The following is a 57,483-nucleotide window of genomic DNA, read 5'->3' on the forward strand; positions in this document are numbered from 1 at the left end:
AAGGAATATAACTACTTCTACCAGCCGCAATTAGTCTTTGAGGCGCTACATTGTATTTTCCTTGTAATTCACGAACAATAGCAGTTGAACGTAAAACACTCAGTCCCCAGTTATCTTTCAAGGCAGATCCGGCAGCAACAGGAGTGTTATCGGTATGTCCTTCTACCATTACATCCATTTGAGGTTGTCCGTTAACTACAGTTGCAACTTTTTCTAACACTTTAGAAGCGTTTTCGTTAATTGTGTAGCTTCCACTTTTAAATAATAACTTATCAGAAATTGAAATAAATACCACTGTTTTTTCTACATTTACTTCAATGTCTTCGTCGTCAATACCTTCTTGCAATTCTCTTTTTAAATGAAAAGCAACCACTAAATTTAAAGAATCTTTTTTCGAAGCTGCTTCTCTAATTTTGTTAATATACTTATCCTTTTTGCTTAACTGAGCGAGTGTTTCTTTAATATTATCATTGGCACCCTGAGTTAACACAGTTAAGTTCTCAACTTGTTGCAAAGTATTTTCTTTATCTTTCTTTAATTCGGTTACTCTAGACTCTAAAGAAAATGCTTTGTCCTGACAGTTTTCTTTTTCAACCAAACATTTTGTTAAGTTAGCTTTTACAGCCAATAATTCTTCTTTTGTTTGTTCGTGTTTAGCTTTTATGGCTTCTAATTCTTTTGTTGAAGCACAAGATGCTAATAAAACTGAAGCAGTAAGGAATAAAAATAGTTTTCTCATTTTATTCTGATTTTTTTAGATGTATTTATTAATAGTTAAGCAAATTTATAAAAATGAAGACACAAAAAAGAGAATTAACAATCTTTTATGAAGTGTGAAAGCATTATTTTTGTGACTAAATTTTTAATGATGATTAAAAGAATAACGCTTTTAGTAGTTTTATTATTGTTAGCAACAGCTTGTAAAGAAGAAAAAAAACAGAACACAACTAAATTACAAGGAGCTGTTTTTGGTACTACGTATCACATAACTTATGTGAATAAAGTTGACCATCAAAAATCCATTGATAGTTTATTTAATTTGGTAAATAAATCATTGTCAACCTATAAGCCTACTTCAGATATTTCAAAAATTAATCAAGGAGATACTACAGTAGTAGTTGATGCGATGTTTGTAGAGGTTTTTGAAAAGGCTAAAAGAATTTATAAAGAAACGGATGGTTATTTTGATCCGACAATTGGGAGGCTAATAGATGCTTATGGATTTGGTTCAGGAAAAGAAAAGAAAGATTTGACTTCTGAAGAAATTGCAGCTTTGATGGAGAATGTAGGGTTTGATAAAGTGGTGTTAAAAAATAGAAAAGTTTATAGAGATAGTGAAAATATAGAGTTTAATGTAAACGCTTTTGCTAAGGGGTATGGCGTAGATGTTGTTGGAAGGTTTTTAGAGTCGGTAAATATTCATGATTATATAGTAGAAATAGGAGGAGAGATTAGGGCTAGAGGAACAAAAGATGGTAACTTATGGAAAGTAGCTATTGAAAAGCCAAATATTGATGGAACACGCTCTGTTCAAAAAATAATTGAGTTGGATAATGAGTCTATGGCTACTTCTGGGAATTATAGAAAGTACAAAGTAAATGCTGAAGGAAAAAAGATAGTACACACAGTAAATGCGAAAACAGGATTAGCAGAAGAGAGCAATTTGTTAAGTGTGTCGGTTCGGTTAAAAGGAGACTGTGCCGATGTAGATGCTTATGCAACAGCTTTTTTAGCAATGGGTTTAGAAAAAACAAAAGAGTTTCTAAAAAAACATCCAGCGCTTAAAGTGGTGTTGTTATATCATAATGAAGCTGGAGAACTAGCAGAATTTGTAAACTAATTTTTATAACATACAGGCAAAATTTCGCCTTTCATTAAAGCAAATCGTTCTAGTTTTTCTGGGGCGATTTTTTGTGTATAGTCTACTTCATCAACTTTAAATCCTACAGAACGTAGTTTATCAAAATAATCACGACCGTATACGCGTACATGGTCGTACTGACCAAATATTTTTGCGCGTTCTTTAGGGTCGGTAATAGCATCGTCTTCAAAAGTAATTTCTCTTGATAAATCTTGCGGAATTTGAAAAATACCAAATCCACCAACTTTCATTACTCGATACAATTCTTGCATCGCCTTTGTATCGTTAGGAATATGTTCTAATACATGATTACAAAACACTACATCAAAAGCGTTGTCTTCAAAAGGAAGATTGCAAATATCTGCTTTTACATCGGCAATCGGTGATTCTAAATCGGATGTTGTATACTCTAAATTTTGCTGTTTTCTAAAAAGAGCTAAAAAACATTGTTCAGGAGCGATATGTAATACTTTTAACTTTTTATCGGAAGTAAAGAAGTTGCTTTCCTGTTGTAAAAAAAGCCACAGTAAACGATGTCTTTCTAGTGAAAGGGTGGAAGGAGAAAGTGCATTTTTACGTTGAATTCCATATCCGTAAGGTAAAAATTTCTTGAATGATTTTCCGTCAATCGGATCTGTAAAGTTATCCCCTTTTAACCACCAGGTAATAATAGGACGAGCCCAATAACTGGCTTTGATTAATATAGGTCTTGGGATGGTGTTTAGTATCGTTTTGAAAATTCTCATATCCTAAAAACCCTTTTGAATTGATCTTGGTTTATGATGACAACTTTTGAGTAGAAATTAGAGTATTCTTTTTGTAGTTTTCTTTGAATGTTTCCGAAATGATTAACTTGAGAGGCATTTATTTTCTTTCTGTTAAAAACCAAGTAGAATTGAAAAAACTGACTAGGAAAACAAAGAGTTTCAACAACTTGCTCTTCTAATATAAAGTTCAAGAAACTCATTATAGATTCAGAGCATTTAAGCCTGATGTCGATTTCTTTTATTTTGTCCCCATTCTTAAATTCAACTAGAGATATTTTTTTAGTGTTAAATATGATTGTGTCAGAGGTTTTAATCTTGGTGTTTAATTCGTCAAAATCATAAGATTTTTTACTGGAGCTTATTAGTGAGCTTTTTGACTCTTTGTCAATAGATAATTCTGAATAGTTTTTTTGAGGAACATTTTCAGAAAAATATTTTTCAATATCACTATAAATCATTTCTAATATCCTGCAAAGTGTAATATGCTTCAGATATTGAATCTAAAACAATATTTAAATCATTATTGATGTTAATTATTCTTGAGCTTTTTCCTTTTTTGTCTTTTTGAGCAAAATAAAAATCAGTAGAGCCTTGATATTTATGTATTATAGAGTAAGCCTCTATAGCTTCTATAAAATAGGGGCTATGTGATGTTAAAACCATGGGAATAGCAAATTCTTTAGATAAACGAACTAAAATTTCAGCAAATTTAACTTGCCATGTAGGATGTAGGTGTACTTCAGGTTCATCAATGATTAATAGGGTGTCTATGTTTAGGTTGCCATTATCTATCAATAATTGAATTGCCCCAAATGTTTTTAAGCCTGTAGCGACATTGTCTAATGAAAAACTTTGTCCTTTTTTATTAAAAATTATCTCATTTTTATCATTATAACTAAACTTTCCTCCTATTATTTCTTCTATTATATTATTCAGATGTTTGATGTTTTTTGAGTTATCTGAAAAAATATCTTTAGAACCTGCTTTTTGATTAGTTTTTTGGTTTAAGTAATTTCGTTTATCTCTTAATAAATTAAAGCTAAGATTTTGACTTTTGTTTTTTAGAAATAATGGGGATTCAATAAAGATTACGTCTTTGTAAGGAAAGTTTAAGGGGTTTTTTTCCAAGAAAACCTTGTTTTCTTTAATTAAAAATAAACAAGTTTCAATGTTGGTTTTAATTTCAGTAAAAGGTTTTTCTTTAGAAAAAGCATTTGAAATATGATTTCCGAATTCTAAATTAAAGTATTCAGATAGTTCAAAGTTTAAAAACTGAGTTGAATTTAGGCTAATACTTTCACGTTCTTCTACTTCATTCAATATTTTTAATATGTTTTCCCTGAGAGAAATATTGGAATGATTTTTAAGTTTACTATTGATTACTCTTAAAGCTTCAATTATATTATCTTTATCATCTTCAATATAGAGAGAAAATAAATTTGTAAATTGATTTTCATTTATTTTATGGACTATTGAAGCATCACTTTTGTTTAGGTTTTTAGCACGGGATAAAAGGTTGTATACATCTTCAACTTTTTTCTTTATAAAGTTTAACTTAGATTCATTAAAGTTAGATTCATTATTATTGAGTGCTCTAATGATTGAATATAATACCTTACCTATAGTGCTTTTTCCAGAGTCATTTTCCCCAGTTATGAGAGTAATACCATCTATATTGATATCTGCTGAAGAAACTATTCCAATATTTTGAAGTTTTAACCTCATGTTTAATTACTAATTTAGCTTTTTTGTAAATATACTATTTTATTGTCTAAATTCGTCTTCTTCATTACTTTCAATACCCAAAGCATCGTAAATATACTTAAAGGTAGATAGTAATTCTGGTTTGCCATCAACGATAGCTACATCGTGTTCAAAGTGTGCAGAAGGTTTATTGTCTAAAGTAGTGATGGTCCATCCATCACTGTGTTGACGGATTTTATGAGTTCCCATATTGGTCATAGGTTCAATAGCAACTACCATCCCTTCTATAAATTTTTTACCACGACCTCTGCGTCCGTAGTTAGGCATTTCTGGGTCTTCATGCATTTTGCGTCCCAATCCGTGTCCTACCAGTTCACGAACAACACCATAGCCATGATTTTCAGTAAAGTTTTGAATAGCAAAACCTACATCTCCAACACGATTTCCTACTTTGAATTCACGAATACCCACATATAAACTCTCTTTAGTAATGTCAAGTAGTTTTTGAGTTTCAGGAGCAATTTCCCCTACGGCAAAGGTATAGGCGTGATCTCCGTAGAAATCATTTTTTATTGCCCCACAATCAATAGAGATGATATCACCTTCTTGTAAAGGTGTGTTATTTGGAATTCCGTGAACCACTTGTGAGTTTGGACTCATGCAAAGTGTGTTAGGAAAATCGTATAGTCCTAAAAAACCAGGAATAGCTCCTTGCTCACGAATAAAATCTTCAGCAAGTTTATCAAGTTGCAATGTAGTCACACCGGGTTTTACTTCTTTGGCAAGCATCCCTAAGGTCTTAGATACTACTAAAGCACTTTCGCGCATTAATTCAATTTCTTCTCTAGTTTTTGGTTTAATCATGGTAAAAATATTGAGGCGCAAATTTACAGTTATTTTTGATATGGATGTTTGTATTCTTGACCAGATAGTATTTTTAAGAAATCTTCTTCAACCGAGCTGTCTTCAAGAGCGTGTTCTACAAAACGGCCAACTTCTTTTCCGTCTTTATAAAAAATGAAGGTTGGAACTCTAATTACATTGAAGCCTTCTTCTAAACCATTGGCTTTTTTCTGACGGTTCACTGTAACTAATTCCAGGTTTTTATAATCGAATTCGGCTTCGTCTAAGATTTTATAAAAATTAGGAATCTCTCTTTTACTGTCTCCACACCAAGTTCCCATAAAACCTTTTATTTTTATGTCTTTTAAATATGGTTTTAGTTTTTCTACGGTAGCTTTATCTGTTTCGTAATATGAATAAAAATCATTGAACCACTCACTCCCATATGGTTCTTGTTGAAAGTCTTTTTTAGTAGCGATACCCACTAAATTTCCATTTTCGTTTTTTGTCGCCAAGTTCTTAGGTGTAGACGCACAAGAAACTATTAGTAAAGCTGCAAAAAGGGATGCAATTTTTTTCATCTGTTTAATTTTTATTGTTTTTAATACATCAGATGTAATTCGCCAATAATCTTTTCGGTTGGTGTCAACTTCTTGTTATGGCTTATTTCATAAGATTTATTTTTAAATAAGCGAATGTTGTGTCATTTCTTTTGGTTGTTCAATACCCATTAATTTTAAAATGGTTGGGGCAACGTCGCCTAAAATACCACTTTTTATTGATTTTAATTCTTTGTCAATTAAAATCATAGGTACTGGATTTGTAGTGTGAGCTGTGTGCGGTGTTCCATCTGGATTGATCATTGTTTCACAGTTTCCATGATCTGCGATTAAAATAGTGGTGTAACCGTTGTTTAAAGCAGTGGTTACCACATCTTGTACACATTTGTCTACTGTTTCACAAGCGTTAACAGCAGCTTTAAAAACTCCTGTATGTCCTACCATGTCTCCATTGGCAAAGTTTAAACATACGAAATCCACATTTCCATTTTGTAGTTCAGGAATAATAGCATCACGAATTTCATAAGCGCTCATTTCGGGTTTTAAATCATAAGTAGCTACTTTTGGTGACGGACATAACAACCGTTTTTCTCCTGTAAATTCCTCTTCTCTTCCACCAGAAAAAAAGAAAGTAACGTGTGGATATTTTTCTGTTTCAGCAATTCTTATTTGACTTTTTCCTGCTGATTCTAATACTTCACCCAAGGTGTTTTCAATGTTCTTTCCATCGTAAATAACATGAATATTGTTAAACGTGTCATCATAATTTGTCATAGTAACAAAATACAATGGTAATTTCTTTATGTTGAACTCAGGAAAATCTTTTTGACTTAAAGCTTCGGTTAACTGACGCCCTCTATCGGTTCTAAAATTGAAGAAAATAACAACGTCGTCTTCTTTAATTGTAGTTTTTGGTTGGTTGTTTTCATCAACCATAATTATAGGCTTAATGAATTCGTCGGTAACATCAGAATCATAGCTTTGTTGAATACTAGCTAAAGCATCCGAAGAAAAAATTCCTTCTCCATGAACTAAAGCATCGTAAGCAAGCTTTACACGTTCCCAGCGATTATCACGATCCATTGCGTAGTAACGACCAGTAATTGTTGCCAATTCACCCGTAGTTTTTTGCATGTGTTCTTGAATGTCGTTGATGAAATATTTTCCTGATTTTGGATCACAATCACGTCCGTCAGTAAAAGCATGTAGGTATACGTTATCTAAACCAACATTGTTTGCTGCAGATAGCAATCCTTTTAGGTGGTCAATATGAGAGTGAATTCCTCCATTAGAAACCAATCCTAAAAAATGGATATTTTTATTCTTTGCTTTTGCATATTCAAAAGCATTTAGAAGTTCCTTTTCTTGGGCTAAAGTCCCGTCTTTTATTGCGTTGTTAATTTTAGCTAAGTTTTGGTATACAATTCTACCAGCCCCTAAATTCATATGCCCAACTTCAGAATTTCCCATTTGCCCTTCAGGCAAGCCAACATGTTTCCCATCAGTTCTTAGTTGTCCATGTGGAAATTTATCGTATAATGAATTGATGAAAGGAGTTTTGGCATTGTAAATAGCCGATACTTTTGGGTCTTGGGTAATTCCCCACCCATCCAAAATCATTAAAATTACTTTCTTGTTCATGTTACAAATTTACTTCTTTGTATTCATATAGAGGTAGAGATGAATGCTAAAAGTAAAAATCATTTGAGTTAAGATTTGTACGGAAAGAGGTAATCCTCCTTGCTTGGGTAGCGTAATTTTGCCTCGTAACTTAAAAGTAATAGTATGAAAAAAATAATTTTATTAGTGGTTGCAATAGTAAGTTCTACAGTTGTAAGCGCTCAGGTAGGTGAAGGAACAAATTGGTTAAAGATGGGGGTGCATGCAGGATTGCCAGTTGGAGATGCATCAGATGTATCATCTTTTGCATTGGGTGTTGATTTTAAATATCAGTTTTTAGATGCTGATAGTTTTGCTATTGGTGTTTCTACAGGATATACACACTATTTTGGTAAAGAAGAAGGGTTGATAACGTTTTCAGATGCAGGAATTATTCCACTAGCTGGTTTGTTTAGGTTTTATCCAACTGAAAACTTTTTCTTAGGCTCAGACATAGGATATGGTTTTTTTACTGAAGGAAGTGAATCTGGAGGGTTTTACTACAGACCAGAAATAGGATATCATGATGATGAATGGAATATTTATGGATATTATCAAGGAATATCTTCTGATGGAATTGCACCTGCCTCTATAGGAATTGGAATAAATTATAATATAGTTCAAGGGAAATAATCAGCTTGAAAACTCTATATAAAAAGAGCCCCAGCTTTAATTAGCTGAGGTTCTTTTCATTTATAAGAAGTTCATTAGGTACAGTAATATTGAAAAGACACTTATTAAAATAATACTATTTTTTACTCAAGCAACATGGTTTTGTCTTTTCGTTTCTTACGAATTTCTTCAAGCAGCTTTTCAAAAGAGCTTCCTTATTTATAGTTGCCTAGTAGGCGTACAACCATGTCTAATACAGCTCTTTTAAAACTCATAGTAATTTTTAAAAGTATATGAAGTAAATTAAAAACATTAGAAAAAAGGCAAAAAACAATACTTTTTTTAGCACAGCTTTTTGATTTTCTTTCCTTACTTTTTTTCTAATTTATTGAAGCTGTTTTTGAGAGGCTTTTTTATTCGTTATCGCGTAATTATTTGAGGTACTAAGTCGACCTATTTTTTTTAATGTGTTAGGTTTACCTCTTGTAAGACGTTGAACAGTTTTGTTCATTTCAGATGATGGACCAAAACCAAAACTCATAGCAAATGAATATTTAAGATACACTTATTAGATGTGTATGTTGTTAAATGTTACCAAAAACTTATTTTTTGTACTTGCGAATAGCTTTTTTAATTTTTTCAATTCTGTTTTCAGGATCAGGGTGGGTACTTTGGAATTCAGGAACCCTATTTGGGCCAGCAGCAGCCTTTAAAATTTCCATAACGCCAATTAAGTTTTCCGGATTATAACCAGCATCAACCATTAATTTAACTCCCAATTCATCATTTTCTAGTTCATCACCACGACCGTTCTTTAATAAAGTTTGTTGTCCGATATTATTCGCCAGCTCTCCTAAATCAGCACCAACAGAAGCTCCCATAGTTAAAAGCTTCCAAAAATTAGCATCGGTAATTCGTTCGTTAGAATGTTTTCCTAAGACATGCCCTATTTCATGCCCTAATACACCTGCTAGTTGATCTTCATTTTTCAACTGAGAAAACAAAGCGTGAGTTATAAAAACTTGACCTCCGGGTAAGGCAAAAGCATTGATTGTTTTCTCATCTCTCAATAAGTGAAAATCGAATTGATAACCAGATTTTTTAGCTACAGTATTGTTTACAAGTCTAGATCCTACTTTGTCTACAAGAGCTTGAGCATTTTCGCTAGGGTATAACCCTCCATGCTGTTGAGTCATGATAGGAGCCTGTTGTAAGCCGATAGCAATTTCTTGTTCGGGAGATAAACTTACTGCTTGCGTTTTTCCTGTATAAGGATTTACCTCTTGTTGACTGCATTTACGTAAATAGGCAAAAGCAACAATAGCTATTCCTATAAATAAACGAGTTTTAAAACCTCCTTTAATTTTCATTACTGTATTCTTTTAATAGTCCCGAAAGTAAAAATACAAAATATATAATTTAACGGATATCAATTTTTTGTAAACTATAAAAAACTTAAATTTACACAGCAAAACAAACAACATTATGGAGCCTCACTTTGAGTTAAACGAAGTTACTAAGAAGTTACCCAAGCACTTACATAAATTTGTGGTAAAACAACCGTATGATGAATATACAGCGCAGAACCAAGCGGTGTGGCGTTATGTAATGCGTATGAACGTAGATTATTTGGGAAAAGTGGCTCATGCTTCGTATATAGATGGATTGAAAAAAACAGGGATTTCTGTTGAGAAAATTCCTCATATGCAAGGAATGAACCGTATTTTGAAAGAGATAGGTTGGGCGGCAGTATCTGTCGATGGATTTATACCACCGAATGCTTTTATGGAATTTCAAGCGTACAATGTGTTAGTAATAGCCTCCGACATGCGTACGATAGATCATATTGAATACACTCCTGCACCAGATATCATTCATGAAGCAGCAGGGCATGCACCAATTATAGCAAATCCAGAGTATGCTGAATATTTACGTCGTTTTGGTGAAATTGGTGCCAAAGCAATTTCTTCTGCAAAAGATTACGAAATGTATGAGGCAATTCGTTTGTTATCTATTTTAAAAGAAGACCCTAATTCTACTCAAAAAGAGATTGACGAAGCGCAAGAAAAAGTGGAATGGTTACAAGATAATATGGGAGAGCTTTCAGAAATGGCTCAAATTAGAAACTTGCACTGGTGGACAGTAGAGTATGGGTTGATAGGGACTCTTGAAAATCCGAAAATTTATGGCGCAGGATTGTTGTCTTCAATAGGTGAGAGTAAATGGTGTATGAAAGAGGAGGTAAAGAAAGTTCCTTATACTTTAGATGCTGCGAATGTAAGTTTCGATATTACAAAACCTCAACCTCAGTTATTTGTTACACCAGATTTTGCTCATCTAAGTTTAGTGTTGGAGCAATTCGCTAATAAAATGGCTATACGAACTGGAGGATTAAAAGGAATAGAAAAATTAATAGATTCTAAAAGTTTAGGAACTATCGAGTTAAGTACAGGTATTCAAGTGTCTGGAGTTTTCTCTAATGTAATAACTGATGAGAATAACAACGCCATTTATATACAAACAACAGGGCCTACTGCGTTGGCAAATAGAGATAAAGAATTAATAGGTCATGGAATAGCATATCATGCTGAAGGCTTTGGAAGCCCGATAGGAAAGTTGAAAGGGATTAATATTCCAATAGAGAATATGAGTCCGCGTGATTTGAAAGCCTATGGGATTTATGAAGGAGAGCAAGTTACGTTAGAGTTTGAAGGGGGTGTGAAAGTAGTTGGAGAAGTAATAACTGGAACAAGGGATTTACGCGGTAGAATTTTATTAATTTCTTTTAAAAATTGTACAGTAACTTATGGAGATACGTTGTTGTTTCACCCAGATTGGGGAGTATACGATATGGCTGTAGGGGTAGAAGTGGTGTCTGCTTTTGCTGGCCCTGCTGATGTCGCTTCGTTTGGTGATGTAGGAAAAGTATCGGAAACCAAAACACACAAAATTCAGTATTCTGATTCAGATAAAAAGTTATATAGTTTATATGATAAGGTAAGAGAGTTAAGGGAAGGTGGCATGGTTTCTGAGGAAGATATTGAGGGAATTTTTACAGAAGTAAAGTCAAATTATAAAAACGATTGGTTATTGCCTTTGGAATTGTTGGAATTGGCAATGCTAAACAATTTTTCAGTAAAAGAAACGTTACGTGAATACCTTGGACGCATGAAAAGTAACAAGAGTTACACTACATTAGTAGAAAACGGTTTACTTTTGTTGGAAAAGTACCAAGAAGTATAATATGGGATTATTTAATTTATTTAGAAAGAAAAATATGAGTAACGAAATACAGGAATATTTAGCTAAAGGAGCAGTTGTTTTAGATGTAAGAACTTTAGCAGAATGGAATGAAGGGCATAGTGAAGGTGCAAAGCACATTGTTTTAGCAACTATTCCTACAAATGTAGAGGAAATTAAATCGTGGAATAAACCAGTAATAGCAGTATGTAGAAGTGGAGGTAGAAGTGGTCAAGCAGCACAGTTTTTACAAAGCCATGGAGTAGATGTGATTAACGGAGGTCCTTGGCAAAACGTAGACCAGTATTTAGTGAAATAACTATAAAAAGATTAAAAATTTATAAAAGGAAATGCTTGTAAAAGTGTTTCCTTTTTTTGTTGTAGCTTTTTTAAAAATAACTGATGGGCTTCAGAGTTTGGATTAAAGGGTTTGTGGTTTAATCCTCTTTGAACAGTGTCAATTTGCTGCATGGTTTGATATGAATCTTCTGTAATCCAAACCTCTTTAAACTTTTCCCATATGTAATTCACGGCAGTTTTGTTTGGGTGAATCATATCTTCATTGTAAAAACGATAATCACGTAACTCGTCCATCATAATTTCATAAGAAGGAAAATAGTATATAGCACTTCTGGGTTCTACTACTTCATGAATAGCTGAAAGTAGGTGTGCTTTACTACGTTGGTTTTCTGTAAAGCCATCTTTTAAATGTCGTACAGGAGATAAGGTATATATAACAGAAATGTTTTTATTTACTGATTTAACAAGAGAATTAATAGCTTCTAAGCTTTCAGAAATTTTATCAACGCTTAATAATTCTTTTAAAAATTTTTTCTGGGGAACTTTATGGCAATTGGCTACAAGAACATCCGAAGTAATTTCTCTGTATACCCATGCTGTCCCTAAAGTAATAATAAGATGTGTGGTGTTTTGTAGTTGCTCAAAAGTTTGTTGTATGGATAAATTTAAGCTGTTTAATAATTCATTTTTATTCATAGTGCTTAAACTTGAATGTGCTTCAAAAGAGTGCCAGCGTTCATTGTGAAAAAAAACATCTTTGTCGGTATATTCTTCTTTGTTTAATGCTTTTGCAATTAAATTTTCAATGGCCTTAGGGTGGAATAAAATACCCAATGGATTTTGTTTTGATTGAAATTTATAATAACTCAGCTTGTTACCAATATTCTCAGAAAAACAAGAACCAAGTAAAAGTAGTTTTGACTCATAATGAATTTGATTATGCTTTTGCTTCGTAAGTGGTATTGGCGTCTGAAGATTCATAAATTTTAAGAAAAATAACAATCAAAAATAAGTATAAAATCTTCATAAGAAGTGATGTAGGTTTGCAATTCGTTAAAATTTGTATCTTTGTTCAAAAGAATTTAAAATAAATTGAACAATATTAAATCGACATTCACGATTAAAGACCTTGAAAATATTTCAGGAATAAAAGCTCATACGATACGAATTTGGGAAAAGCGCTATAATTTGTTATCGCCAGAGAGAACGGATACCAATATTCGTTATTATTCTTCAGAGAATTTACAAAAATTGCTGAATGTTGTACTGTTGAATAAAAACAATATTAAGATTTCTAAAATAGCAGAAATGTCTGATGATACAATTGTTTTAAAAGCCAGAGAGCTAGCTTTTAAAATGGCTGTAAATGATGAGGCAATCAACTCTTTTAAGTTGGCAATGTTTCAGTTTGATAAAACATTATTCAACAATGCTTATAATAGATTGCTTAAAAGAAAAACGTTTAGAGAGGTCTTTAAGGATGTTTTTGTGCCTTTTTTAAATCATATAGGCTTGTTGTGGCAAACAGATACATTATTGCCTGCCCATGAGCACTTTATTTCTAATTTAATAGTGCAGAAAATTCAAATTAATATCGAGAAATTAGAGTATTCTAATAGTAATTCAGAAGTGAGCTATGTGTTGTTTTTGCCTGAAAATGAAATTCATGAACTAGGGTTGATGTATTTGAATTACGAGCTTATATTAAGAGGGTACCATACAATTTATTTAGGGCAAAGCTTGCCGTTAGATAATTTAGATTGCTTTTTTAAAAGTAAAACAAAAGTTTGTTTTATTACTTCCATGACTGTGCAGCCATATGATGATAAGGTAGAGGAATATTTTTCAGAAATTGAAGAGGTGCTTGAAAATACAAATCACGAATTGATAGCAATAGGAAATAAAGCGATGGCAGTTGATCATGTTGATTTTAAAGCGAAAATAACAGTGTATTCTTCATTAAAAGCATTCCTAAATCAATTCTAATTTTTTTTTGAATGATTTTATTTTGTTTATTTTTTATTTGTTTTTGTTAAACAAAAAATGTAATTTTGACTAATGTTTTGATTTTCAAGACATATTTTTTTAACGAAACTAATTTTGTTTAATGTTTTTCGGTGTAAAATAAACAAAGTCTACTTAAGCTGAAAAGTAGACTATCAATAAAAAGAGTAAGTATTCATTTTAAAATGTAGAATTATGAAAGTAAAGAATTTAACCTCTGTGTTGTTTTTGGGACTGTTTTTAAGTGTTGGTTTGTTAACGTCGTGTAGCGATGATGACGATCCGGTGGTAGAAAAGCCCAAAACTATAGTTGATGTTGCAGTTGCAGATTCCAATTTAAGTATTCTTGTATCTGCTTTACAAAAGGCTGATTTAGTATCCGCTTTACAAGCCGAAGGATCTTTTACGGTTTTTGCGCCTACAAACGCAGCATTTCAGGCGTTGTTAGATAGTAATGACTCATGGAGTTCTTTAGATGATATTCCAGTAGAAACATTAAAGTCTGTCTTGTTATTTCACGTGATAACTGGAGAGGTAAAAGCAGCTGATTTATCCAATACCTATGTAAAAACGTTGTCTACAGGTCCAAACGATGAGATGTTGTCATTGCAAGTGGAAGTTGATGGAGCAGTGGAATTTAATGGAGATTCAAAACCAATAGCAACAGATATTATGGCTTCAAACGGAGTTATACATACTATAGACAAAGTAATGTTACCAGCTAATGTAGTGACCTTAGCGTTAAACAATAGTGGTTTCACTTCTTTAGTTGCAGCGTTGACAGATGATCGTCATACTACAGATTTTGTTTCTTTATTAAAAGAGAACGGACCATATACAATTTTTGCACCTACAAATGATGCATTTCAAGCACTGTTGGATAGCAATGATTCTTGGAATTCATTAGCAGATATTCCTATTGCAACATTAGAAGCAGTATTAAAGTATCATGTGTTAGCGGGAGGAAATGTACAGTCAGATGAATTAAGTGATAATCAAGAAATCACAATGTTTGATGGAAATATAGTTACAGTTGATTTATCAAGTGGAGCAAAAGTAAATACAAGCTCAGGACAGTCTGTTGTGATTTCATTGACTGATGTGCAAGGAACGAATGGAGTAATCCATGTAGTTAATAGTGTTCTTTTACCTTAGTTTTATAGTAATGTGTTGGTTACGAGTGAAAACTTTTTTCACTCGTAGTTAATTTAATTATATTTATAAGAAATAATTTGAAAAAAAAAGTATACATAATAGGTTCAGGATTCTCTTCTTTGTCGGCATCATGTTATTTAGCTAAGGCTGGATATGAAGTGATTGTATTAGAAAAAAATGCTTCAATTGGAGGTAGAGCAAGGCAATTATTAAGAGAAGGATTTACCTTTGATATCGGTCCTACTTGGTATTGGATGCCAGATGTTTTTGAAAAGTTTTTCGGAGATTTTGGTAAAAAGCCATCAGATTACTACGAGTTAGAAAGGTTGAGTCCTGCTTATGAGGTGTACTTTGGAGAAAAAGATTCAATTGTAATTCCAGGAACACTAGAAGAGATTTATGAGGTTTTTGAAAAAGAAGAAAAGGGAAGTTCAAAACACCTGAAGTCTTTTTTAAAGTCGGCAAAATATAATTATGATGTTTCTATAAATGATTTAGTTTATAAACCAGGAGTTTCTCCTTTAGAGTTGGTAACTCCAGTTACTATGGGAAAAATATTTCAGTTTTTTTCTACTATCAGACATGAGGTAAGAAAGAAAATTAAAAGTAAAAAACTAATTCAAATTTTAGAATTCCCAGTGTTGTTTTTAGGAGCAAAACCAAGCAATACTCCAGCGTTTTATAATTTTATGAATTATGCCGATTTTGGCTTAGGTACATGGCATCCAAAAGGAGGAATGTACAAAGTAATTGAGGCCATGACTACCCTAGCTACGAGCTTAGGTGTGAAATTTCAAACCAATGCAAATGTTGAAGAAATTGTAGTAAACGATAGAGGCGAAACAGTTGGAGTCGCGGTTGATGGAAAATTAATGGAATCTGATATAGTGTTAAGTGGAGCAGATTATCATCATACAGAAACTTTACTGCCTAAATATCTAAGACAATATTCTGAAAGTTACTGGGATAAAAAAACATTTGCACCATCGTCATTACTCTTTTATGTAGGCTTTGATAAGAAATTAGAAAATGTATGCCATCATACTCTGTTTTTTGACACAGATTTTGATGTGCATGCAAAAACAATATATGATGTTCCTAGTTGGCCAAAAGAACCATTGTTTTATGCGAGCTTTCCTTCAATCACCGATGGTTCTTTTGCGCCCAAAGGAAAAGAGGCTGCTACTTTTTTAATACCATTAGCGCCAGGTATAGAAGATACTCCAGCGTTAACAGAGCGCTATTTCAACATTATAATAGAGAGGTTAGAAAGATTAACAAATCAATCAGTAAAAGAACATGTATTGTTTAAAGAAAGTTTTTGTGTAAATGACTTTGTTAAGGAGTACAATTCTTACAAAGGCAATGCATACGGATTGGCAAATATTTTAACACAAACAGCATTTTTAAGACCCAAGATAAAAAGTAAAAAGGTAAAGAATTTGTTCTTTACAGGACAATTAACAGTGCCAGGACCTGGAGTCCCCCCGTCTTTAATTTCAGGAAAAATAGCTTCAGATTTAATTTTAAAAACGTACAAAGATGAAACAATTGTTTGATGAGGTTTCTTGCGCATGTAGTAAGTTAGTAACTCAAAAATATAGTACCTCATTTTCGTTAGCTACGAAGATGTTATCACCAAAAATACGTACAGATATTTATAATATTTACGGTTTTGTGCGCTTTGCAGATGAAATAGTAGATTCTTTTCATCAGTACGATAAGGAACAATTATTATTAAAGTTTGAAAGAGATTATTACGAATCTAAGAATAGAGGAATTAGCTTGAACCCTATTTTAAATTCGTTTATACATACCGTAAACAAGTACAAAATTTCTGACGAGTTGGTACAAGCGTTTTTAAAAAGTATGAAAGCCGATTTGTACAAAACAGCTTACACAACTACAGAAGAATACAATGAATATATATATGGGTCAGCAGACGTTGTAGGCTTAATGTGTTTAAAGGTTTTTGTAAATGGAAATCAGCAAAAGTATGAGGAGCTAAAAGAGCCTGCAATGCGTTTAGGATCAGCGTTTCAAAAAGTAAATTTTTTAAGAGACTTAAAAGAAGACTTTAACGAATTGAATAGATCTTATTTTCCAAATATCAATTTTGGAGACCTAAGTACAGAAGGAAAAAATGCAATTATTAAAGAAATAGAAGGCGATTTTGATGTTGCTTACAAAAACGGAATTTTAAAGTTACCTGTTGAAGCAAAGTTTGGAGTGTATATGGCGTATAGATATTATAAAAAGTTGTTAAAGAAGCTTCAGGACACGCCTTCAACAAAAATTATGGATACTAGAATTCGAATTTCAAACCCGATGAAAATTAATCTTCTAGCAAGAAGTTATGTAAGGTATAAATTGAATTTAATATGATTAAAAGTGGTATCTTAGGAGTACTGTTTTTTATGTCGATTATAGGTTTCAATAATGCACCTAATTTTGTTATAGAATACCATGAATTAGCTACTAAAGAAGCAGAGTTATCTTACATAAAAAAATATAAAAACAGTAAAGAAGTAAGTATACAAGCCTATGTAGTTTCTTTACAAATGAAACAGGCAAAATATAAAACAATGCCTTGGAGTAAACTAAAAGTTTTTAACACGAACAAAAGCAAATTAGAAGAATTAATTTTAAAGAATCCTAACAATGTCCATCTAAGGTATGTTAGGTTGGTAATACAAGAAAATACACCAAGTATTTTAGGATATACATCTTCTATTAAAAAAGACAAGCAGTTTTTAAAAAAGGTGCTTCAAAAAAAAGACAGTGTGAGTTATTTACATACATATATAATTAACAATACATCATTATGAATATAGCAATTTACATAACAGTAACCACGCTAACGTTTATTGTTATGGAAGGGGTTACTTGGTGCACACACAAATATGTAATGCACGGTTTTGGTTGGTACTTACATGAAGATCACCACCAGCCAGGATATCCACATGTTTTTGAAAAAAACGATGCTTTTTTCGTGGTCTTTGCAATTCCTAGTATCTTATTATTTTACTTCGGAATTCGACCAGAGTTAAACTTTTTGTTTTTCATAGGATTAGGTATTCTGTTGTATGGTATTGCTTACTTTTTGGTACATGATGTGTTAATTCATAGAAGATTTAAGTGGTTTGATAAAACGAATAACCAATACTTAAAAGGATTGCGAAAAGCACATAAAATTCATCACAAACATTTGGGTAAACACGACGGAGAATGTTTCGGAATGTTGTTTGTACCCTTTAAATATTTTAATAAAAGACAGTGAGTCAGTATGTATATCTAATATTAAATCTAGGCAGTTTAAGTATTCCGCTATTGTATAGTGTTTTTGAAAAAAAACTACACTTTATACAATATTTCAAACAAGCAGCGCTTAGTATTTTGTTAGTTGCCTTGTTTTTTTTAATCTGGGACAGTTGGTTTACGCAAATGGGAGTATGGGGTTTTAACCCTGATTACCATTTATCCTTAAAATTACTGCACATGCCAATAGAAGAATGGATGTTCTTCTTTTGTATACCCTATGCATGTCTATTTACACATGAAGTATTAAAATTTTTATATCCAAAGTTTAAAATGTCAAAGTCAATGACAGTAATCATAAGCTTTTTACTCATAGTTTTAGTGAGTTTATTATTGATTTTTAACTTCGGAAAATGGTATACAACAGTTAACTTCATACTATTCTTATTGCTGTTGGGCTATGCGTTAAAATATCATTTGAATACGTTACAAGAATATTACCCAAGCTTCTTGGTAATATTAGTTCCTTTCTTAATCGTTAATGGAATTTTAACAGGAAGTTTTATAGAAAAACCAGTTGTTTGGTATAACAATTCAGAAAACTTAGGATTTAGAATTTTTACCATACCCTTTGAAGACATTTTTTATGCATTTACAATGTTGTTTTCAGTACAGTTAATCTTCAATTCTTTAAAAAGAAAAAAACTTGAAAGAAAATAAATACATACGATTTTTAATATTCCTAATAGCTAACTTTTCAGCTTTACCTATTGGAGCTTGGTTAATGAACGACGGGCCAAGAACAGATTGGTACTTATCTTTAAACAAAGCTCCATGGACACCGGCAGGATGGGTTTTTGGAGCAGCATGGACAACCATTATGGTATTGTTTTCTGTATATATGACTAGAGTGAGTTTTCAACATGAATTTTTAAACAAAAAAGTACTCATTTTGTATATAGACCAATGGATTTTAAATGTAAGCTGGAATTATATTTTCTTCAATCAACATTTAACAAAACTAGGTTTAGTAGTAATCGCTTTATTGTGGATACTCGTAGGTTATTTCACTTTTGAGTATTTAAAAAAAGTAAAATGGTATACACTATTTATTCTTCCATATCTAATATGGATGACGATTGCAACTAGTCTCAACGCATACATCGTATTAAACAATTAAATCATGGCAAAAAAAAAGAACATAACTCAAGAAAAAATAATAGAATGGTATATGAACGCTGTACTATCAGCAGGTAAACCAAACTCCATATTTTCTTTCGCACAAGAAAACAACTTTGAAGAGGCAGATTTTTACAAACATTTTTCAAGTTTTGAAAGTTTAGAAAAAGCTATTTTCGGAGTTTTTGCAAAAGAAACTATTCACTTATTGCATAAAACAGAGGCATACAAAGACTATCCATCAAAAGATAAACTATTAAGTTTTTACTTTACTTTTTTTGAACTGTTAACAGCTAACAGATCGTACGTGTTGTTACAATTCAAGGAAATGAAAACCGACTTTTCAAGATTATCTGTATTGAAAGAGTTGCGAGTAGAATTTATTGATTTTGTAAACGGATTAGATCTTGAAAAAATTGACTTTAAAAATGAAAAAGTAAATAAAATTCAAGATAAAACTGTTGCAGAAGGATATTGGATGCAGTTATTAATGATCTTAAAATTTTGGATAGATGATGAATCACCTAATTTTGAAAAAACAGATCTTTTTATAGAAAAATCAGTTAAAGCAAGTTTTGATATTCAGCAAATAGCACCTGTAAAAAGTGTGATTGATTTAGCAAAGTTTTTGTGGAAAGAAAAATCACCAATGGTATGAAAACGCTAAATAAAATACCAACCTCAAAAATAGAACGAGCTACAAAACTAGTTACAACAGGAGTAAAAGTTGGTGTAAACTATGCTAAATACTACGGAAATAAAATCACCAAATCAGAAGAGGAAGCAAAAAAACAGCTCAACGAAGACAATGCTACCGATATTTACGACGGATTAAAAGAATTAAAAGGATCGGCATTAAAAGTAGCGCAAATGCTAAGCATGGAAAAAAATATTTTACCCAATGCTTATGTAGAAAAATTCTCATTATCTCAGTTTTCAGTACCGCCATTATCAGGACCTTTAGTAACCAAAACATTTAAAAAATACTTCAGTAAAACACCTAATGAAGTTTTTGATACGTTTACGGCAGAATCAGTAAATGCAGCGAGTATAGGGCAAGTTCACAAAGCCACCAAAGATGGAAAGGAACTAGCTGTAAAAATTCAATATCCAGGAGTAGCGGATAGTATTTCAACCGATTTAGCGATGGTAAAACCCATCGCAATGAAAATGTTTAATATTAAAGGTGAAGGCTCTGACGAATACTTCAAAGAAGTTGAAGACAAACTTTTAGAGGAAACTAATTATGAATTAGAGCTAGCTCAGAGTAATGAAATTGCTAATGCCTGTAAACATATTCCAAATTTAAAATTCCCAAACTACTATCCAGACTTGTCATCAGATAGGATTTTAACGATGGACTGGATGGATGGAGTTCACCTGTCAGAATTTACTAAAGAAGAACAAACTGAAGATGTTTCAAATAAACTAGGACAAGCTTTGTGGGATTTTTACATGTACCAAATGCACAAGCTAAAAAAAGTACATGCAGACCCGCATCCAGGGAATTTTTTAGTGTCCAAATCAAATGAATTGATCGTTATCGATTTTGGATGCATGAAAGAAGTTCCTGAAAGTTTTTATGTGCCTTATTTCGAACTAGCAAAACGAGAGAATATAGATAATCCAGCTTTTTTTGAAAGTAAACTCTATGAATTAGAAATTTTAAGAAAAGACGATACACCTGAAGAAATAACCTTTTTTAAGTCGCTTTTTTATGAGATGTTATCACTCTTTACACAACCTTTTCAGCAAGAAGAATTTGATTTTTCTGATGCCATTTTCTTCGGGAAAATAGCAGATTTGGGTCAGAAATATGCCAAGAGTACCGAGCTTAAAAAGATGAACGGAAATAGAGGGTCAAAACACTTCATTTATATCAACCGAACATTTTTTGGTTTGTATAACTTAATGCACGACTTAAAAGCAAACAAGGTAAAAATCAATAATTTTAATACGATATAATGCACATTACACGTCAACAAATAGACGAGTTTCCTCATCTGTATAAAATAAATTTGATGAATAGCATTTCTGGTTATAAACCAGCAAATCTTATTGCGACAAAATCAACTGATAACATAACCAATGTTGCAGTATTTAGTTCGGTGGTACATTATGGTTCTAGTCCAGCAATTTTAGGATTTGTATTACGCCCCACAACCGTTGTGAGGAATACGTATAACAATATCAAAGAAACAGGATATTATACAATCAATGCTATTAATGAAGCAATAATTGAGGAAGCGCATCATACCTCGGCTAAATATCCTTCGGAAATTTCAGAATTTGATAAAACAACACTTTCGGAAGAATTTAAAAATAACTTCTATGCTCCATTTGTAGCAGAGTCACCCTTACAAATAGGAATGAAGTTTTTAGAAGAGCATCATATAAAAGTCAATGGAACTATTTTAGTGTTAGGTGAAGTAACGGATTTGTATTTTAAGGACGCTATGTTGTCAGAAGATGGTTTTTTAAACTTATCCAAAGAAAAAGTAGCTGCCATTAATGGATTAGATACCTATATGGTCGCAGAAAACTATACAAGATTGTCGTATCAAAGACCCAAGGAATGAAAATCTTAGTTACAGGCACAACAGGTTATATAGGAAAACGATTAATTGTTAGGTTACTAGAAAGTAATCACCAGTTAGTTTGTTGTGTTCGTGATTTAGATAGAATACCAGATGAGTTTGAAAACAATCCGAATGTTACTTTTATAAAAGTTGATTTTTTAAATATAGAAAATACACGCTTTCCAAAAGATATCGATGCAGCGTATTATTTAATACATTCGATGGCGACGACATCAGAAAACTTTGAAAACTTAGAGTTAACCTGTGCACAGAATTTTAAAAAACTAGTAGAGACTACTAACTGTAAGCAAGTGGTGTATTTAAGCGGAATAGTTAATGACAATTCGCTGTCCAAGCACCTAAAATCAAGATACGAAGTAGAAAAAAAGTTACAATCAAACAGTTATGCCTTAACCACCTTTAGAGCAGGAATTATTGTAGGAAGCGGAAGTGCTTCTTTTGAAATTATAAGAGACATTGTAGAGAAGCTTCCAGTAATGGTAACTCCTAAATGGTTGAAAACGAAAACACAGCCTATTGCGGTTAGAGACGTATTAGCTTTTTTAGAGAATAGTTTACAAGTTAAAGAAACCTACAATAGATCTTTTGATATCTGCGGTCCTGAGGTACTAACCTATAAGGAAATGTTGTTACAGTTTGCTGAGGTAAGAGGGTTTAAAAGATACATTTATACACTTCCAGTACTAACACCAAAACTATCTTCCTATTGGCTATATTTTGTAACATCAACCTCTTTTAACCTAGCACAAGCCTTAGTAGATAGTATGAAGGTTGAAGTAATCGCAAAACCAAGTAACATTAATACGTTACTTAATGTAGCGCCAATAACCTATAAAGAAGCTGTAGCATTAGCTTTTCAAAAAATAGAGCAAAACGAAGTAATTTCTAGCTGGAAAGATGCCGTGAGTAGTGGTGTTTTTCATGACCAACTAGCAAAACATATTCAAATACCTCAATACGGCTGTTTTAAAGATGTGAGAGTTAGAGAAGTACAAAATGAAACAAAGACACTACATAAAATTTGGAGTATAGGAGGACAAACAGGATGGTATAAATTCAATTTTCTTTGGAAGATAAGAGGATATATAGATAAACTTTTTGGAGGTGTTGGATTGCGAAGAGGTAGAAGACATCCCACAGAATTAGAACCAGGAGACCCACTCGATTTTTGGAGAGTGTTATTGGCAGATAAAAAGAATAAGCGGTTGATTTTATTTGCTGAAATGAAACTACCCGGAGAAGCGTGGTTAGAGTTTAAAATAGTAAAAGACAAATTATATCAAAGAGCCGTTTTTAGACCTAAAGGAATTTGGGGAAGAATGTACTGGTATGCCGTTTTACCTTTTCACGCATTTGTATTTAAAGGAATGATTCATCATTTAATAAAAGCGTAAGTATGAAAACAATTGTAGTAGTAGGAGGGAGTAGCGGTATTGGTAAAGCAATTATTGATGATTTAAAAGAAACTCATAGAATTATCAATATTAGTAGAACCGAACCAGAAACTCATGAAAATATAAAACATTATACATGTGATGTTACCAAAGATGAACTTCCAGAATTAGAAGAAGTTCACGGATTAGTTTATTGTCCGGGAAGCATCAATCTTAAATCCTTTTCAAGATTAAAAATAGCAGATTTTAAAACTGATTTTGAAATAAACGTAATAGGAGCAATTAAAACACTGAAAGCTTATGAAGGGGCTTTGACAAAAAATAACGGAAGCGTTGTGTTGTTTAGTACGGTAGCTTCGTTTTTAGGAATGCCTTTTCATGCAAGTATTGCAACAAGTAAATCAGCAATTGAGGGACTAACAAAATCGCTAGCGGCAGAATATGCGACTAAAATCCGATTTAATGCCATTGCTCCTACAGTAACCGATACACCATTGGCTGCTCGTTTATTACGAAATGAAAAACAACAAGAAAGTTTACAAAATAGGCATCCGCTAAAAAAATATTTAAAAGCAGAAGAAGTAGCAGGATTGGCAACCTTTTTACTTTCAGAAGCAGCTGCGTCAATGACAGGACAAATAATTCCTATGGATGCTGGAATTGTAAGTGTAAAAATGTAGAAAATGAAATGGTTTTTAATTCTAAGTTTTCTTATGTATTTGAATGATGAGATTATAATTTTTGATAAAGACAACAACACACAAAAGTGGTATATCACTAACGATACTGTTATGGGAGGTATTTCTAGTTCTTCTGTGAAAATTAATGAGAAAGGATACTTAGTTTTTTCAGGAAGAGTTTCTACTGAAAATAATGGTGGATTTGCTATGACCAGAATGTCAACAGCTATAAGTTTAAACAAACATTCAAAGGTAGTGTTAAGGGTAAAAGGAGATGATAAGCAATATCAATTACGATTAAAGTCAGACGAATCTCAACGTTATTCTTATGTGCAAGCATTCAGAACCAACAAGCAAGAACAAGAAATTATATTACCACTAACAGGGTTTTATCCCGCTTTTAGAGGTAGAAAGTTAAGCTTTGGTAATTTTTCTGCTAACCAAATAAAAGAAGTAGCAGTTTTAATAGGGAACAAAAAGGACGAAAACTTTTCGTTAGAAATCATAAAAATAGCAATTCAATAAAATGAACACAGTAAAAATATTCTTAATCATGGCATTATTTAGTTTTTCAGGAAAAGCACAAACAGTTGTTCCTAAAGAATCGTTGTACGATATAAAAATTGAAGGAATCAATGGAGAAAATTTAGATCTTCATCAATTTAAAGGAAAGAAAATACTATTTGTAAATGTAGCATCAAAATGTGGCTTTACAAATCAGTATGAAGGTTTACAAGAGTTATACACAAAACATAAGGATAAATTAGTAATTATAGGATTGCCATGTAATCAATTTGGAGGCCAAGAACCAGGAACAATAAAAGAAATTCAATCGTTTTGTAGTGTAACCTATGGAGTAGATTTTCCTATGACAGAAAAAATTGAGGTTAAAGGAGAAAATCAACACCCGTTATACCAATGGTTAACACAAAAAGAGAAAAACGGAAAAATGAGTTCTTCAGTAAAATGGAATTTTCAAAAATATTTGGTAGATGAAGAAGGAAGGTTAGTTGATGTTTTTTATTCAATCACCAAGCCAATGAGCAAGAAAATTACCAAACTATTGTAATGATTCATTTCAAAAAACATTCAGGTATTTATACTTTATCAACAGAGCAAATATTAAACGTTCCGTTAAGAAAAGCGTGGGATTTTTTTAGTTCTCCAGGAAACTTACAAAAAATAACACCGTCACATATGGGCTTTCAAATTACTTCTGAGGTTGATAAAAAAGCCTATGCGGGGCAAATAATTACCTACAAAGTAGGGATTTTACCAGGCATTAAGTCTAGTTGGGTTACTGAAATAACACAAGTAAAAGAACAACAGTTTTTTATAGATGAACAGCGATTTGGCCCTTATAACATGTGGCATCACGAACATTGGTTTGAAGAGTTGCCAAATGGAAAAACATTGATGAAAGACAAAATATCCTACAAAATACCTTTTGGTTTTTTAGGACATATCGCCCAATCAATCTTTATAAAAAGGCAGTTAAAAGGAATTTTTGAACATCGTTATCGTACGTTAGAAAAACTATTTAATGGAAAATAAAGTATCGATTTTTTGGTTTCGTCGAGATTTACGTTTAGAAGATAACAAAGGATTGCATGAAGCGCTTCAATCAGGAAACAAGGTAATTCCGTTATTTATTTTTGATGAAGATATTTTAGAAAGTCTTCCTAAACATGATGCGCGTGTAACGTTTATTTATCAAATGCTACAACAACTTGATAAAGAGTTAAGAAAACATCAATCATCTCTTATAATAAAAAAAGGAAAACCGTTAGCAATTTGGAAAAAACTAACAGAAGAATATACAATTGAAGCAGTTTACACAAATAAAGATTACGAACCTTATGCAATTAAAAGAGATAAGGAAGTAGCCGACTTTTTAGCATCAAAAGGAATAATATTTAAAGCTTTTAAAGATCAAGTAATTTTTGAAGAAAACGAAGTTTTAAAAAACGACGGAACTCCATATACAGTTTTCACACCCTATAAAAACAAGTGGTTGCAAAACTTCTCTGAAAAGAAAGATACACAAGAGTTTACAATTGACTTTGTTAACTTTTATCAGTTTTTATCTGAATTTCCATCATTAGCTTCCATAGGTTTTGAAGAAAGTACGATTAAAGTAAAACCATACAACCTATCTAATTTAGAGGAATATGATGAGGTAAGAGACTTTCCTTCGCAAGACAAAACTTCGTATTTATCACCTTATTTACGTTTTGGATTGGTAAGTACTCGAAAAATGGTTCGATTTGCGTTAACAACCAACCAAACTTTTTTAAGTGAGTTGATTTGGCGTGAGTTTTTTATGCAGATTTTATATCACTTTCCGAAAGTAGTTACTCAGAACTTTAAACAAAAGTACGATGCTGTTCCTTGGAGGAACAACGAAGAAGAATTTAAAAAATGGTGTGAAGGTAACACAGGGTATCCGATGGTTGATGCAGGCATGCGAGAGCTGAATACAACAGGATATATGCACAACAGAGTACGTATGATAACCGCAGGCTTTTTATGCAAACATTTATTGATTGATTGGCGTTGGGGAGAAGCGTACTTTGCAGAAAAGCTATTGGATTATGACCTGTCAGCAAATAATGGGAATTGGCAATGGGCAGCAGGTACGGGTTGCGATGCAGCCCCATATTTTAGAGTATTCAACCCAGAATCTCAATTAAAAAAGTTTGATAAAGATTTACAATATGTTAGAAAATGGGTAAGAGACTTTGATGAGCTAACCTATCCGCAACCAATGGTAGAACACAAGTTTGCGAGAGAAAGAGCGATCAATACCTATAAAAAAGCACTGCAATAAAAAAAGGTTCAGAATTTTCTGAACCTTTTTAGTATGTATTAAGCGATATAGTCTTTAGCTCTCTCTAATGCTTTTGGAATTCCACCAGGGTTTTTACCACCAGCAGTTGCAAAGAAATTTTGTCCACCACCACCACCGTGGATTAGTTTTCCTAACTCTCTAACAACTTTACCAGCATCATAGCCTTTTTCATTAGCTAACTCTTTAGAAATATAACAAGTTAACATTGCCTTTTCAGCAGAAGGAGCAGTAGCAAATACCACAAATAAATTGTTGATTTCTCCACCCAATTCAAATAATAAGTTTTTAATGCTGTTAGGATCTAAATCTACTTTAGTTGCTAAAAACTGAACTCCATTTACCTCTTGTAATTGGTTTTTAAGTTCGCCTTTCATATTTTTAGCTTTATCCTTTAATAGTTGTTCAACTTGCTTTTTTAAAGCAGCATTTTCATCTTGTAAACTACTTACCGATTTAGCAACATCTTTAGGATTTTTCAATAATTGTTTTACTGCATCGTAGTTGCGCTCAACATCTTCAAAATAATCGCCAACAGCTACATTGGTAATTGCTTCGATTCTTCTGATTCCTGCAGCGACAGCACCTTCCGACTTTATTTTGAAATACCAAATATCGCCAGTTTGTTGTACGTGCGTACCTCCACATAATTCCATTGATTGTCCAAAACGAATGGTACGAACACTATCACCATATTTTTCACCAAATAACGCTACAGCACCTTCATCAATAGCTTGTTGCATTGGTATATTTCTTTGCTCTTGTAATGGAAGATTTTCACGAATACGAGCATTTACGAATTCCTCAACAGCTTCTAATTGATCATTGTCTACTTTAGAGAAGTGAGAAAAATCAAAACGTAAATAATCAGGACTCACCAACGAACCTTTTTGTTCTACATGATCTCCTAAAATAGTACGTAACGCTTGGTGTAATAAGTGAGTAGCCGAGTGGTTACTAGCTGCTAAACTTCTGTGTTCTTTATTTACAACAGCCTTAAAAGTTTCGTGTAAGTTTTTAGGTAAATTCTTTGTGAAATGAATGATAACATTGTTCTCTTTTTTGGTGTCAAGCACATAAATAATATCACCATTAGGAGCTTCAATATATCCTTTGTCACCCACCTGTCCACCACCTTCTGGATAAAAAGGAGTCATGTTAAACACTAGTTGATATTGGTCACCGTCTTTTTTGGTACTAACTTTTCTGTAGCGAGTTAATCTTACATTGGTAGTTAATATATCGTACCCGATAAACTCTTCAACATCATCATCTAATAAAACAACCCAATCACCTGTTTCACTTGCAGAAGCTGCACGAGAACGCTCTTTTTGAGCTTTCATGCCCGCATTAAATTCCTCTTCATTAATTTCATAGCCCTTTTCACGAGCGATTAACTGTGTTAAATCAAGAGGGAATCCGTAAGTGTCGTATAATTCAAAAGCACGTTTACCAGATACAGTTTTACCATTGGTAGTTGCAATAACTTGGTCTAGTAATAATAACCCTTGATCTAATGTACGTAAGAAAGAAGTTTCTTCTTCTTTAATTACATTGTGTACTAAAGTATTTTGTTTTCTAATTTCAGGGAATGCGCCTCCCATTTGGTATGCTAAAGTTTCTACTAACTTATAAATAAAAGGCTCTTTCTGGTTTAAGAAAGTAAAACCATAACGAATAGCACGACGTAAAATTCTACGGATTACATAACCCGCACCGTTATTACTTGGTAACTGACCATCGGCAATCGCAAAAGCAACAGCACGAACGTGATCAGCAACTACACGAATAGCAATATCTATTTTTTCATCTTTACCATAAGTAGTACCAGTAATTGTTTCTATCTCTCTAATTAATGGAGTAAATACATCGGTATCGTAGTTCGATTGAACTCCTTGTAATACCATACATAAACGCTCAAACCCCATACCGGTATCGATGTGTTTCGCTGGAAGCTCTACTAAAGAACCATCTGCTTTACGATTGTATTGCATAAATACCAAGTTCCAGATTTCAACAACCTGAGGATGATCTTCATTTACTAACGATTTTCCATCCACCTTAGCTTTTTCTTCAGCAGAACGAATATCGACATGGATCTCAGAACACGGACCACAAGGACCTTGTTCACCCATTTCCCAGAAGTTATCTTTTTTATTACCCATTAAGATACGATCTTCAGCAATGTATTGCTTCCAAATATCGTATGCCTCTTGATCCATTTTTGTACCATCCTTTTCATCACCTTCAAAAACAGTTACGTACAAAATGTCTTTATCTACTTTGTAAACTTCAGTTAATAACTCCCAAGCCCAAGCAATAGCTTCTTCCTTAAAATAATCACCAAAACTCCAGTTACCTAACATTTCAAACATGGTATGGTGGTAAGTATCGTAACCAACCTCTTCCAAATCGTTGTGTTTACCAGAAACACGTAAACACTTTTGAGTATCAGAAACTCTACTATTTTTAGGAGTTGAGTTTCCTAAGAAAAACTCTTTAAAAGGCACCATACCAGCGTTGGTGAACATTAAAGTAGGATCGTTCTTTAACACCATGGGTGCTGAAGGAACTATTTCGTGCTGTTTTGATTTAAAAAAATCTAAAAATTTAGCTCTAATATCTTGAGATTTCATACAACTCTGGGTATCTGAATTTTGTTAAAATATGTTTAAAAAACTGCTTGTAAAAAGAAGTTTTAAAAGATTTTGTAAATTTGTGAGTTTTCAAATTGTACATCCCCTCAGGATGCTTAATTTAAAAAGCACAAAAATAGTACATTTAGCATTATGGCAAAAGTAAAATATTATTATGACCCAGATACTTTATCCTATAGAAAGATAGAGGTTAGAAGAAGTGAAAAGTATAAGAAAACTTTTTTGGGGCTACTTAGTTTTTTATTAATTGCTTTTTTTGGTTTTATAGGCTTTAGCCAGTTTTTAATGTCTCCAAAAGAGCGAGCTCAAAAAAGAGAATTAGAAAACTTAAAATTACATTACGAGTTACTTTCAAAAAAAATGGAAGAAAGTGCTCAAATCTTAACCGATTTACAAGAAAGAGATAACAATATTTACCGAACATATTTTGAAGCAAGTCCAATTCCTGAAGAGCAACGAAAAGCAGGTTTTGGTGGTGTTAATAGGTACAAACACTTAGATGGTTTTGACAATAGTTCAATGGTAAAAAAAGTAACCAAAGAGTTAGATATTTTATCAAAACAAATGGTAGTGCAATCAAAATCGTTAGATGAGATTGTTGAGCTAGCTAAAGAAAAAGAAAAAATGCTAGCTTCAATACCGGCGATTCAACCTGTAAAAAACCAAGATTTAAAAAGAATGGCCTCTGGTTATGGTATGCGTTTACATCCTATTTTAAAGTCGTGGCGTATGCATAACGGAATGGATTTTACTGCACCTACGGGGACTCCAATTTTTGCCTCTGGAAACGGTGTTGTTAAAAAAGCACATAGAAGTTCTACTTTTGGAAAAGTAGTTTATATTGATCATGGGTATGGTTATGAAACTATTTACGCTCATATGAGTAAGATTGAAGCTAAGAGAGGACAAAAAGTAAAACGTGGCGATTTAATAGGTTATGTTGGAAATACAGGGCGTTCTGCAGCACCACATTTGCATTATGAAGTGCATAAAAATGGTAGGCCTGTAAATCCTATTTATTATTACTACGGAGATTTAACTCCAGAAGAGTTTGTAGCGATGCAGAAAGCTTCACAACAAAAAGGTCAGTCGTATGACTAAACACATAACAAGTTGTGAAAAATGTATGTAGACTTACCCGATAAACGATATTATAAAATAGGAGAAGTGGCTAAAGCTTTTGGGGTGAATAGTTCACTTATACGATTTTGGGATAAAGAGTTTGAAATCATCAATCCTAAAAAAAATGCCAAAGGCGATCGGTTGTTTACACAAGAAGACGTAAAAAACTTTAAAATTATTTACAATCTTGTAAAAGAAAGAGGTTTTACTTTAGACGGAGCCAAACAAAAACTAAAGAAAAACCCAGAGGGAGTCGTAAATAATCAGGAAATTATTAGTAGATTAGAAACTGTAAAAGCAGAGTTAATAAAAATCAAAAATCAATTATAATTACAAAAAATCAAAAATTATGAAAAAATGGTTAGTGCCTTTAATTATTATAGGAGTTTTAGTATTTGGAATTTATTCATGGGCAAAAGGATTTTATAATACAGCAGTAACGTACCAGGAAGATGCTAAAACTACATGGTCTAATGTAGAGAGTTCTTACCAACGAAGAAACGACTTAATTGGTAACTTAGTAAAGACTGTACAAGGAGCAGCCGATTTTGAAAAAAGTACGTTAACAGACGTAATCAATGCAAGAGCAAAAGCAACCTCAGTAAACATTAATGCTGGTGATTTAACGCCAGAAAAAATGGCACAGTTTCAACAAGCACAAACAGGATTAAGCGGAGCTTTATCTAAGTTATTAGTATCTGTAGAACGTTACCCAGATATCAAAGCAAATAAAAATTTCTTAGAATTACAAAGCCAGTTAGAAGGAACAGAAAATAGAATTAATGTAGCACGTGATCGTTACAACGAAGCTGTAAACGTTTACAATAAGCACATTAAAATGTTTCCTGGAAACCTGTTAGCAGGTATGTTCAACTTAACAGAAATGACACGTTATAAATCAGATGCAGGTTCAGAAAATGCTCCTGATGTAGATTTTAAATTCTAAAAATAGATGTCTAACGTAGAAGATTTTCTTACTGCCAAAGAAGAAGAGGAAATCGTTCAGGCTATTAGAGAAGCAGAACGAAATACTTCTGGTGAAATTCGTGTACATATAGAGAAAACTACTAAGGGTTCTCATTATGACCGAGCACTAGAAGTATTTCAAATGCTTACAATGTTTAATACTCAGCAACGAAACGGTGTATTATTATACATTGCTGTTGACGATCATAAATTTGTAATTTATGGTGATGAAGGTATTGACAAGGTAGTTCCAGAAAACTTTTGGGAAACAACCAAAGAAGCCATCCAAAACCAATTTAAACAAGGAAACTTTAAACAAGGAATTATAGATGGTGTGCTAAAAGCAGGAAAAGAATTACAGGCTCACTTCCCTTGGACTACCGATGATGAAGATGAGCTAAGTAATGAAATATCAAAAGGCTAAAACCTTCATAGAAGGAAGAAATATGATAAAAAATATAACGTCATTATATAAAAGAACAAACAAGTTACAGAAAGTAAAGGTTGTTCTTTTTTTTATTGCATTTTTATGCGGACACACTCTTTTTTCACAAGGGTTTCAAATTCCTGAGACACCTAAAGAGCAAACAAGTGTTTACGATTATATCAACCTTTTATCACCCAGTCAAAAGAAAAGCTTAGAAAATAAGCTAATTAGGTATGCTGATACCACTTCAACCCAAGTAGTGGTAGCAATTATAAGCTCTACACAAGGAGAAGAAATAGGGTATTTAGCTACCAACTGGGCACACAAATGGGAAATAGGGCAAAAGAAGGAAGACAATGGAGTGCTCATATTACTGGCAAAAGATGACCGTAAAGTAACGATACGAACAGGTTATGGAACCGAACACCTATTAACCGATTATGTTTCTAGACAAATTATAGAGTACGACATTATTCCTTACTTTAAACAAGGTGACTATTACGCTGGGTTAAACAGTGGAGTAGATGCTGTTTTCAAGGTAATGAGTGGTGAATACAAAGGCTCTAGAAAACAATCTAAAAAAACAGACTTTAGCTTTATTATCTTTATCATCATTCTGGTAGTATTCTTTATCATTATTTCAAGTGGAAGTAGAGGAAACCGTGGAGGAGGAAGAGGCTACAGAAAATCAGATGTAGCAAGAGGTATTTTAGAAACCATTATTTTAAGCAACGCAGGTAGAGGCGGTTTTGGCGGTGGAAGCTTCGGTGGAGGATCGTCAGGAGGTTTTGGTGGCGGAGGCGGCTTCGGCGGAGGTTTCGGAGGCGGAGGCTTTGGTGGTGGTGGAGCCACAGGAGGCTGGTAATAACGTCATTTATTTGGTAAAGGTTAGTTAACGTTAAAGCAATCTTGAAATGGTACTTATGCAAGGAAATTAAATGACCCTTACGTATGAAGACTAACATTAAAAGAAGAAGCTTTTTAAGAAACTCATTATTAGCCACTGGAGGATTACTTTTAGTCCCTAATTTTATCAGTTGTAAAGATGATGATATTGATGAATTACCAATTCCAGATAACTTAGCAGAGAAAAACTTTGAGCAAGGCGTTGCTAGTTTTGACCCCACAAACTCACAAGTTATCATCTGGACTCGTTATAGTACCAAAAATACTTCAGTTACCTTAATTTGGCAACTCGCAAAAGACAAAAATTTCAAAGAAGTTGTTCGTCAAGCAGAAGTAACTACCGATGCTTCAAGAGATTTTACTGTAGCTGTTGAAATTAAAGACTTAGATGCGGGACAAAAACTATACTATCGTTTTGTAAGTGTTGACGAAAAAGCAACATCACCAGTAGGAGAAACCCTAACGTTCAGCGAATCAATAAGCGAAGTAACGTTAGCAGTAGCATCTTGTGCAAACTTTGCCTACGGTTATTTTAACGTATATGAAGAGATAAAAAAATCGGATGCAGATGTTGTCATCCATCTAGGAGATTATATCTATGAATATGGCGAAAAAACTTATGGTTCGTTTAGAACACCTGAGCCTAAAGGAGAAATTATTTCGTTAGAAGATTATCGTACTCGTTACCGTCAATACCGTTCAGACGAGCAATTAAAAGAATTGCACAGAAGAAAACCTTTTATTTGTGTTTGGGACGATCATGAGGTGGCAAACGATACGTATAAAGACGGAGCTGAAAACCATCAAGAAGATGAAGGAAGCTTTGTTTCAAGAAAACAACGTGCATTAAAAGCATACAGTGAATATTTACCTAATATGACAAATCTGGTAGATAACTCAATTATTTACAGAAACTTGAAAATGGGAAATTTGGTAGATTTAATTATGCTAGATACGCGTATTATTGGAAGAGATAAGCAGTTAGAATATTCAGCATTTTATAATGAAAAAGGAGTATTTGATGCAGTAGCTTTTCAGCAAGCATGGTTAGATCCGCAACGCACACTTTTAGGAACTACCCAATTAGGATGGTTAGAAAGTGAACTTGCAGCTAGCAATAGTACATGGCAACTAATAGGGCAGCAAGTTTTAATGGGAAAAATGTTAATTCCTGCTGAACTACTAACACTTTTAGCAAAACTATTGGCAGAAGTATCTGCTACAGGATCAGCAAGTGAAGCAACGTTTAATCTATTTAAAACCTCTATAACAGAGCTGGTAACGATTAAAACAAGAGCTTTACAAAACGACCCTACGTTAACAGCAGAAGAGAAAGCAAGAATAGAAACGGTACTACCATATAACTTAGATGCTTGGGATGGTTATTTTATGGAAAGAGAACGTATTTTAGCAAGCTTTAAAAGTAAAAATGTAGTAGTGCTGGCAGGAGATACTCACAATGCGTGGTATAGCGATTTAAAAGATAATTCAGGAGAAAAAGTAGCAGTAGAGGTAGCTACAAGTTCGGTATCATCACCAGGGTTAGAAACCTATTTAGGAGCATCTGCAACAGAATTGGAAGCAGCATTAGGCTTGTTAATAGACGATTTACAATACAGTAATTTTTCTCAAAGAGGATATATGAAACTTAGAGTAACAGCAGCAGGTATACAAACTGACTGGAACTTTGTAGATACCGTTACCAACAAAACCTACTCAAATAGTATAGGAAAAACTGTAACCTTATAATTGCATAACCTGTTGTGTATTTTGAAGTTTTGCCAAAAGAATGTCTGTTCGAGTTATTTTCGATAGAAAATCGTATCGAGAACAACAATTTAAATTGTAAAATTTTATTCTCGATACTAATTTTATGGGTTTTTACCCGCAAAATTCACTCGAATTGACAAATTTCACACAAAGTTTACACAGAATTACCGATACATTAAAAGGCTTCTGAGTTATTCAGGAGCCTTTTTTATATGCTGTAAAAGAAATACAAAAGGGACTAATGTTGTACCTTTTCAGTCGTAGAAATACTAGATTTAGACCTAGTATTTACGGCTAAATTATATTGTTTTGTCAATAGATTGATTTCATTAATTAAAGCAGGGTATCGTTTGTTACCTGAGAGTGTAGCATGTGCTTCAATGTGTAATACAAGTTTTCTGTAAGCAAGAGTAGTTTCAATACGTAATTCTTCAATATTATTTTCAGGAGTAGTTGCTGGTTCTCCTATATGCTCAATATACTTAGTAGAAAACTCGGTATTGGCATCTTTTAGTTCAGTAAGCCAAGGAGTGATTTTAAGCAAAGAAATGGCTTGAATAAGCTCAGACTCCGTTTCAAAATCTTTACGAATACTGTCTAATATAGCGGTTTGTTCTTGATAGCTTTTACGAGCGATATCAGTGCCATAGGTATTTATAGTAGTAAGTAGTGCGTTGGCGGCATTAACTGTGGCTTCATTAAAGTGGTTAACATAAGCACTTACAAGTGTTTTGATTCCTGTAATAGCTTTATCTCTTCTAGTGTCAAGGGCTATAATTTCTTGTGTTAAGCTGTTACCTTGTACTTGTTGGTACAAAGAATCAATACGATTAACAAGAGTTGTTAATTCGTTAGTGGGGTTTGTTAATGCTAACGCATCAATGTCTTGTAAGTTTACAAGTTGTAAAATATCTTTCATGTATTGTAGATATTCACCGTTACGATACTGATTTAAATACGGATTGTTCATAGGCTAATTTTTTAATTAATACTAAATATTTATAGAAAGTGACTTGGTAACTTTCATAGCATTAGCAATTTAAGAGTATAAAAGTTTTTAAAAAAGTTAACAATTGTTAAAGTTTATTAACTGAGCAGATTTTTAAATTTTCACGAAGTAGTACACTAGGTTTTTAGGTTAAAATGTTAAAGAAAACTCAGGGGTATCCCTGAGAAGAATTCATTACAATTAGGGGAACCCCTTATTGTGGAAAAAACAATAAAGAGGTACCTTTAAATGCAATTGTAACTAGCTTTAAACTTATATATCATGAAAAAAAGAAGTAGTGATATCTCTAAACACTTAAGAATAGGAATCTTTTTAGTAAGCTTTCTTTTAGTGTTATGGAATTGTGAAAAGGAGCCTTTGTTAGAAACACAAAATAACTTTATAAGCAAAGTCAAAAGCAAAGTAAATACAGATTTAATAGACTTACCTTATACGAAAGATAACTTAACAGTAGATTGGAATAACTACAACATTGTTAAAAGTAACGATATAGAGTTTTATGAATTTAAAACAGCACTAATCGCTCCTTTAAATAATACTTCTGAAAATTTTGGTAGTCCAATTTTTTATGTAGTAGCCTACAAAGAAAACAATACAGTTGTAATAAAGTATATAGAAGTTAGGGCATACGATTATAGTTTAACAAAGTTTCCCGAAGACTTTATTAATTTAGGAGCTTTTTCAGGTTCGTTTAGGTATTTTAATGAAAAGGGAAAGTTAGAAAACTCAGAAGCTTTTATAGAAGGATATTTAATCAAAGCAAGCCAAGAGAATTATCTGCCTGTAAAAAGAAACACCTTACAAAAAGCCAAAGAGGAAGGGAGTTTCCAAGCAAGAGTTCAACCCTGTACAGAGGTTCCTTCAATCTTGTATATTCATGAAACGACACACCATTATAAAGACTATTACAAAGCATCTTATAGGGTGGATTCAAGCGGTAACGTTATAGAGGGAAGTGTGATGGTAGCAGATGTACCTTATAAATCAATATATTTAGGCTCAACAACACAAACATATACCTATACAAGTTTTTCTTGTGATACTCCCGATACAGGAGACGCTGTTTACAAATCAGAATACATGAGACAACAAATACTTATGGATTGTGGACCAGGGTATGACGATGTAACCTACGATGGAGAATGTGTTCCTATAGATGACGCTATTATAGACAACACCAACAACCCTTGCGTAAGTGCTATTATAAAAGCCTTACAAGAAAAAGATATGAAAGGTGCTTTGGTGCCTGATTTAGAAGGTATGGGACATTTGTCGCAAATGGTGTTAGATTTGTTTGACCATTCTCAAACTTATAACTTAACTTTTAATATAGGGCAATTAAATAACATAGGTTCTGGTGTAAGTGGCAACACCAATGGTTTTGATATTACCTTAGATACCGACTTAGTAAAAGATGCCACAAAGTTATTTATAGCCAAAACGGTTATACACGAAAGTTTCCACGCATATATTCATTACGTTGTGAGGGAAAACCCAGGGTCTATAATGACAACTGTTTTAAAAAAATATCAAAACTTTTACACTAAATCAAATCCAACAAATGCAGGAAATTTAACAGAGCACAAATTTATAAGTCAATATGTAGAAGCTTTAGCTTATTCTCTTTCGTCGTATGATAACCATCAACAACCTATGGATTATTATAAAGCCTTATCTTGGGCTGGTTTAGAGTCGTCTAGTGCCTACCAAAGTTTAAGTAATTCAGATAAAACAAAAATTCAAAATATAATAAAAAATGAAAGACTTGCAAATAGTAATGCAAAAAGCACTAAGTGTTAGTTTGCTACTTACCTTTTATTGTTGTATAACATCATGTAAAACATCTAAAGAATATAATACAAACAATAAAAACTATAAAATAGAAAGATATAAATCTAAAGGTCTTTTTACTGGAGTAACAGTAAAAACTTATGATAATATTAAAAAAGAACTGTTATTACCATCAACCAAAGTAATTAATAATGTATATCTAGAAGGTACAGTATTTAGTTTGGGGTTAGGAAAACATAACTTGTCAATACTTTATCCAAGTAAGCAAAGCATAGATATAAAACTTCTTATTAAAGAAAAAGATTCTATAGTCGTCAAAGCTCACTTACCAGACGAAAATATTGTAGATTAATTTATGATGTTTATAGAAAATGAAAAACATATTAAAAGCACTAAGTGTTAGCTTATTACTAAGCTTTTATTGTTGTAAGACTTCAAAAAATGTTTTAGTTAATGATGAACTCTTCAGTATAAAAAGATTAAAATCTAATAAGAGTACTACGTTAACCTTAGAAGCTTATGATTATAATTCTAAAGAAAAGATTGGAGGTTTTGCGGAGATAAACAATGTGTATGTTAATTTTAAATATGAGAATAACGACTTTTCTCCAATAGCACTTGATGTAAAGCCAGAGAATGAATTTGACATTTCATTTCATTTTGTTGGTAGTAAAAGCAATAGAATAAAGAAAGTAAAAGTTGTGAAAAAAGATTCAATTATAATTAAGGCGTATTTAAAAAATGATGATATAATAGATTAATAATATAACAAGCCAATAGTAATGCCAAAAGCACAAAATGTCCTTAAAATAATAATTGTTGTAATTTTTATAACTAGTTGTTCTTCAAAAAAGAGTACAATCAATAAAGTAAGTAATGAGCATGAAGTTTTAAGTTATATTTTAAAAAAATCAAGTGGAAATATTTATTATAAGACAATAATTAAAGAAGGAGATATATCTATAGAATCGTACATAGAAAATAAATATTTAGAGTTTTATTTATGTAGCAATGGTGTTGACTCTCCAGTTAAAATACCTAAAGAAGAAGTGGCTTTTTTAAAACAAAAAGTCAAAAGTGTTTCTGTTCAGAGAATAGATAAATTATTTCCTAATCTTAAAGATAAAACGACTGAAAAAAAGATACGCTTTAAAACCTCATTTATTTCCATGCCTATTTTATTTAGAAATAATACTATGGCTATCTATTATTCCACTCAAACATATGGAGGAGAGTTTAAATTACTACAAAAAGTAAATGGAGAATGGGAAACTATTTGTGCTAATTCAGTTTGGATAGAGTAAAAAAATGAAAGATTCAATAAAAGTGGTGTTAAAAGTACTAAGTGTTAGTTTATTATTAGTTAGTAGTGTGATTTCATGTAAATCAGTTCGTAATGATATAGTAGATAAAACATATAAATTAGAAAAATTCAAATCTAAGCAAACTGATTTTTCAAGTATTGTTATCAATGCTTATGATTTTGAGATGAAAAAAGAGTTAGCAGGGATAGTATATGTAAATAATGTGGTTTTTTTTATGGACTTTGATAAAAAAAACAAAGTTAAACCTTTAGTTGTTACACCTAATACAGATAACTATTTTGATGTAGAAATTTCATATATAAGAAGGCATACAGTAAAAGTTGATAAGTTTTTTGTTAAAAGAGGGGATTCAATTGTTATTGATGCCTATTTAAAAGAAGATAAAAGACCAATAGTTGATTAAGCATAAAAAAGGGAGTGACTTTTCACTCCCTTTTTTATGCTATTATATAGCAAGGCAGATCGTTTACTTATTTATTGTATTTAGGGTTATCTTTGTTAACATAAATACTCCAATATGAAAAAGCTAGTTCTCTTATTATTAACCATTTTATTAATTACCAGTTGTACCAATTATGGGCAACTGAAGTTAGTGTCGTACCTGTCAGGAGATTTAAAAGAAGTTTCTGGAGTAGAGAAAAGCAATGACTTAAATATACTATGGATGCATAACGATAGTGGGAATGCTGCTAAATTATTTAAAGTTAGTACCCAAGGTAAGATATTACAAAAAAGAGTGTTACAAGTAAAGAATCACGATTGGGAAGACATAACTTCTGATGACGATGGAAACATATACATCGCCGATTTTGGTAACAATAATAACAAAAGAAAGAACTTAGTAATTCTAAAAATTAAGGAAGAAGATTTAGTAAATGGAGAGAATATAGAGGTGGAAAAAATAAAGTTTTCATATCCCAATCAAACCAACTTTCCGCCTAAAAAGAAAGACCGTTTTTTTGATGCAGAATCTTTAATTTATAAAGATGGATTTCTTTACATTTTTACAAAAAGTAGGGTTAAAAATAAGTACGGAAAAACAATGCTGTACAAAGTTCCAGCTACAAAAGGAGAGTATACAGCTAAGTATATAGCTGAGTATACAAACTGTGATGACATACATTGTGCAATTACAGCAGCAACGATATCGCCAGATAAACAAAAAGTGGTTTTGCTAACACATCAATCGGTATTAGTATTTACCAATTTTAACGGAGACGATTTTTTTAGTGGAGACGTAAAAGAACATACATTTAATCATATATCTCAAAAAGAAGGCGTTACTTTTAAAGATGAAAGAACTCTTTATATAACAGAGGAAGCTGACAAAATAGGAAGCAGTAAACTGTATGAATTTGTATTAAAGGATTAAAAAAATCAGTTACCAATGTATGCACATTGATAACTGAGAGAGTTAGGGGAATCATCAACACCTAGTTTGGGTGCCTATACGTAATCAATCTGTCTAGAATAGCCCGCATTTATAGCTAATAAAATAGAATCTTCTCGGCTAAAACTAAACGGAATAATAGAACTTAAAGGTTCTTCAAATTTTTCTTCTATTTTTTGTTTAGATAATATCAAAGCTTGCTCTACCAATTGATGGTATTCGGTTATAAAGTATTTTTTAGGTAAGTTTTCAAACTTAGCAATATCAAAATCATAAAACTTTGTTCTTGTAATAGCTTTGTATTCTTGATCGTTATGTATAAATAAATAGGTAAGACCAACGTGGATAGTAGTGTTCGCTCCACTAGGGTCGTCGGGCCAATTATAAATTAAAAGGTAGGCTCCATCAATACTAACTTTAGGTTTAGAAATTTCCTCAATCTTTTCAAAACTTGTTAAATCACAAGATCCTGTTTTAATAACTTCTTCTATAGTTTCAACTGTACTCATTATTAATTAGTTAATTTTTTAGCCAAATATCATAGAAATTGCGATTTCATTTTTGGGTGTTTTATAAACGCAGGCTATTATTTTATAAACGTTTTGTTAAAGTGATGGATAAGGAGGTGGAATGAAAATATATAATTATTTTAGTTGGCTAATTACTTACAAAAAATGCTATTGTTTAAAAGAAACTACTTTTTATATATCGCCTGCGCCTTTTTAATTTTTTCAGCCTGTAAAAGAAATGATGTAGATAAAGATTTACAAGCGTATTTACACGCTATCGATAGTATTTCTCAGCAAAAACCAAAAGAAGGGCTAAGAAAAATAGATAGTTTACTAGAAAAGAAACAAAATTCTAAAAACAGGGCTTTACTATTGTTTAGCAAAGGAGAACTATGTTACCTAAACGATAAGTTAATAGAGGCAAAAAACATACACTTAGAAACGCATAGGTTATTTACAAAACTAAAAGACGATTATAATAAAGGAAGAAGCTTAATAACATTAAGCGCCACCTGTATGAAGCTAAATGAGTTAGAAGATGCTCAAAAGTATGCGTTGGAAGCTTTAGAAATAGGTAAGAAAATAAAAAATACCAGATTGCAGGCTAAGGCAAATAATCAACTATTCAACCTTCACTTTATTTTAAAAGACTATGAAAAAGCATTGTTGTATATAAAAAGATGTGAAGAATTGTTTACTGACCCAAACGATCCTAATTCAATCATAGCAATAAAAAGTAACATTGCAGGAGTGTATTTGAAGTTAAAACAATATAACAAAGCATTAAAACAGTTTTCGGACGCTTTGGCTTTGGGTGAGTCAGCGAAAGACCCTAAAACGATAGTCAGCGTTCTTAATAATATTGGATACACGTATTTGGAAGCAAAACGTTTTGACGAAGCAGAAAAGTTTTTACGAGGAGCAGTAAAGCTTAACCAAAAAATTAAAACAATTAATGGAGCTCCATACAAAGGTTTAGGAGCCCTTTTTTTGATAACCAATAAGCTAGATTCGGCAGCGGTAAATTACAACAAAGCAATGTCAATTTATAAGAGTAAAAATAACCTTTCAGAAGAAGTAGAAATACGAGATAAGCTAATATCAATAGCGATTCTTAAAAAACAGTATCAAAAAGCATTGAACCATCAAATAATACGAGATAGTATAGAGGTGGTGAAGAGTAAAAAGCAAAACCAAAAACTTCTTTATTTTGCCAATGTAAACTATAAAGTTAAAGAGAAAGAAATAGCATTAACCCATCAGAAAGAAATAAACAAACAAAATTGGTGGTTAGGAATTAGTGTAATTGTATCGTTAGTACTCATCCTAATTACAGCCCTGTTTATAGGATATAATAACAAGTTAAGAGCAGCTAACAAAGCTTCTAAACTAGAACAACGTTTGCTGAGAGCTCAAATGAATCCGCATTTTATATTCAATACCTTAGCGGCGATTCAAAACATTACGTTAGAAGGAAATCCTGTAAGGTCTTCAAACTATATAGCTAAGTTCTCAAAACTCATTCGACAAAATTTTGAGTATGTTCGAAAAGAAGAAATTAGTTTAGAAGAAGAACTAGCTATGATTTCTAACTACATGGATACCCAGCAATTGCGTTTTAATAATAGTTTTAATTATCAGATCAATATTTCTGAAAACTGTGATACAAAACAAGAAAAAGTACCTCCAATGCTATTGCAACCTTTTGTTGAAAATGCTATTGAATATGGCTTAAAAGAAAAGAAATCAGGAGGAATGTTGAACCTAAACATTCGAAAAAAAGGAGAAGAACTGCTTTTTGAAATTGAAGATAATGGAGTAGGAAGAAAGCAAAAAAAGAGTCAAGAAAAAATAGCAAAAGATTTACACGCTACCGATATTTTTATTGAAAGACTACAGATAAGAAATAAAGGAGAAGAAAAATCTTTTACCATAGAAGATTTGCATGACAAAGAAGGAAATCCTTCAGGAACAAAAGTTGTATTTAAATTAAAGGTATAAAATGATAAAAGCTGCTATAATAGAAGATGAGTTTAATGCACTAAATACATTAACAAAACTGTTGCAATACACGCAAAAAGATATAGAAATTGTAGCTAAAATTGATAATGTAGATGAAGCTATAGCTTTTTTGAGCAACAATAATTTAGACTTGGTATTTATAGATATTGAGTTGATTGGAGGAAATGCTTTTCAAATATTAGAAGCCTTAGAAAGCATAAATTTTAAAATGATATTTACCACGGCATACGATGAGTTTGCTATAAAAGCAATTAAGTTTGATACAGTAGATTACTTATTAAAACCTATAGATTCTGACGAATTGAATGCTTGCATAGAACGTTTTAGAGCGGACTTTGAAAAAGAGAAAAAGTACACACAAGCACTAAGTAAAATAAACGAGTTTGATAAAAAAGAGGCTCAAAAAACATTGCTTATTAAAACGACCGAAGAGCAACATTTTTTACATGTAGATGATATTGTACGTTGCCAATCAGACGGAAGTTATACGCTTTTTTATACTACAGATAAAAAAATAATGAGTGCTCGGAACTTAAAGTATTACGAAAATATTTTAAGTACCCATGCCTTTGCAAGAGTACACCAATCTCACTTAATTAATATAAAATATTTAGCTTCCGTAAGTGCCAATACAGTTAAGTTATCAAGTGGTGAAAACGTTCCTTTATCATCAAGAAAAAAAACGTATTTAAAACAGTTTTTAGAAAATTTTAATACGAATACAAAATAGAAAGTAACACATATAAAACTCATTAAAAGAGTACTAAAGTTCCCTATAATTTTGAGGTAAATAATAGAAAGTAACCTTAAAAAACAATCATATGGGACTTAAAGAAAAAAGATTTACAAAAGCTTTTCAAGAAGAAAAATTTCCTGCATTAAAAGAGCAAATAAACCATGCAGCAGGTTTTGATGTAACAATTGATGTAGCGTGGGATACCATGTTTGAGGATAAGTTTTTACACTTGTATGATGACAGTTATCCTAAAATTTATTTCCAACCACTTATCGATGCCTTTTCTGCCATAACAACTGATGATATGGGGAAAGAAGCCTTGTCAGAATCGTTAAAGAAAGTGGTTATTACCAACAAAGATAACCACCATAATCCAATGCATGCTTATACTTTTGAAGAAGGAGTTTTGCAAGTAAACCATAGCCCAATTTTAAATGCAGATAAAGTTCAAGACAGAACAGATGTGCTTATTAATTTATTAGAGAACAATTTATAGTCTAGTAATCTATAACAAAAAGTAAATATTGCTATGGAAACAGATTATATCAATCAATTTAAAGCACAATCGCCAGCAGCTATAATTCATAGCATGTTTAGTGATAAGAAGCAATTAAAAGTTGCCTTATCACTAAAAAACGGACTTTATATAGAAGGTTTTGTGGTAGATATCACTAAAGAAGAATACCAAACATTTGTATGTATGAGAACCGAAGAACAAGAAGTGTTGTTTTTCGATCTTCAAGAAGTATCTGTTTTACGAATTAGGCATCCTAAAAAAATAGCAGTTTCATTATCCAAAGGAAACATTAGTCGTCCGTTAGGAGAGGAGCCTATTAGTACTTTACAATTAAAAAGATGGACTCTTGAGCAAGAATCGTTGTTAGAGGCAACGATTAACTTATCATTTGAAAAGTTAGTATTACAAGAAGCAAATGCTCGATTAAACTGTAAAGATGTTATTACAAGCTTATTAAAAGCAAAACAACGAATAGTAGAAGATGAAATGGGGTTAGTAGCATGGAAAGAAATAAAAACTATTGCTATTACTAACACAGAAACATTACAAGTAAGTAAAGAAGGAAGTGTGTTGAAAATTGGTGTTGTAATTACTAAAGTATTGCCAAAAGAATTAGAGCATCTTTTTATTGAAAAGATAGAAAAAGTATTGTAGAATAATAAAATTATTAAAAAATGGGTCTTAAAGAAAAAAGAGCAGTTCAAACATTTAAAAACGAATCGTTTCCAGCATTAGAAGCGGAAATAAACAATAAAGCAGGGTTTAACGTATCACTAAACATAGCATGGGATACACTGGTAGAAGATAAGTTTTCGCATCTTTACAATGATACGTTTCCAAAAATATATTTTCAACCGTTAATTGAAGCAATCAAAGCTGTAAACATTGATGAAATTGGGGGAGAGTTGCTAAAGAATGGATTAAAAGAAGTAAGGATAGTTAATGAAAATAACGAACATAACTTAGAAAGAGCAATCACTTTTGTAGATGGGGTGTTAACCATTAATCACAGCCCAATTATGAATGCTGATAAGGTGGAAGAGAAAACAGAAAGAATTGTACACCTTTTAGAAACTCATTTAGAAGAATTTGCAGGAAGTGAAGCCAGTGTTGAGAGTACAGAAAATCCGAATAATATTGTAGGAGGAAAGGTAGATAACACAATAAAGTTGAGCTTACCTCAGTTGCACAATCAATACGTAGCTTTAGCTTTTGAAAAGCAAGATAACTTAGCAGATATTGTTGAGGATTTACCTTGGAATTGTGATATGCTTCAGGGAACGGTAACCTATGGTGATCTTAGCTTTAAAATGCAGGTATTAGGAACATATTCTCACAATGAAAAATCATGGTTATGGGCTTGGGCAAATAAACAAAGTGGTATTCCAGAACAATTTTTAGAAGCTTCATTACAAATGAAAGCTCTAGGAGAACGCCATGGAATAGAAGACTTACTTTCCTCAAAAATAGAAACAGAACACGATCCAGGACATTATTTCTCATTCGTAGCAACAGGAGTTAATCAGGCAAGTTGTTATGCACCATTACCTTTTAAAGGACTTACTGTGTATGTATTATTATATACGGATATGGTTGATGAAAAAGAGATAAACATTCCTGCTTTAATTTGTTCGCATTTTTCAAAAACAACAACTCGTATGGATTTTGAACACAAGCACGCATTGTTTTGCTACTTAGTTCAAAAAGGATATGAGGTTGAGGTGTCAGGAAATAATATCGTTGCAAAAAAAGGAGAGGATCAAATTTTAGGAATTTTTGACCTAAAAGGAAGGTTATTAAAATTGTCTAACTCAACAGTTCCTGTAGGAGCTTAAAAAAGAAAAAGTATGTATCAATCTACCACATTATCAGAATTAGAAAAAGAACATCAAGATGCGTTAACGCAAGCGCAAAATAAGATGATGGAAGATTTGAATCTTGCACAACAGAATGGTGACAACGATTTAATTCATCAAGCAAGTGTTCATTTCCAAAACCTAGCTAAAGAATTAGCAGAACAATACACTAAACGTATTGAAGAAATTAACGAGTTGAACCTTAAAAATGTAACAGAGAATATTCAAGAGGTATATGATAACTCGAGAGCAGATATTGATTTAAATGCGTTGGTGTATGACGGAGATCGTGATTATGTTTTAGAGTTTCAGGAAGATGAGTTGATTCAAAAAACGTTGGAAAGAATAAAAGAAAATAACCCGGTTTTTAAATCGAGAAGACATTTGTTGAAATCAAGTTTACGATTAACAAAAATGTTAGCTCCCGTACTTCATGAAATAGGAGAGCATTGTAAAGAGGTATTGAAATTAAAGGCAGATATAGAGTTTTTTGTGTATCAAGAAGATAAATTCAACGCATCATGTTATCCGCCAGATGAAGATAAACTGTATATTATTTTAACTTCAGGAATTTTAGAACGTTTTAGTAAAGATGAGTTAGCTTTTGTTATTGGTCATGAAATAGGACATGTTTTATTTGAGCATTTCAATTATCCAGTAAAACATATTTTAGACGAAGGCGCAAACGATTTAGCGCCGATTCATGCGATGAAGTTATATGCGTGGAATCGTAACGCTGAAATTAGTGCCGATAGAGCTGGTTTACTATGCTGTAAGAGTTTTGAAGCAGCAGCAAGAACATTCTTTAAGCTATCGTCTGGAGTAACTTCTGATTCTTTAGACTTTAAACTAAACGAGTATATCAATCAGTTTTCAGATTTAGAAGAAGTGTTAAATGATGATACACACGATCCGTCAGACTGGTATAGTAGTCATCCATTTAGCCCACTTCGTATTAAAGCATTAGAGCTATTCAATAAGAGTAAAACGTATGAGTTATTCAATCCTGAAATTAATGGAGAAATAACAGAAGAGGCGATGGAGCTAGAAATACAACGAATTATGTCGTTAATGGAACCAGAAGATTTAGGAAATGAAACTGAACATTCAGAAAAAATCCAACGTTTTATGTTCTTAGGTGGTTATATGATTTCAAAGGCAGATGGAGTTGTGGATGATTCTGAAATACAGGCGTTGAGTAGTGTGGTGTCTCCATCGGTTTTTGCTCAGTGTATGTTAACGATTAAAGGATTAACAGAGCAAGATATTATTGATGAGATTATAGCGCTAGCAAAAGAGTTGGATATTGTAATTTCTGTGATGCAAAAATTAAATATTCTAAGAGATTTATCTATTATTTCTTATGCGGATGGAAGCATAGATGCTGCTGAAGTAGAGGTATTGTACAACTTAGCAAGACAATTATATATAAAAACTGAATTTATTGATAGAATTATCAGTGACGCCCAAGGTGTTGACTAACCATCTTATTTTTGTTTATCCATGTTAGCTAAACCATACATGTTAACCGTGTATGGTTTGGCTTATGTTATATATTAAAAGTACCCATCCGACAATTAGTAGTAAACCACCTAAAGGAGTAATAGGACCTAAAAAGGTCATTTTTTTACCTTTTGCGTCAGATAAAACTAAACCATAAATGCTAAAGGAAAATAGTATAATTCCAATTACAAAAGCGTAATATATTGCTGAACTAGCTACATCAAAATAACTTCCAACGAATAATAAAACGAGTGCATGATACATTTGATATTTTACACCCGTTTCAAATGATTTTAATTGCTCTTTATTTAAAATTTTTTGTAAAGCATGTGCTCCAAAAGCACCAAAAATTACAGCGAACATACCAAATAAAGCGCCTGTAATTAATACAATTTGTTGTGCCATATTTTTTTAAGAATTAAAAAGAAAAACCAATACTAAAAGCTACTCTGTCCTCTTGTGAAGTTCCTCTAAAGTATGAAATATTTGCAGTGAATAAATCGATTCCGCTTAGCCAAAAAGAACCACCATAGCTGGTATGCCATTTTTTTGAATTTGGAGAATACGGAGACCATACACGACCGTAATCAAAACCGCCAGTAACACCAATTTTTATAGGAATAATTCCTGTACGAATGCGTCCAAAACGCAAACGTAAATCGTTACTGTGATAAAAACTTTGAGTTCCAGAAAAACGTTCTCTATTAAATCCGCGTAAACTACGTTCACCACCTAAAGTAGCTGCTTGGTAAACTTCAAAACGATTTCCTACATTAATTTGAGTTCCCACTTCAGAAGCAAAAACTAAGGAACGGTTGAACACTAGGTTTTGATACATAGCTAAAGAACTTTTAATATAACCAAAACGTCTGTCAAAATCGTCTAAGTTGGCTTTAGCCCCAACAGCTAAATCGAAGTTCATACCTTTGGTAGGAAAACTACTATTGTCTACTCGGTTGTGATTAAAATTTAATTCACCTCCCCAAAAATAATTAGTATCAAAAATAGCCGTAGGTTGCTTGTCAAAATTATTGATAAATCTACCAGGTGTGTCTTCAATCTCAATAGCTTCAAAAAGACCTGAAATTTTAAAAATACTTCCTCCACGTAATCGTTTTAATAACGAAGGAGAAAAGCTAATTTCTTCTTTTTTAACACGGTAATGATCCAAATTGAAACTTTGGTCATAAATACTTTCATTCCCCCATCCGAAGAAATTAAAAGAATAATTATCGCTAGTAGCTTTGGCACGTAAATGCAAGCTCCAATTCCCAATCAGCTCAGTAAATTCACCATTGTACTCTAAATCATATCCACTTGTTGCAGAGTAATAGTTTGCTGCTAAAATATGTTGACTTGCAAAAGGACGTTTTTTAAAGCCTTGTTGTGTATAGGTTACCGAAGCACCAAAAAAGAAACCATCATCCGGGTTGCTACCTAAGCTAGGGAAAACAATAGTTGTATTGTTGTTAATGTCGTGCGCGTCATAGGTGTTTTTAAAATAACTATCAGAACGTACATCTGCAGTTTCAGAACTTGGATTTATCGTGTTTTTTTTAGATGTAAAATCGTAGATTTTAGTTTTCTTCCCCCAGCCTGCAACCGATGATTTATCGGTATACACATCGTGATTTTGACCCCCTATAATTCGTAGTAAAATTCCATCATGTACCTCACCAGAAATTAAAAACTCATCATCTCCATTTAAACCGTAAAGCTGTATTTCTTTCGTTTCTTTTGTTTTGAAAACACGGTTATAGATTTCATTTTCTTTTCTAAAAACAACAACACTAGTTTCCTCATCATTTAAACGTTTGATGATGAATTTATCGTCTTTATCTGTACCAACTACATGTACAACTTTGTTTAGTTTGGTATAATAACGGTTAGCGATTTTTTTTAATTGATCTCTTCGAGCTTTAATTTTAGCAATGGTTTCTTTTCCATCAATATCATAAATAACCTTTGGTAATTGTTGAATTGATTGTTCAATTACTTCATCGGTTAAATGTTGTTGAATATATTCAGCTTGTTTATTCCAATCATCAAGTGTTAATTGATTTAAAAAGGCAGCATCAAAGAAGCGAGCATAGTTATTGTACCACTTCATGTTTTTAATGTCATTATTAAAAGTTTGCATGTTTTTCACTAAGGGGGCAAATTGCTGAAATAGAGGAATCATAACTCCATCAAACTTAGAAAACGGTTGGTCTCTATCTCTAGGAATAGGACGGTAAAAGGTTTTACCATCTTCAGTTTTAAAAGAGGCCCAACGCCATTGGTCTTCGTGCCTATCCCAATCACCAATTACCATATCAAACAAACGCGAACGAACTACCCATTCTTGGTCGATTGAATGGTTACCGTTTTTTCTAATTTTTTCTAACACATCAAATGTGCTAATAATAGCATCAGAGTTTCCAAAGTTGTCTAATTCACTACGGTCACCAGCAGGTCGTTCTTCCAACAGGTATAATTGCCCTCCAAAAATATCATTGTACTTACCTAAAGCAGGTTGTTTTGGCATGTAATACAGTTTTGGATTAGTGTGGTAAATGTTTACAGCTTCTGCCATATCAGGAAGTACAAAAGCAGCGTATGGATGCGACATGGTAAAAATATCTTGAACCACATCAACTAAAAAGGTTCCTTTTAAAATACCTCCCATAATACGACTTCCGTCTTTTATCATTGAACGTAAAACATACTGTTTACCTTCAGGATTTTCTAATCGCAATGAATTGGTTTGGTTACCACCACCTCTTCTGATAGGAGTTAAACCTCCATAAACATTTTCTAATTCTAGTACAGGAACTTTTACTGTTTTTCCGTATTTATCTCTGTTTAAATCCCCCCACATAAATTTGTAAAAACCACTAACGTCTGTAGATTCTGGAGGATAAATAGAGGTTGTTACAAACTTCTTATGCTCTTCATATTCAGGAAAGTTTGAATAGATTTTGGTTTGTTGTGGTTTTACAATTTCTTTACTGAATAAAAGTTTGTGACCATCTTTGGTATTGGCAGCATAGTATTCAATAACAGCTGAACCATCTTTGTAGTAATTTAATTTAGCATATCCGTGATTACCATAAGTAAACTGAGCGCCATAACCAACTAAAGCAGCTGATTGTTTTGAACCCGAACCGCTAATTACTTGTTTAAATCCGTCTTGCTCTATGTATTGTAAGTTATGATCGTGACCAGAAACGAATACAATATTGTCTGTAAAATCATTAGATACTGCTTGTATTTGAGTAATAAAATCACTGTAGTTTTTATTAAAAATATCCGTTTGAATTCCTGCATGAGAGCGTAGCGCATTTTTCAACGTACCCAAAATTGGTGCTGGTTTTAGGTGGTCTTTTACTGAGAAGCTTCCCCCATGAGGTCCATTACTATATAATGGGTGATGTACAGCAACTACTACATTTTTATACCTGTTTTTCTTAAATAAACTAGAGAGCTCTTGAATAAAACGTTCACGAGTTTTAATATCACAATTGTCGTTCATTTTAGGTTCTTTGTCCCAATCCATAATAAACCAACGGCTATCAATAAGAATTAAGCTAAGGTCTTCGTTAATTTCAACTTTGTCCAATCCACAGCCTCCTTCAGGCAAAAAAGAGTCTTTACCTAACGCTTTTTCAACCATTTTTTCTTGACGTTTTAAACCATCAACACCATTATACCAATCGTGATTTCCAGGAATAAAAATTGTTTTTCCTTTAAAGTCTTGCAAGGCATCAATTTGTGTTTGTAAACGATGTTCAGCTAAGGCTCTATCTTTATGTTCTTTATTGGGTATTCCGTATGGATATATATTGTCTCCTAAAAACAGGGTAGTTGCATTTTTAGTAGCTTTAGCTAACTCTTTTTGAAAGTAGGTTAGTGTAGGGGTAGTTTGTCCCATTTCGGCATTACCAGCATCTCCAATTAAATAGAAAGAATGCATTAATTCTTTACCTGTTTGAATTGTTTTTGGAGAGACTTTATCTGCGTACTTAGCTTTATAGGATGCGCAAGCACTAACTATGGTAATTATAGCTAGATACATGCAAAACTTGGTTAAGTTCATGTTTTATTTTTTGGTTATGTAAAAATAAGGCTTTTTAAGCTAAAACTATTGCTTTAGCAAATGCTGATAATCTTCAGGAGTGTCAATATCTAGTAAGTTTTGATGAGAATTTACTTTAATAACATCATCGTTATGTTGTAATAGAAAACTCTTTGCACCTTTATCTCCTTTTAAATTTAATAACTCATTAAAATAGTTCTTTGGGAATACGGCAGGGACTCCAGCACTTTCTTGATAACTAGAAGCAATTATGTTGGAAGGGTTCTTTTTTGAAGTTTCAATCAACGAGTTCAAGTATTCAGAAGTAACATGAGGTTGATCTGCTAGCATTATTAGAGCATTGTCAAAGTTATGTTTTTGTAAAAGATTAATTCCTTCTACAATGCTAGTACTTAATCCGTTTTTATAATTAGGGTTGTAAATGACTTCAATAGGTTTTGTTGTAAGTTGTTTTTCAATCGCTTCCTTATGGGCTCCTAATACACAAAATACATTTTTAACTATTGATTTTTGAGCTTGTTCAATTGCCCATTCTAGTAAGGTAGTGTTTTTGTAAGGAAGTAATTGTTTCATTTTTCCCATTCGGGAAGCACTGCCTGCAGCTAATATGAGAATTGCTGTTTTTTGCATTGTATTAATTGTGGATTCGTCCAGTAATCTTTTTTAGAGAAAATACTTCCTTGTTACGAATTACCGATAATATTTCTGCTAAGATTGACAAAGCAATCTCTTCTGGGGTTTCTGCCCCAATGTTTAAACCGGCTGGGGTATGAATTTTATCTAAAAATTCATCAGTAATATCGGGCGAAAATTCAAATAGTTCGTTAAATAGTTTTTCTCGTCGTTTGGCAGCACCTAAAATACCTACATAAACAGGGTTTTGCTCCTGTAACTTAATCAACCAACGTAAATCGTATGTAAAATTATGATTCATAATAACAACTGCAGTATTGTTATTTACATGAGAAAGCTGAATTACCTCTGGAGTTTGTGCAACTACCGATTTAGCCCCAGGAAAATCGGCTAACTCTTTTGGATCTTTAATGGAAGTAACTACATCAACTTCCCATCCTAATTGAGTTGCTTGCATACATAGTTTTACAGCATCGTGTTCGCCGCCAATAATAAGCAGGCGAAATAGTGGTTGTAAGGTTTGTTTAAAAGTAGTTAAATGGTCTGTTTTTTCAGGATAAAAATCTTTGTTGAAAGAAAATCTTTGTTGGTTGTTAAATTGAATGGTAGAACCGAAATTTCCGTATGCTTCATCTTCTTTTTGAAAATAAGATGTGATGTTATACGGTTTTCTTTGAATGCTGTTTTCTGAGAAAGCATGAATGAACTCAGTTGAAAGGTAAAAAGGCTCTAAAAGAACATATAATATTCCCTCGCAGCCTAAACGATAACGACCATCATAGGTTATTACTTTAGGTTTGTTGTTTTCAAAAACCGATTGTGCTCTACGTTGTACTTCTTTTTCAACACAGCCTCCGCTAATAGCTCCAATTATTTTTCCGTCTGAAGATAGTAGCATTCTAACTCCTGGTTTTCTATATGAAGAGCCATCTAAATCTACAACTGTTGCTAACACATTTTGTATGCCTTGTTGTTGGTTTATAGTTGCCTGTTGTATTATTTCTTTAAGTTCGTGCGTCATTTTGTGTAAAAAAACTCTTTTAAAAGTACGCTTTTTTATCACTTTATTAAAAATTAATACTGCTTAATAATTTATTATTTTAGCAAAAACCTTTTTCATGAATAGTTTGATACAAGAAACAGAGCAGTTTGTAATTGATTTGCTGAGTGAGAAATTAGATAAGCACTTTGTATATCACAATATAGCTCACACGCAACGAGTAGTTGAAAAATCACTTGAGTTAATTGAAGGAGAAAATTTTTCAGAAGAACAAATACAAGCTTTAACACTAGCAGGATGGTTTCACGATGTTGGATATACGGTTAACCCTGACAATCATGAAGAGGAAAGTATAAAAATAGCTACTGATTTCTTAAAAAATAAAGAGGTTAAAGAAGGTGTTATTGATGAAGTCTCTAAATTAATAGCTTCAACAAAAATGGGAGCTAAACCTGTAACTGAATTGGAAAAAGTTTTGAGAGATGCTGATTGTTCTCATGTGGGTAGTAAAAATTATACCGATTTTAATGAGTTATTACGTAAAGAAAGAGAGTTAACAGGCAATAAAAAAATAAAAACAGATGAATGGGATGATTCTAATCTTGATTTTTTAACAAAGCACCGTTTTTATACCAGTAAAGCTTCTAAACTTTGGGAAAAACAAAAGAGTAAAAATATAGCACAGCTTTTAAAAAAGAAACAAAAGCAGACACAAGAAGAAGCTAAGTTGAAGCAGAAAAAAGAAGAGTTAGCGTACAAAAAAAATAAGATTGAGTTACCAGAGCGAGGTATTGAAACGATGTTTCGTGTAGCGCTTCGTAATCATATTACGTTGAGTGATATTGCCGATACAAAGGCAAATATTTTACTATCTGTAAATGCGATTATTATTTCGATGACATTATCTACGTTAATTCCAAAATTAGACAATCCGTCCAATCATTATTTGATTGCCCCTACCGTAGTTTTTGTGTTTTTCACTGTAGTATCTATAGTCTTATCGGTGTTGGCAACAAGGCCCAATGTTACTGAGGGGAAGTTTACTAAAGAGGATGTAGCGAATAAAAAAGTAAACCTACTATTCTTTGGGAATTTTCATCAAATGCAATTGCCAGATTTTGATTGGGCCATGAGCGAAATGATGAAAGACCGTGATTATTTATATGGTTCTCTTACCAAAGATTTATATTTTTTAGGGTTGGTTTTAAATAGAAAGTACAAGTTATTACGAATTACCTATACCGTTTTTATGATTGGTATTTTAGTAAGTGTAATTTCGTTTGCAGTTGCATTTTACGTGCAAGAACAAGGAGCAAAAGCAGGAGAAGTTGTTTCCATGTTATTGCAATAGCTATTTAAACTCTTGAATGAGTTCATCGATAGTCATCGTTTTTTGAGTCTCAAAATTTTTATTGTAGATAACTTCTGCACGCAGTGCTTTTAATCCTGAAACACCTTGTAAATCTTCAATATCTAGTTTTTCTACGCTGCCTAGTAATTTTTTAGATTGTAAATATTTAATGTACTTGTAATATTCTTCAGCATCTTTGTCTTGAGAGTACACAATTGCTATTTTACCAGGAACAGTTAAGCGCTCTTCGGTTCCTTTTATATGAGCTTTATCAATACGTTTTTTTATTATTTCGTATCTAATATTATAGGCACCATCAACGTCAAACTGCTTTTCATCCATTCTAAATTTTATGGCTAATGGAGTGCTGTGGACTAAAATTAACGAAGCTACTCTAAGTTTGTGTTCCATTTTTTCGGCAGCTTTTAAGGCTACGTTTTCCATTTCACACATTACTTGTAATTGCCATAGTCTGAGGTTGTATAAGTACAAGTCGTCGTATTTTTTTTCTTTTGTTAACGATTGTCCTATGTACATGTTGTATTCAACACCATCTGTTTTATAACGTTCAAAATAATGAGGGAACATTTGTTGTGCCTCTTCTTGTCTAGCGTCGATGAAAGAAGCCAATTTATCATTTAGGAGTGTAACACTATCTTCGTAGTCTTTTCTTTTTTCGTATACTACTTGTAAGTCAGGATCTAAACGGCTGATATAAGACTCAACTAAAGTGCTTAAATCGTTGTTAACCTTTTTTATATGATTAAATGCAGGATAAATCTCACGTTTTAAAAAGTCTAAAATAGCTATTTCATCACCAGCTTTTAACCCTTTTTTTACTTCAGACAAATATTCTTCAATTCTAAATCGCAATTCTTTATAAATAGGAAGGTTTTCAACTTTGCAGGCTTCCAATAAGACAGAAATTGCTAAAGACAACTGCGTGGTTAAATCTTCTTTAATTGCTGTATTTCTGGCAATAGATGATCCTTTAATGTCTGATTGACCGTATAACGGATACACATCTGGAAAAATGATATTCTCAATTTTAACTTTTTCTTTCGCCTCATATGACTCTCTATGAAATCGTTCAGCTGCTTCGTAAAAACGCCATTTTACTGTTGGGTGAATTGAGGTGTAATTTTCCTGAATTGTAGCCTCAAGTATGTTTTGATGTTCTTCAGAAAAACGATCAACCGCAATTTTAAATAGCGGAATCAAGTCTTGTAATTTATTTTGATTGATGGAGTTTAACTCAAAAGGTCTGGGAGAGGCAAACTCAATAATTGCTAAGCTATTTTTGGAGGATGCTTGTATGGGAACTAAAATAATACTACCAATGTTTTTGTCTTTTAAACGTTGGTAAAAATTTTTATTCTCGGTTTGGTTGCCATATTTATCTACATCAGAAATAGCAAGGGTTTCGTTATTAATGAAAAGTTTTTCTAAAATATAATTACAAAAAATACAATCGCATGAAACATCTTTCTCATAATTTAGAACAAGGCTTTCTTCTTTATTAATGTGTGAAGAAGAAAAGTTGTTAGAGTCGGTTTCAAAAATAGAAAACCCTAGAGACAAGTCATTTATCCCAAAAAACCTTTGAAATATTTCTTGTAGTGTACTAACCAGATCATCGTCTTTTTTTATAAGACTGGTTCTTATCTCAGAAATAATTTCATCGGTTGTAACATCAAATAAATTCATTATCCCAAAGCCTTTAAAAATGTAGGATTCAGGAGGGAATTTTTCTTTCCAAGCGTGAATATCATCAAAGTTGTCAAGTAAAAACTTAATGTCTTCTTCCGTTATTTTTGGCGCACTTTCGGTCGGATAAATCTCCATGAAGTCCGCATTAAAAGCTGCACGATATTTTTTTACAGTATTGGTTGTTTTATCAGGAATATCAAAATAAAAAGGACGTTTTATGTCGATAGAGTAGTTGTATACATCTGTTAATATGATGCTACAAGCATATTTATACATTAAATCGCTTTCAAAATTTCGAACTTTTAATTCGTAATCATCACCAGCGTTTTGTAAAATTTTTTCAAATCGGGAGGTGAATTTAAAAGAAGTAAAAGTGAAAGGAATACTTATTGCTTTAATTTCATTTTCTAATAACAATTCGGGAAATAATGGTTCAAGTAACATTTCAATAGTGTCCTTGTGTTTTTCTAATATAGATTCGTCTGAAAAACCATCTATTAACTCAGGAGCTTTTTTTGCTTCTCGAACTATATTTATAGAAGATTCATGGTATGGATGTTTTTCATACTCTTTGGCTGCATATTTTTGAAATAAAGCAACAATTTTTTCAAAGCTTATTTTAAGTTTAAAAGGAAGCTCTATATTTTGAATGTCTTTTGTTCGTCGAATGTTCATAGAGTAAAGAAATGAATCTGTACAAAGTTACAAAATTGTAGACAGGTAGTCGTTTTTATTAGGATGCCCTTTCAAAAAAAATAGTTTTGTCGATGGTGTTAACGTAAGTACCAACTAAATTATGAACAGGCAGTGCCGCAAACTTAATGCCTCGAAGTTTTCTAATTTCTGATAGTGCAAATACAATTGCTATACCAACTTAGGAACACCCATACAAAAAGAGGAAGTTCTTTCGTGCTTCAGCATTTTCAATCGTTTCCATTTGAATTCAAATTTTTATGGAAACGATTGTTAATTGTTATAGTTGTGTGTTTAGTTAAGCCTAAAAACGAGCGGAAGCACATTTTTCATTTAAGATGTCTTCTGAGCTAGGGTTATACGCATTGTCGTAAATAAAGTGGTTTTCATCAAACTCTTTGTGAGTAATTTCTGTGAGTAATTTTTTTAAGCCACAGAAGTTATCAAGTTTAGTATTGTTTGAAATACCAATAATTCCACGTTCAAAAGTATGGTTAGAAATAGCATCCAGAGTTGTGATTTCAGGGTTGTTTTGGATAAAAAGTTTCTTTGCTGTTAAATGATTATCATAAACGATATTTTGTATACCGTTTAGAGAAGTTAACTTAGTATTGTCTTTTATTTCTATTAAATAGCTTACAGATGTTAAGTTTGATAAATCAGAAATATTATTTAGTGAAGCATTGTTTATAATTTTGATACTGCCAGTACTTGCTAATTTAGACAAGCCTTTTAAATTGGCAAGTTGACCATTATTTTCAATTGTAATATATAACTCACAAGAAGTTAAGTTTTGTAAGCCTTCTATAGTTTTTAAAGAAGGGTTATTTTTAATTACAACAGTGTTT

The 57,483-nt window shown here is 32.4% G+C and carries 59 protein-coding genes (2 of these 59 running past the window's edge); 40 read left to right on the forward strand and 19 right to left on the reverse strand.

Features of this window, described 5'->3' with window-relative positions:
* Positions 1 to 739 carry the 5' portion of an OmpA/MotB family protein gene (locus ACN0WY_RS08570; protein WP_330489280.1) on the reverse strand. Its footprint begins 110 nt before the window's first position, so the window shows 739 of its 849 coding nt (coding positions 1–739); its start codon is at positions 737 to 739; the stop codon falls past the left edge of the window.
* A 129-nt stretch (positions 740 to 868) separates the two neighbouring features.
* Between ACN0WY_RS08570 and ACN0WY_RS08575 the strand changes: the two genes are divergently transcribed.
* Positions 869 to 1,840 carry an FAD:protein FMN transferase gene (locus tag ACN0WY_RS08575; protein ID WP_417800086.1) on the forward strand — a complete coding sequence of 324 codons (972 nt, stop codon included), beginning with the start codon at positions 869 to 871 and terminating at the stop codon, positions 1,838 to 1,840.
* Here the strand turns inward: ACN0WY_RS08575 and ACN0WY_RS08580 are convergent.
* From ACN0WY_RS08580 to gpmI, 6 genes are all read right to left on the reverse strand, one after another.
* Entirely contained in the window at positions 1,837 to 2,607 is a 771-nt protein-coding gene (locus tag ACN0WY_RS08580; protein WP_417800087.1) for a class I SAM-dependent methyltransferase, read from the reverse strand. The genes ACN0WY_RS08575 and ACN0WY_RS08580 overlap by 4 nt on opposite strands.
* Positions 2,604 to 3,086, reverse strand: coding sequence for a hypothetical protein (locus ACN0WY_RS08585; protein ID WP_417800088.1), 483 nt, complete (start codon positions 3,084 to 3,086; stop codon positions 2,604 to 2,606). The genes ACN0WY_RS08580 and ACN0WY_RS08585 overlap by 4 nt, the downstream gene beginning before the upstream one ends.
* A complete protein-coding gene (locus ACN0WY_RS08590; protein ID WP_417800089.1) occupies positions 3,076 to 4,353 on the reverse strand; it encodes an AAA family ATPase in 1,278 nt (425 codons plus the stop codon). The genes ACN0WY_RS08585 and ACN0WY_RS08590 overlap by 11 nt, the downstream gene beginning before the upstream one ends.
* Before the next feature lie 39 nt (positions 4,354 to 4,392).
* The gene (gene map, locus ACN0WY_RS08595; protein WP_417800090.1) at positions 4,393 to 5,196 is read right to left on the reverse strand and encodes a type I methionyl aminopeptidase; all 804 of its coding nucleotides are present in this window, start codon (positions 5,194 to 5,196) and stop codon (positions 4,393 to 4,395) included.
* Between the two features lie 29 nt (positions 5,197 to 5,225).
* Positions 5,226 to 5,756, reverse strand: coding sequence for a thioredoxin family protein (locus ACN0WY_RS08600; protein WP_417800091.1), 531 nt, complete (start codon positions 5,754 to 5,756; stop codon positions 5,226 to 5,228).
* A 102-nt stretch (positions 5,757 to 5,858) separates the two neighbouring features.
* A complete protein-coding gene (gene gpmI / locus ACN0WY_RS08605; protein ID WP_417800092.1) occupies positions 5,859 to 7,376 on the reverse strand; it encodes a 2,3-bisphosphoglycerate-independent phosphoglycerate mutase in 1,518 nt (505 codons plus the stop codon).
* Between the two features lie 144 nt (positions 7,377 to 7,520).
* On the opposite strand from gpmI, the gene ACN0WY_RS08610 reads away from it, so the two are divergent.
* Complete coding sequence (locus ACN0WY_RS08610; protein WP_417800093.1) at positions 7,521 to 8,027, forward strand: hypothetical protein; 507 nt, start codon at positions 7,521 to 7,523, stop codon at positions 8,025 to 8,027.
* A 364-nt stretch (positions 8,028 to 8,391) separates the two neighbouring features.
* On the opposite strand, the gene ACN0WY_RS08615 is transcribed toward ACN0WY_RS08610, so the two are convergent.
* Positions 8,392 to 8,547 (reverse strand): hypothetical protein, encoded by a 156-nt coding sequence (locus ACN0WY_RS08615; RefSeq protein ID WP_417800094.1) that lies wholly within the window; start codon positions 8,545 to 8,547, stop codon positions 8,392 to 8,394.
* 61 nt (positions 8,548 to 8,608) lie between these two features.
* On the reverse strand, positions 8,609 to 9,376 hold the full coding sequence (locus ACN0WY_RS08620; RefSeq protein ID WP_417800095.1) for a M48 family metalloprotease: 768 nt from the start codon (positions 9,374 to 9,376) through the stop codon (positions 8,609 to 8,611).
* Positions 9,377 to 9,491: 115 nt separating this feature from the next.
* Here ACN0WY_RS08620 and ACN0WY_RS08625 point away from each other — a divergent pair, with 115 nt between their 5' ends.
* Positions 9,492 to 11,249, forward strand: a complete 1,758-nt coding sequence (locus ACN0WY_RS08625; protein WP_417800096.1) for an aromatic amino acid hydroxylase — start codon at positions 9,492 to 9,494, stop codon at positions 11,247 to 11,249.
* Positions 11,250 to 11,283: 34 nt separating this feature from the next.
* A complete protein-coding gene (locus ACN0WY_RS08630) occupies positions 11,284 to 11,565 on the forward strand; it encodes a rhodanese-like domain-containing protein (RefSeq protein WP_330489271.1) in 282 nt (93 codons plus the stop codon).
* 11 nt (positions 11,566 to 11,576) lie between these two features.
* Here ACN0WY_RS08630 and ACN0WY_RS08635 read toward each other — a convergent pair whose 3' ends face one another.
* The gene (locus ACN0WY_RS08635; RefSeq protein ID WP_417800097.1) at positions 11,577 to 12,527 is read right to left on the reverse strand and encodes a GSCFA domain-containing protein; all 951 of its coding nucleotides are present in this window, start codon (positions 12,525 to 12,527) and stop codon (positions 11,577 to 11,579) included.
* 111 nt (positions 12,528 to 12,638) lie between these two features.
* Between ACN0WY_RS08635 and ACN0WY_RS08640 the strand changes: the two genes are divergently transcribed.
* From ACN0WY_RS08640 to ACN0WY_RS08720, 17 genes are all read left to right on the forward strand, one after another.
* A complete protein-coding gene (locus ACN0WY_RS08640; RefSeq protein WP_330489269.1) occupies positions 12,639 to 13,532 on the forward strand; it encodes a MerR family transcriptional regulator in 894 nt (297 codons plus the stop codon).
* Between the two features lie 213 nt (positions 13,533 to 13,745).
* Positions 13,746 to 14,705, forward strand: a complete 960-nt coding sequence (locus ACN0WY_RS08645) for a fasciclin domain-containing protein (protein ID WP_417800098.1) — start codon at positions 13,746 to 13,748, stop codon at positions 14,703 to 14,705.
* A gap of 77 nt (positions 14,706 to 14,782) precedes the next feature.
* On the forward strand, positions 14,783 to 16,264 hold the full coding sequence (locus ACN0WY_RS08650) for a phytoene desaturase family protein (protein ID WP_417800099.1): 1,482 nt from the start codon (positions 14,783 to 14,785) through the stop codon (positions 16,262 to 16,264).
* Entirely contained in the window at positions 16,248 to 17,090 is an 843-nt protein-coding gene (locus tag ACN0WY_RS08655; RefSeq protein WP_417800100.1) for a phytoene/squalene synthase family protein, read from the forward strand. The genes ACN0WY_RS08650 and ACN0WY_RS08655 overlap by 17 nt, the downstream gene beginning before the upstream one ends.
* Entirely contained in the window at positions 17,087 to 17,533 is a 447-nt protein-coding gene (locus ACN0WY_RS08660) for a hypothetical protein (protein WP_417800101.1), read from the forward strand. Before ACN0WY_RS08655 ends, ACN0WY_RS08660 begins: the two co-directional genes overlap by 4 nt.
* Positions 17,530 to 17,985, forward strand: a complete 456-nt coding sequence (locus ACN0WY_RS08665; RefSeq protein WP_330489264.1) for a beta-carotene hydroxylase — start codon at positions 17,530 to 17,532, stop codon at positions 17,983 to 17,985. Before ACN0WY_RS08660 ends, ACN0WY_RS08665 begins: the two co-directional genes overlap by 4 nt.
* Positions 17,982 to 18,683 carry a lycopene cyclase domain-containing protein gene (locus tag ACN0WY_RS08670; protein ID WP_417800102.1) on the forward strand — a complete coding sequence of 234 codons (702 nt, stop codon included), beginning with the start codon at positions 17,982 to 17,984 and terminating at the stop codon, positions 18,681 to 18,683. The genes ACN0WY_RS08665 and ACN0WY_RS08670 overlap by 4 nt, the downstream gene beginning before the upstream one ends.
* Complete coding sequence (locus tag ACN0WY_RS08675; RefSeq protein WP_417800103.1) at positions 18,670 to 19,143, forward strand: TspO/MBR family protein; 474 nt, start codon at positions 18,670 to 18,672, stop codon at positions 19,141 to 19,143. The genes ACN0WY_RS08670 and ACN0WY_RS08675 overlap by 14 nt, the downstream gene beginning before the upstream one ends.
* 3 nt (positions 19,144 to 19,146) lie before the next feature.
* Entirely contained in the window at positions 19,147 to 19,800 is a 654-nt protein-coding gene (locus ACN0WY_RS08680) for a TetR family transcriptional regulator C-terminal domain-containing protein (RefSeq protein ID WP_099215763.1), read from the forward strand.
* A complete protein-coding gene (locus ACN0WY_RS08685; RefSeq protein ID WP_417800104.1) occupies positions 19,797 to 21,107 on the forward strand; it encodes an ABC1 kinase family protein in 1,311 nt (436 codons plus the stop codon). The genes ACN0WY_RS08680 and ACN0WY_RS08685 overlap by 4 nt, the downstream gene beginning before the upstream one ends.
* Positions 21,107 to 21,721 carry a flavin reductase family protein gene (locus tag ACN0WY_RS08690; RefSeq protein WP_417800105.1) on the forward strand — a complete coding sequence of 205 codons (615 nt, stop codon included), beginning with the start codon at positions 21,107 to 21,109 and terminating at the stop codon, positions 21,719 to 21,721. Before ACN0WY_RS08685 ends, ACN0WY_RS08690 begins: the two co-directional genes overlap by 1 nt.
* Complete coding sequence (locus tag ACN0WY_RS08695) at positions 21,718 to 23,136, forward strand: SDR family oxidoreductase (protein WP_417800106.1); 1,419 nt, start codon at positions 21,718 to 21,720, stop codon at positions 23,134 to 23,136. The genes ACN0WY_RS08690 and ACN0WY_RS08695 overlap by 4 nt, the downstream gene beginning before the upstream one ends.
* A gap of 2 nt (positions 23,137 to 23,138) precedes the next feature.
* Entirely contained in the window at positions 23,139 to 23,816 is a 678-nt protein-coding gene (locus ACN0WY_RS08700) for an SDR family oxidoreductase (protein ID WP_330489258.1), read from the forward strand.
* 3 nt (positions 23,817 to 23,819) lie between these two features.
* Positions 23,820 to 24,341 carry a CIA30 family protein gene (locus tag ACN0WY_RS08705; RefSeq protein WP_417800107.1) on the forward strand — a complete coding sequence of 174 codons (522 nt, stop codon included), beginning with the start codon at positions 23,820 to 23,822 and terminating at the stop codon, positions 24,339 to 24,341.
* 1 nt (position 24,342) lies between these two features.
* On the forward strand, positions 24,343 to 24,885 hold the full coding sequence (locus tag ACN0WY_RS08710; protein ID WP_417800108.1) for a glutathione peroxidase: 543 nt from the start codon (positions 24,343 to 24,345) through the stop codon (positions 24,883 to 24,885).
* Positions 24,885 to 25,370, forward strand: coding sequence for an SRPBCC family protein (locus ACN0WY_RS08715; RefSeq protein ID WP_417800109.1), 486 nt, complete (start codon positions 24,885 to 24,887; stop codon positions 25,368 to 25,370). Before ACN0WY_RS08710 ends, ACN0WY_RS08715 begins: the two co-directional genes overlap by 1 nt.
* Entirely contained in the window at positions 25,360 to 26,646 is a 1,287-nt protein-coding gene (locus ACN0WY_RS08720) for a cryptochrome/photolyase family protein (RefSeq protein WP_417800110.1), read from the forward strand. The genes ACN0WY_RS08715 and ACN0WY_RS08720 overlap by 11 nt, the downstream gene beginning before the upstream one ends.
* Before the next feature lie 38 nt (positions 26,647 to 26,684).
* Here ACN0WY_RS08720 and alaS read toward each other — a convergent pair whose 3' ends face one another.
* Positions 26,685 to 29,300 (reverse strand): alanine--tRNA ligase, encoded by a 2,616-nt coding sequence (gene alaS, locus ACN0WY_RS08725; protein ID WP_330489254.1) that lies wholly within the window; start codon positions 29,298 to 29,300, stop codon positions 26,685 to 26,687.
* 153 nt (positions 29,301 to 29,453) lie between these two features.
* Between alaS and ACN0WY_RS08730 the strand changes: the two genes are divergently transcribed.
* From ACN0WY_RS08730 to ACN0WY_RS08755, 6 genes are all read left to right on the forward strand, one after another.
* Positions 29,454 to 30,422 carry a M23 family metallopeptidase gene (locus tag ACN0WY_RS08730; protein WP_330489253.1) on the forward strand — a complete coding sequence of 323 codons (969 nt, stop codon included), beginning with the start codon at positions 29,454 to 29,456 and terminating at the stop codon, positions 30,420 to 30,422.
* Positions 30,423 to 30,443: 21 nt separating this feature from the next.
* Positions 30,444 to 30,773: a MerR family transcriptional regulator gene (locus ACN0WY_RS08735; RefSeq protein WP_330489252.1), complete on the forward strand. Its 330-nt coding sequence runs from the start codon at positions 30,444 to 30,446 to the stop codon at positions 30,771 to 30,773.
* Positions 30,774 to 30,792: 19 nt separating this feature from the next.
* Positions 30,793 to 31,389: a LemA family protein gene (locus ACN0WY_RS08740; protein WP_417800111.1), complete on the forward strand. Its 597-nt coding sequence runs from the start codon at positions 30,793 to 30,795 to the stop codon at positions 31,387 to 31,389.
* Between the two features lie 6 nt (positions 31,390 to 31,395).
* On the forward strand, positions 31,396 to 31,833 hold the full coding sequence (locus ACN0WY_RS08745) for a TPM domain-containing protein (RefSeq protein ID WP_417800112.1): 438 nt from the start codon (positions 31,396 to 31,398) through the stop codon (positions 31,831 to 31,833).
* A complete protein-coding gene (locus ACN0WY_RS08750; protein ID WP_417800113.1) occupies positions 31,814 to 32,701 on the forward strand; it encodes a TPM domain-containing protein in 888 nt (295 codons plus the stop codon). The genes ACN0WY_RS08745 and ACN0WY_RS08750 overlap by 20 nt, the downstream gene beginning before the upstream one ends.
* 86 nt (positions 32,702 to 32,787) lie before the next feature.
* Positions 32,788 to 34,491, forward strand: a complete 1,704-nt coding sequence (locus ACN0WY_RS08755; RefSeq protein WP_417800114.1) for an alkaline phosphatase D family protein — start codon at positions 32,788 to 32,790, stop codon at positions 34,489 to 34,491.
* A gap of 259 nt (positions 34,492 to 34,750) precedes the next feature.
* Here ACN0WY_RS08755 and ACN0WY_RS08760 read toward each other — a convergent pair whose 3' ends face one another.
* Entirely contained in the window at positions 34,751 to 35,482 is a 732-nt protein-coding gene (locus ACN0WY_RS08760) for a DUF6261 family protein (protein ID WP_417800115.1), read from the reverse strand.
* Between the two features lie 300 nt (positions 35,483 to 35,782).
* Between ACN0WY_RS08760 and ACN0WY_RS08765 the strand changes: the two genes are divergently transcribed.
* From ACN0WY_RS08765 to ACN0WY_RS08790, 6 genes are all read left to right on the forward strand, one after another.
* Positions 35,783 to 37,321 carry a hypothetical protein gene (locus ACN0WY_RS08765; RefSeq protein ID WP_417800116.1) on the forward strand — a complete coding sequence of 513 codons (1,539 nt, stop codon included), beginning with the start codon at positions 35,783 to 35,785 and terminating at the stop codon, positions 37,319 to 37,321.
* On the forward strand, positions 37,278 to 37,664 hold the full coding sequence (locus ACN0WY_RS08770; RefSeq protein WP_125065893.1) for a hypothetical protein: 387 nt from the start codon (positions 37,278 to 37,280) through the stop codon (positions 37,662 to 37,664). The genes ACN0WY_RS08765 and ACN0WY_RS08770 overlap by 44 nt, the downstream gene beginning before the upstream one ends.
* A gap of 19 nt (positions 37,665 to 37,683) precedes the next feature.
* Positions 37,684 to 38,073 (forward strand): hypothetical protein, encoded by a 390-nt coding sequence (locus ACN0WY_RS08775; RefSeq protein WP_417800117.1) that lies wholly within the window; start codon positions 37,684 to 37,686, stop codon positions 38,071 to 38,073.
* 21 nt (positions 38,074 to 38,094) lie between these two features.
* Positions 38,095 to 38,616: a hypothetical protein gene (locus ACN0WY_RS08780; RefSeq protein ID WP_417800118.1), complete on the forward strand. Its 522-nt coding sequence runs from the start codon at positions 38,095 to 38,097 to the stop codon at positions 38,614 to 38,616.
* A 4-nt stretch (positions 38,617 to 38,620) separates the two neighbouring features.
* The gene (locus ACN0WY_RS08785) at positions 38,621 to 39,040 is read left to right on the forward strand and encodes a hypothetical protein (protein ID WP_417800119.1); all 420 of its coding nucleotides are present in this window, start codon (positions 38,621 to 38,623) and stop codon (positions 39,038 to 39,040) included.
* Between the two features lie 114 nt (positions 39,041 to 39,154).
* Positions 39,155 to 40,009 (forward strand): hypothetical protein, encoded by an 855-nt coding sequence (locus ACN0WY_RS08790; protein ID WP_417800120.1) that lies wholly within the window; start codon positions 39,155 to 39,157, stop codon positions 40,007 to 40,009.
* Positions 40,010 to 40,083: 74 nt separating this feature from the next.
* Here the strand turns inward: ACN0WY_RS08790 and ACN0WY_RS08795 are convergent, their stop codons facing one another.
* Entirely contained in the window at positions 40,084 to 40,536 is a 453-nt protein-coding gene (locus tag ACN0WY_RS08795) for a hypothetical protein (protein ID WP_417800121.1), read from the reverse strand.
* A gap of 165 nt (positions 40,537 to 40,701) precedes the next feature.
* Between ACN0WY_RS08795 and ACN0WY_RS08800 the strand changes: the two genes are divergently transcribed.
* The 6 genes from ACN0WY_RS08800 to ACN0WY_RS08825 all read left to right on the forward strand — a co-directional run bounded on the left by ACN0WY_RS08800 (position 40,702) and on the right by ACN0WY_RS08825 (position 47,149).
* Positions 40,702 to 42,537, forward strand: a complete 1,836-nt coding sequence (locus ACN0WY_RS08800; protein WP_417800122.1) for a tetratricopeptide repeat protein — start codon at positions 40,702 to 40,704, stop codon at positions 42,535 to 42,537.
* 1 nt (position 42,538) lies between these two features.
* Complete coding sequence (locus ACN0WY_RS08805) at positions 42,539 to 43,288, forward strand: LytTR family DNA-binding domain-containing protein (protein WP_330487667.1); 750 nt, start codon at positions 42,539 to 42,541, stop codon at positions 43,286 to 43,288.
* 91 nt (positions 43,289 to 43,379) lie between these two features.
* Positions 43,380 to 43,790 carry a hypothetical protein gene (locus tag ACN0WY_RS08810; RefSeq protein ID WP_417800123.1) on the forward strand — a complete coding sequence of 137 codons (411 nt, stop codon included), beginning with the start codon at positions 43,380 to 43,382 and terminating at the stop codon, positions 43,788 to 43,790.
* A 33-nt stretch (positions 43,791 to 43,823) separates the two neighbouring features.
* Positions 43,824 to 44,465, forward strand: a complete 642-nt coding sequence (locus ACN0WY_RS08815) for a hypothetical protein (RefSeq protein WP_417800124.1) — start codon at positions 43,824 to 43,826, stop codon at positions 44,463 to 44,465.
* Between the two features lie 20 nt (positions 44,466 to 44,485).
* Positions 44,486 to 45,646, forward strand: a complete 1,161-nt coding sequence (locus ACN0WY_RS08820; RefSeq protein ID WP_417800125.1) for a DUF6882 domain-containing protein — start codon at positions 44,486 to 44,488, stop codon at positions 45,644 to 45,646.
* 12 nt (positions 45,647 to 45,658) lie between these two features.
* Entirely contained in the window at positions 45,659 to 47,149 is a 1,491-nt protein-coding gene (locus tag ACN0WY_RS08825; RefSeq protein ID WP_417800126.1) for a M48 family metallopeptidase, read from the forward strand.
* A gap of 42 nt (positions 47,150 to 47,191) precedes the next feature.
* On the opposite strand, the gene ACN0WY_RS08830 is transcribed toward ACN0WY_RS08825, so the two are convergent.
* The 4 genes from ACN0WY_RS08830 to ACN0WY_RS08845 all read right to left on the reverse strand — a co-directional run bounded on the left by ACN0WY_RS08830 (position 47,192) and on the right by ACN0WY_RS08845 (position 52,902).
* Positions 47,192 to 47,575, reverse strand: a complete 384-nt coding sequence (locus tag ACN0WY_RS08830) for a DUF423 domain-containing protein (RefSeq protein WP_417800127.1) — start codon at positions 47,573 to 47,575, stop codon at positions 47,192 to 47,194.
* A gap of 13 nt (positions 47,576 to 47,588) precedes the next feature.
* Positions 47,589 to 51,227, reverse strand: a complete 3,639-nt coding sequence (locus tag ACN0WY_RS08835) for a ShlB/FhaC/HecB family hemolysin secretion/activation protein (protein WP_417800128.1) — start codon at positions 51,225 to 51,227, stop codon at positions 47,589 to 47,591.
* A 66-nt stretch (positions 51,228 to 51,293) separates the two neighbouring features.
* Positions 51,294 to 51,878 (reverse strand): nucleotidyltransferase family protein, encoded by a 585-nt coding sequence (locus tag ACN0WY_RS08840; RefSeq protein ID WP_417800129.1) that lies wholly within the window; start codon positions 51,876 to 51,878, stop codon positions 51,294 to 51,296.
* A gap of 4 nt (positions 51,879 to 51,882) precedes the next feature.
* Positions 51,883 to 52,902 (reverse strand): XdhC family protein, encoded by a 1,020-nt coding sequence (locus ACN0WY_RS08845; RefSeq protein WP_417800130.1) that lies wholly within the window; start codon positions 52,900 to 52,902, stop codon positions 51,883 to 51,885.
* 97 nt (positions 52,903 to 52,999) lie between these two features.
* Between ACN0WY_RS08845 and ACN0WY_RS08850 the strand changes: the two genes are divergently transcribed.
* Complete coding sequence (locus ACN0WY_RS08850; protein WP_417800131.1) at positions 53,000 to 54,232, forward strand: Pycsar system effector family protein; 1,233 nt, start codon at positions 53,000 to 53,002, stop codon at positions 54,230 to 54,232.
* Here the strand turns inward: ACN0WY_RS08850 and ACN0WY_RS08855 are convergent, their stop codons facing one another.
* Both ACN0WY_RS08855 and ACN0WY_RS08860 read right to left on the reverse strand, forming a co-directional pair.
* Positions 54,233 to 56,617 carry a GAF domain-containing protein gene (locus tag ACN0WY_RS08855; protein WP_417800132.1) on the reverse strand — a complete coding sequence of 795 codons (2,385 nt, stop codon included), beginning with the start codon at positions 56,615 to 56,617 and terminating at the stop codon, positions 54,233 to 54,235.
* 322 nt (positions 56,618 to 56,939) lie between these two features.
* Positions 56,940 to 57,483: the end of a hypothetical protein gene (locus ACN0WY_RS08860; RefSeq protein WP_417800133.1), read on the reverse strand. 854 nt of this gene lie beyond the right edge of the window; only the last 544 of its 1,398 coding nucleotides appear in the window; its start codon lies beyond the right edge, outside the window; its stop codon occupies positions 56,940 to 56,942.

The organism is Tenacibaculum sp. (assembly GCF_048269885.1).
GTDB lineage: Bacteria > Bacteroidota > Bacteroidia > Flavobacteriales > Flavobacteriaceae > Polaribacter.

What these genes read in the sequence shown, in the direction of transcription:
- ACN0WY_RS08575 (WP_417800086.1), top strand. Translation starts at nt 869, where the DNA reads ATGATTAAAAGAATAACGCTTTTAGTAGTTTTATTATTGTTAGCAACA.
- ACN0WY_RS08580 (WP_417800087.1), bottom strand. Translation starts at nt 2,607, where the DNA reads ATGAGAATTTTCAAAACGATACTAAACACCATCCCAAGACCTATATTA.
- ACN0WY_RS08585 (WP_417800088.1), bottom strand. Translation starts at nt 3,086, where the DNA reads ATGATTTATAGTGATATTGAAAAATATTTTTCTGAAAATGTTCCTCAA.
- ACN0WY_RS08590 (WP_417800089.1), bottom strand. Translation starts at nt 4,353, where the DNA reads ATGAGGTTAAAACTTCAAAATATTGGAATAGTTTCTTCAGCAGATATC.
- map (WP_417800090.1), bottom strand. Translation starts at nt 5,196, where the DNA reads ATGATTAAACCAAAAACTAGAGAAGAAATTGAATTAATGCGCGAAAGT.
- ACN0WY_RS08600 (WP_417800091.1), bottom strand. Translation starts at nt 5,756, where the DNA reads ATGAAAAAAATTGCATCCCTTTTTGCAGCTTTACTAATAGTTTCTTGT.
- gpmI (WP_417800092.1), bottom strand. Translation starts at nt 7,376, where the DNA reads ATGAACAAGAAAGTAATTTTAATGATTTTGGATGGGTGGGGAATTACC.
- ACN0WY_RS08610 (WP_417800093.1), top strand. Translation starts at nt 7,521, where the DNA reads ATGAAAAAAATAATTTTATTAGTGGTTGCAATAGTAAGTTCTACAGTT.
- ACN0WY_RS08615 (WP_417800094.1), bottom strand. Translation starts at nt 8,547, where the DNA reads ATGAGTTTTGGTTTTGGTCCATCATCTGAAATGAACAAAACTGTTCAA.
- ACN0WY_RS08620 (WP_417800095.1), bottom strand. Translation starts at nt 9,376, where the DNA reads ATGAAAATTAAAGGAGGTTTTAAAACTCGTTTATTTATAGGAATAGCT.
- ACN0WY_RS08625 (WP_417800096.1), top strand. Translation starts at nt 9,492, where the DNA reads ATGGAGCCTCACTTTGAGTTAAACGAAGTTACTAAGAAGTTACCCAAG.
- ACN0WY_RS08630 (WP_330489271.1), top strand. Translation starts at nt 11,284, where the DNA reads ATGAGTAACGAAATACAGGAATATTTAGCTAAAGGAGCAGTTGTTTTA.
- ACN0WY_RS08635 (WP_417800097.1), bottom strand. Translation starts at nt 12,527, where the DNA reads ATGAATCTTCAGACGCCAATACCACTTACGAAGCAAAAGCATAATCAA.
- ACN0WY_RS08645 (WP_417800098.1), top strand. Translation starts at nt 13,746, where the DNA reads ATGAAAGTAAAGAATTTAACCTCTGTGTTGTTTTTGGGACTGTTTTTA.
- ACN0WY_RS08655 (WP_417800100.1), top strand. Translation starts at nt 16,248, where the DNA reads ATGAAACAATTGTTTGATGAGGTTTCTTGCGCATGTAGTAAGTTAGTA.
- ACN0WY_RS08660 (WP_417800101.1), top strand. Translation starts at nt 17,087, where the DNA reads ATGATTAAAAGTGGTATCTTAGGAGTACTGTTTTTTATGTCGATTATA.
- ACN0WY_RS08665 (WP_330489264.1), top strand. Translation starts at nt 17,530, where the DNA reads ATGAATATAGCAATTTACATAACAGTAACCACGCTAACGTTTATTGTT.
- ACN0WY_RS08680 (WP_099215763.1), top strand. Translation starts at nt 19,147, where the DNA reads ATGGCAAAAAAAAAGAACATAACTCAAGAAAAAATAATAGAATGGTAT.
- ACN0WY_RS08685 (WP_417800104.1), top strand. Translation starts at nt 19,797, where the DNA reads ATGAAAACGCTAAATAAAATACCAACCTCAAAAATAGAACGAGCTACA.
- ACN0WY_RS08690 (WP_417800105.1), top strand. Translation starts at nt 21,107, where the DNA reads ATGCACATTACACGTCAACAAATAGACGAGTTTCCTCATCTGTATAAA.
- ACN0WY_RS08695 (WP_417800106.1), top strand. Translation starts at nt 21,718, where the DNA reads ATGAAAATCTTAGTTACAGGCACAACAGGTTATATAGGAAAACGATTA.
- ACN0WY_RS08700 (WP_330489258.1), top strand. Translation starts at nt 23,139, where the DNA reads ATGAAAACAATTGTAGTAGTAGGAGGGAGTAGCGGTATTGGTAAAGCA.
- ACN0WY_RS08705 (WP_417800107.1), top strand. Translation starts at nt 23,820, where the DNA reads ATGAAATGGTTTTTAATTCTAAGTTTTCTTATGTATTTGAATGATGAG.
- ACN0WY_RS08710 (WP_417800108.1), top strand. Translation starts at nt 24,343, where the DNA reads ATGAACACAGTAAAAATATTCTTAATCATGGCATTATTTAGTTTTTCA.
- ACN0WY_RS08715 (WP_417800109.1), top strand. Translation starts at nt 24,885, where the DNA reads ATGATTCATTTCAAAAAACATTCAGGTATTTATACTTTATCAACAGAG.
- ACN0WY_RS08720 (WP_417800110.1), top strand. Translation starts at nt 25,360, where the DNA reads ATGGAAAATAAAGTATCGATTTTTTGGTTTCGTCGAGATTTACGTTTA.
- alaS (WP_330489254.1), bottom strand. Translation starts at nt 29,300, where the DNA reads ATGAAATCTCAAGATATTAGAGCTAAATTTTTAGATTTTTTTAAATCA.
- ACN0WY_RS08730 (WP_330489253.1), top strand. Translation starts at nt 29,454, where the DNA reads ATGGCAAAAGTAAAATATTATTATGACCCAGATACTTTATCCTATAGA.
- ACN0WY_RS08735 (WP_330489252.1), top strand. Translation starts at nt 30,444, where the DNA reads ATGTATGTAGACTTACCCGATAAACGATATTATAAAATAGGAGAAGTG.
- ACN0WY_RS08740 (WP_417800111.1), top strand. Translation starts at nt 30,793, where the DNA reads ATGAAAAAATGGTTAGTGCCTTTAATTATTATAGGAGTTTTAGTATTT.
- ACN0WY_RS08745 (WP_417800112.1), top strand. Translation starts at nt 31,396, where the DNA reads ATGTCTAACGTAGAAGATTTTCTTACTGCCAAAGAAGAAGAGGAAATC.
- ACN0WY_RS08750 (WP_417800113.1), top strand. Translation starts at nt 31,814, where the DNA reads ATGAAATATCAAAAGGCTAAAACCTTCATAGAAGGAAGAAATATGATA.
- ACN0WY_RS08755 (WP_417800114.1), top strand. Translation starts at nt 32,788, where the DNA reads ATGAAGACTAACATTAAAAGAAGAAGCTTTTTAAGAAACTCATTATTA.
- ACN0WY_RS08760 (WP_417800115.1), bottom strand. Translation starts at nt 35,482, where the DNA reads ATGAACAATCCGTATTTAAATCAGTATCGTAACGGTGAATATCTACAA.
- ACN0WY_RS08765 (WP_417800116.1), top strand. Translation starts at nt 35,783, where the DNA reads ATGAAAAAAAGAAGTAGTGATATCTCTAAACACTTAAGAATAGGAATC.
- ACN0WY_RS08770 (WP_125065893.1), top strand. Translation starts at nt 37,278, where the DNA reads ATGAAAGACTTGCAAATAGTAATGCAAAAAGCACTAAGTGTTAGTTTG.
- ACN0WY_RS08775 (WP_417800117.1), top strand. Translation starts at nt 37,684, where the DNA reads ATGAAAAACATATTAAAAGCACTAAGTGTTAGCTTATTACTAAGCTTT.
- ACN0WY_RS08780 (WP_417800118.1), top strand. Translation starts at nt 38,095, where the DNA reads ATGCCAAAAGCACAAAATGTCCTTAAAATAATAATTGTTGTAATTTTT.
- ACN0WY_RS08785 (WP_417800119.1), top strand. Translation starts at nt 38,621, where the DNA reads ATGAAAGATTCAATAAAAGTGGTGTTAAAAGTACTAAGTGTTAGTTTA.
- ACN0WY_RS08790 (WP_417800120.1), top strand. Translation starts at nt 39,155, where the DNA reads ATGAAAAAGCTAGTTCTCTTATTATTAACCATTTTATTAATTACCAGT.
- ACN0WY_RS08795 (WP_417800121.1), bottom strand. Translation starts at nt 40,536, where the DNA reads ATGAGTACAGTTGAAACTATAGAAGAAGTTATTAAAACAGGATCTTGT.
- ACN0WY_RS08800 (WP_417800122.1), top strand. Translation starts at nt 40,702, where the DNA reads ATGCTATTGTTTAAAAGAAACTACTTTTTATATATCGCCTGCGCCTTT.
- ACN0WY_RS08805 (WP_330487667.1), top strand. Translation starts at nt 42,539, where the DNA reads ATGATAAAAGCTGCTATAATAGAAGATGAGTTTAATGCACTAAATACA.
- ACN0WY_RS08810 (WP_417800123.1), top strand. Translation starts at nt 43,380, where the DNA reads ATGGGACTTAAAGAAAAAAGATTTACAAAAGCTTTTCAAGAAGAAAAA.
- ACN0WY_RS08815 (WP_417800124.1), top strand. Translation starts at nt 43,824, where the DNA reads ATGGAAACAGATTATATCAATCAATTTAAAGCACAATCGCCAGCAGCT.
- ACN0WY_RS08820 (WP_417800125.1), top strand. Translation starts at nt 44,486, where the DNA reads ATGGGTCTTAAAGAAAAAAGAGCAGTTCAAACATTTAAAAACGAATCG.
- ACN0WY_RS08825 (WP_417800126.1), top strand. Translation starts at nt 45,659, where the DNA reads ATGTATCAATCTACCACATTATCAGAATTAGAAAAAGAACATCAAGAT.
- ACN0WY_RS08830 (WP_417800127.1), bottom strand. Translation starts at nt 47,575, where the DNA reads ATGGCACAACAAATTGTATTAATTACAGGCGCTTTATTTGGTATGTTC.
- ACN0WY_RS08835 (WP_417800128.1), bottom strand. Translation starts at nt 51,227, where the DNA reads ATGTATCTAGCTATAATTACCATAGTTAGTGCTTGCGCATCCTATAAA.
- ACN0WY_RS08840 (WP_417800129.1), bottom strand. Translation starts at nt 51,878, where the DNA reads ATGCAAAAAACAGCAATTCTCATATTAGCTGCAGGCAGTGCTTCCCGA.
- ACN0WY_RS08845 (WP_417800130.1), bottom strand. Translation starts at nt 52,902, where the DNA reads ATGACGCACGAACTTAAAGAAATAATACAACAGGCAACTATAAACCAA.
- ACN0WY_RS08850 (WP_417800131.1), top strand. Translation starts at nt 53,000, where the DNA reads ATGAATAGTTTGATACAAGAAACAGAGCAGTTTGTAATTGATTTGCTG.
- ACN0WY_RS08855 (WP_417800132.1), bottom strand. Translation starts at nt 56,617, where the DNA reads ATGAACATTCGACGAACAAAAGACATTCAAAATATAGAGCTTCCTTTT.